Genomic DNA, 46,434 nt, shown 5'->3' with positions numbered 1-46,434 from the left:
GCCCCCCGGGCCGGGGATCCGGGGTGGGGCCCCCCCTGGGGGCGGTGGCCCCCCACGCTCGGACTGCGCACCATCGCCGGCGGCGTGGAAAGCGGCGAGCAGCTGGAACTGCTGGCCGAGATGGGCTGCGACGAAGCATTCGGCTATTTTCTCGGCCGCGCCGTGGCGCCCGAGGACATCGAGGCGCTGCTCAAAAGTAGCGAAGCCATTCAGAACTGATAGCGCAGCGCCAGCATCGCGTTGCGCGGATCGCCGTAGTAGCCGCCCATGCCCGTCGAATAGTACTTCTTGTCGAAGACGTTATTGACGTTCAGGGTCGCCACCAGCTGTTTGCTGACCTGGTACTGCGCCATCAGTCCGGCCACCGCATACGCCTTCTGCGTGAAGCGTTCGCCATTCGGTCCGCGATCATCCATGTAGATATCGCTCTGCCAGTTCACGCCGCCGCCCAGCACCAGGCCCGGCACGCCTTGCGCCAGGCGCCAGGTGGTCCACAGCTTGGCCATGTTCTGCGGCTGGTTGGTCTGGATGCGTGCGCCGGCGGCATTGCGGATGCGGCTATGCGCATAGCTGGCCGTCAGTTGCCAGTCGGGGCGCAACTGGCCCGATACTTCCGCCTCGAAGCCGCGCGTGGTGGCGCCCTTGACCGTGTGATAGGCGTAGGAACCGCCGCCCGTGCCGATGATCCAGACATTGCCCGGATCGGCTTCGGCCAGGTTTTCCTGCTTCAGCTGGAAGACGGCGGCGCTGGTGGTGAGCTTGCCGCCGAAGAATTCGCCCTTGGCGCCCACTTCGTAGTTCTTGCCCTCGAGCGGTGCCAGGAAGCGGCTGTTGACGTCGCGCTGGCTTTGCGGCGTGAAGATGCTCGTGTAGCTGGCATAGGCCGACCAGTTTCTGCCCAGGTCGTAGACGAGGCCCGCATACGGCGTGATCTTGCCGTTTTCGCGCATCGCGTCGTACAGGTCCGTGTCGGCATCGTAATCGCTGCGGATGTCGCGCTTCCAGTACGACAGGCGCGCGCCCAGGATCACCGACAGCGCGTCCGTCGGGCGCAGGCGCAGCGTCGAATACAGGCCGCTTTCGCGCTCCTTGTCGTACGAGCTGCCCAGGCGCGTGCCGCTGTAGTCGGGCACCGGCATGTCGCCATTCCAGGCGTGGATATTCGGCACCGCATGATCATAGCCGGCCAGGCGCCAGCCCGGATAGATGGGGCTATTCGTCTCGAGTTCCGAGGCGCTCACGCCCAGCACCAGTTCGTGCTGGCGGCCGAAGGCCCGGAACGGTCCGCTGGCGTACGCGTCGAGCGAGGTCTGTTGCGGCTTGCTGTGCCAGTTGGCCAGCCACAGCCGCATGCCGCCGCCCGTCACGCGGTCCGGGTAGCCATTGCCGGAAAAACCCTGCAAGGCGTCGTACTGGTTGCTGCTGCGGCTGACGGCCAGCTTGGCGATCCAGTCGTTGTCGAAATAATGGTCGAGCGTGGCGAACAGCATGCTCTGCTCGCGGTCATACGTGCTCCACGCTGTCGTGCCGTTCATCGAGCGGGGGAAGCGGGTCTGCGAGCCGTCGGCATAGAACATGGGGAATTCGCGGCCCGCGCCCTTGAGCTTTTCCTGCTGGTAGTTGATGCCGGCGCTGAGCACCGTCGACGGCGTCAGGTCCGCTTCGACGATGGCGTACAGCACGTCCTTTTTCTGCCGGTAGCGGTCGATGAACGAGCGCTGGTCTTCATGCGCGGCGACGAGGCGCGCGCGTACCTTGCCGTCCGCCGTCAACGGTGTCGAGACGTCGCCTTCGATGCGGTAGCGGTCCCATGATCCCAGCTGCGCGCCGGCCGTGGCGGCAAAAGCGCGCCCCGGGCGCTTGCGCACCAGGTTGACGGCGGCCGACGGGCTGCCCGTGCCGCTGATCAGGCCCGTGGCGCCGCGGATGATTTCGACGCGGTCGTAGATGGCCATGTCGTAGGTGCGCGCTTCCAGGTTCTTGCTGGTCGGGATGCCGTCGAACATGTACGACGTCACTTCGAAGCCGCGTGAAAATACCTGGTCGTATTCGCGCGTGCTCGACGAATGGTCGACCGTGATGCCGGGCGCCTGCACCAGCACGTCCTGCAAGGTGCGCAAGCCCTGGTCGTCGATCTGCTGGCGCGTGATGACGCTGACGGCCTGCGGCGTTTCGCGCAGCGACAGATTCAGGCGCGTGGCGCTGGTCAGGCCCGCGTAGCCGCGCTTGCCTTCCGTGGTGCCGTCGCGCAGGGCGCTGGAGCTGACGGCCACTTCGTCCAGGGTGGCGGCAATCGGCGCGCCGGTCGATGCGGCACCGGCCTTGCGCAGCACGTAGCTGCGTTCCCCGCTGGGCAGCGCCTCGAGGCCCGTGCCGGCCAGCAGGCGGGCCAGTGCCTGCGGCACCGTGTAGCTGCCGCTCAGGCCCGGCGTGCGCACGCCTTGCAGCAGTTCGGCCGCCGCGCCCACGCTCACTTTTGCTTCGATGGCAAAGCTGGCGATGGCGGCGGACAGTTCGCCTGCCGGCACGTGGAAGACCGTTTGCGCGGCGGCTGGCGCGGTGGCATCGGCCGCCATGGCCGGCGCTTGCGCCAGCGACAGCAGGATCAAGGCGCTGCCGATGGCGCGCGCGAGGGGAGTCAAACGGGGTGGGTGCATGGTCTGGCCTTTCCGGTGAGTGTCGTTGTAAGGTATCGTTGTAATACCCTCAGGACAGGTCACGGCGAAAAAAAGGGCCAACTTTTAACAATTATTTTTTGCGGGCCGCGATGGTGACCCAGTACGGGGTGCGGTACAGCACGTCGACGGGCAGCATGCGCGCCAGGCTGTCCAGCACGGCGCCCGTGTCGTCGAGCTGGAAGGCGCCCGACAGGCGCAAGCTCGCCACTTGCGGCTCCACGCGCAGCAGGCCGGGGCGGTAGCGTGACAATTCGGCAGCGAAGGTATCGAGGCGAATGTCCTGCACCGCCAGCATGCCGCGCGCCCACGCATCGGCTTGCAGCGGCGCCGGCGTGGGCAGGCCGGCGTGATTGGCGTCGAAGCGGCTGTGCTGGCCCGCCACGAGCGTGCGGACGGTGGCCGATGCCGCGTGCGGCGTGATTTCCACCGCGTGTTCGAGCACCGTCACGCGGCTGCCGTCGTCGTCGACGCGCACGGTAAAGCGCGTGCCCAGCGCGCGGATGCGGCCATGGCAGGTGGCGACGATGAAAGGGCGGCTGCCCGCATGGTCGGGGCGCGTCTGCACGAGCACTTCGCCGCGGCGCAGGGTCAGCCGTCGTTCGCCGGCGCCATACGCCACGTCGACGGCGCTGTCCGTGTTGAGCACCACGGTGCCGCCATCGGGCAGCGAGACTTCGCGCCGTTCGCCCACGCCGCTGCGGTAATCGGCCAGCATGTCGTGGCGCACCAGCAGCCAGGCGGCGGGCGCCGCCATCAGCGCCAGCAGCACTTGCACTGCCACGCGGCGCTGCGGCCGGCGCAGCACGGGCACGGCCAGGTCCGGCGGCAGCAGGCCTGCCGTCTGGCTCACCTGTCGCACCCGGTTCCAGGCGCGCGCGTGTTCCGGGTCGCGTGCACGCCACTGGGCGCTGGCGGCCAGGTCGTCCGGCGTGGCCTGGCCCGACTGCTCCAATAAATACCATTCGACGGCCTGGCGCGCCACCTTGCGCGACAACGGTGGATATGGCGAAGTGGCCGCGCTCATGCCGGCAAGTCCTGCGCCAGCAGCACGCATTCGGTCAGCGCCTCGGCCATGTAGCGTTTCACGGAGCGCTCGCCGATGCCCAGCTGTGCGGCGATGTCCGCATAGGCATGGCCTTCGATCTGCGCCATGATGAAGACGGCGCGCACCTTCGGTTTCAGGCCGTCGAGCATGGCGTCGACCGCTTGCAGCGACTGCAGGATTTCCGCGCGCTGCTCGGCCGATGGCACATGCTGTTCGGGCAGGGCGGCCAGCGCGGCCAGCCACGCGCGTTCCAGCGACTGGCGGCGCAAGTGGTTGATCAGCAGATGTTTGGCGACGGTCGCCAGGTAAGCCTTGGGCGTGCGCAGGGCCGGCGTGTGCGGCTGCATGGGCGCGCCGGCCAGCAGGCGCGCGAAGGTATCGTGCATCAGGTCGGCCGCCTCGGCAGCATTGCCCAGGCGCCGCTGCAGCCAGTGCGCCAGCCAGCCGTGGTGCGCGCGATAATGGCTTTCCAGCTGCGTGGGCAGCAGGGGTGGCATGGCCATGATAATTACAGCACTGCCAGCGCGACGGCGGCCAGCAAGGCCGCCACGCCGATGATGCGCGCCAGGCGCATGGCCTGGTGGGGCGCATACGGCAGCAGCCAGATCAGCAGCAAGCCGCAGCCCGTCAGGCTGCCGACCCAGTAGACGAGGCCATAGCCGCCGCCGGCGATGTGCATGGCCCAGGCCAGGGCCGCCGCCAGCGCCAGCCAGCCTGCCCACTGCAGGCGGCGGCGCAGCGGCGCGGGCGGTTCGGCGCCGCGTCCGTGCAGGTCGGCGTAGTGGCGGTCCATGGCCAGGCACAGCGAAGACAGGCCCGCATAGCACAAGGCAAAGACGAGGAAGTTCGACAGCAGCTCCATCACGCGGCCTCCATCGTCTGCGCCGGTTGTACTGGCGCCGCCTTGGCCGCTTTCACGGGCAGCGGTTTCAACTTGAACGCCGCATACGCGAGGCCCAGGCCCAGCACCAGCACCACCAGGTCGAAGGCGGCCACCGCCACGGGGCCACGGCCCAGGAACAGCGTGACGCCCAGGTGCGAATCGGTGGTAAAGACGTTCAGCACGGGCAGCGACGCCAGCAGGAAGGCGCCGGCGGCCAGCTGCATTCGCCACATGGCGCGCGACGGGCGCAGCTGGGCGATGATGGCAGCCAGGGCCCAGGCGCCGAAGAAGCAGGCGATTTCCTCTTGCGGCCGGTCTTCCATCGCCACCGGCAGCAGGCGGTTGGCCCAGAAGTAGGCGCCGAAGGCGATCGGGATGCCGGCGATGGTGCCGATGTTGAGCGCCTCGACCAGGCGCAGGCCGAAGCTGGCGCGCTTGCCGGCGGCCAGCGCCTTGGCCTGCTTCTGGCGCGTCTTGACGGCCCACAGCAGGGCGCCCGTGGCGACCATGGCGCAGCCGGCCAGGCCGGACAGGAAGAACAGGGCGCGCAGCAGCGGGCCGCCGAAATGCGCGACGTGCAGTCCCACCATCACGCCTTGCGTGGCGGCGGCGCCTGGCTGTGCGTCGCCATCGGTCGACAGCAGCTTGCCGGAAACGCCATCGAATTCCATCGATGGCTGTTTCGATGACATGTCGCGCCCGCCCGCGCGCGTCAGTGAAATGGTGGCGTTGGCGTCGCCCGGGTGGCTGACGGAGATACGCTCGACCTTGCCGCCGCCCCAGTGCTGTTCCGCCTGGCGCACGAGGGGCGCGAGCGCCGTCAGCGGGGCGGCCACGCCGGCCGGCTTGCTGTCGCCCGAGCGGCCGGGAAACGCCTCGGCGAAGAACGCGTCCTTGTCGCCCTTGTAGGCGGCCGTGGCGCCCGATGGCATGTACAGGAACATCAGGGTGACCAGGCCCGTGTAGGTGATCATGATGTGGTAGGGCAGGGCCAGCACGGCCGTCACGTTGTGCGCATCGAGCCATGAGCGCTGGCCTTTTTTCGGCCGGAAGGTAAACAGGTCCTTGAAGATGCGCTTGTGCGTGACGATGCCGCTGATGATGGAAACGAACATGAACATGGCGCAGAAACCCACGATCCAGCGGGCCCAGATAGCCGGCATGTAGTGCAGGTCGAAGTGCAGGCGGTAGAGGAATTCGCCGCCCCGCGTCTCGCGCGGCTTGGACAGCACCTCGCCCGTGGCCGGATCGGCTTTTTCGCTATGAAAATTGCCGCGCCGTCCGCGTTTCTTTTCGCCCGGTTGCGATGGCTTGCTCCAGCCCAGTTGCGTGGCGGGGCTGCGCTCGCCGGGCAGGCTGATGAACCAGCGCGTGGCGCCCGTGGCCCGCTCTTCCATCGCTTTTTGCGCGACCTTGGCCGCTTCCTCGGTGCTCACCTGGCTGGCGGCGGCGCCATGCAGTTCGGGCTGCATCCACAAGGTGATTTCATTGCGGTAGTAGCTGGCCGTGCCGGCGCAAAACACCAGCAGCAGGATCCAGCAGACGAGCAGGCCGGACCAGGTGTGCAGCCATGCCATCGACTGGCGGAAACCTTCTTTCATGCGAGACTCCAGGATAGTGCGTCCATCCATTGCAGGATGGCGGCGATGACGGCGGCCGGCATCAGAAGGCCCAGCCAGGCGCGCAGGGCGCTGCGCGTGGCGAATACCCACATCACGGCGCAGGTGTAGATGGCAAACGACAGCAGGGTGGCTGTCATGACGGCTTCGGAACGGGCCATGGGCAGGCTTACCGACAGCAGCATGGTGACCAGCGCGGCCAGCACATAGCCGCCGACGATGGCCGCCACGCTGCGCGAGGCCACGCCGAGACGGTAGACCACGCCGGCGGACAGCCGCAGGCGCGGCATCTTAATGATGGCTGGCGCTTGCATGGTCAGTCGTGATCCTTGCTGGGGGGGACGGCCGTGCCGGCCGGCAGCGGCGTCACGCCTTGCGGCTGCACCAGGCTCAGGGTGGTCACAAACATCACCTTGTCATACACTTGCGCGCCGCGCTGGCCGGCCGTCTTGTCCGTGTGCTGCACTTCCAGCACATAGGTGCCTTTCCAGGGCAGCGGGAAGCTGACCAGGCCTTGCGCATCGCTCCACGCTTCCTTGCCCCAGCCCGACTGCACCACGGCGTTGACCTTGGCTTGCGCCAGCGGCTTGCCCTGGTAGCTGACCTGGAACTGGCCTGGTTTGCCGGTCGGCACGAGGTCCAGGGTCAACGCTGGCGTCTGCGCCTTGCCGTCGGCGATCAGGCGCGCGGCCGGGACCCACACGGTGCGCGTGGCCTTGCCATCTTTTTTCTCTTCCCACGACGGGTAGTTGTCTTCTTCGACGATGATGCTTTCGCCGGCGCCCACCTTGCCATTGAGGAGGAACGCGCCGGCCGTCTTGCTTGCCTGCAGCGGCTGCGCGCCCTTGGCCGATACCCACGTCACGTTCTTGATGCTGAACTTGTCGAGCAGGCCGGGCGACGCTTCGCGCAGGTTGTCGCCGAATTCGCCGAAGTACACGCTGGCCGCCTTGCCGTCCTGCTGCAGCCAGATCTGGTGCGCGCTGGCGCTGCCGGAGACGAGGGCTGCGCCCAGCAGGGCGGTGGCGAGGGCGCCGAGGCGCGCGATGGAAGTGATGTGCATGGTGTATCCCTTATCTTGTTATGTGAGTGAAAAATCGGCTCGTATCGTGCTTCAGTACTGGTAGCGCAGGTTCAATGCCACGTTGCGCGGCTCGCCGTAATAGCCGCCGTTATAGAAGCCCACGCGGCGGAAATACGTCTTGTCGAACAGGTTGTTGACATTCAGGTTGGCCGACAGTTTCGGGCTGATCTGGTAGCGCGCCATCAGGTTGGCCAGCACGTAGCTGCCCTGGCTGACCCGGATCTTGCTTTTGTTCGGCAGGGTGGCTGTTGTGTAGATCTCGTTCTGCCAGTTCAAGCCGCCGCCGACGGTGACGTTTTGCAGCTCGCCCGGCAGGCGGTAGGTGGTCGAGACGCGCAGCATATTGGTCGGCTGGATGGTGTTGGTCACCACGCCCTTGCCCGTCTTCGATTTGTTGTGCGTGTAGCCGGCGAACAGCTGCCAGCCGCTCAAGGGGCTGCCCGACACTTCCGCTTCGTAGCCTTTGCTTTTCGTGCCCTTGCCCGAAGAGACATAGGGACGGCTGCCATCGGGCAGCACGAAGGTCAGCGGCACCGATTTGTCTTCCTCGCCCAGGTTGTCCTGCTTGGCTTCATACACGGCGAACGAAGCATTCACGGCGCCGTCGAAGAATTCGCTCTTCACGCCCGCTTCCACGTTGCTGCCCGTGATCGGGTCGAGGAAGGCGTTGTTCTTGTCCTTCAGGTTTTGCGGCTTGAACAGGTCGGTATAGCTGGCGTACAGCGAGGTGCTCTTGCTGACGTCGAGCACCATGCCCGCATACGGCGTGACGACGTCGTCCGTCTTGTAGGCAGAGCTGCGCTTCCCGAAACGGCCCTGGGTGTCGATGCGGTCGTTATATGTTTCCCAGCGCGAGACGCGTGCGCCGGCCAGCACCTTGAAGTTGTCCGTGACGTTGATGCGCGTGGCGATGAAAGCGCCCGACTGCTTGGTGGTGGCGATGTCGCGCGCGCCCGTGCGCGTCAGTACCGGCTCGGGCACGTCGCCCGTCCAGTGGCGGAAGTCGGGGATGGTGGTGGCGTAGGGCAGCGGATCGGGCAGCAGGGTTTCATTCGTCGTGCCGGTGCGCTTCCAGCCGTTCACGCCCAGCACCAGGTCGTGCTGGCGGCCGAACAGGGTGAAGGCGCCATTGGCCGACAGGTCGAAGTTGTCCTGTTTTTCATCGTAGGGGAAGGCGCCGCTCCACACTTCCAGGCCGCTGCCATCGCGGTTGGGAAAGCCGCTGCCACCGTAGAACAGCTTGCCGTTCGAGGAGCTGTCCAGGCGGCCGTAGGCAGCCTTGATCTTCCACTCATTGGCGAATCGGTGCTCGAGGTAGACGTATTTGTTTTCGAATTCACGCTCCCAGCTGCTCCACTTGGCCGCCATGTTGAACGAGCGGGGCATGTTGGCCGAGGTGCCGTCCGAAAAGAACAGGGGCGTGGTGCCCCAGCTCGTGCCTTTCGGCGTGTTCTTTTGATAGTCGATGCCGGCCGTCAGCAGAGTGTCCGGCGTCAGGTCCGCCTCGACGATGACGGCGCCCACCAGCTTGCGTTCCTTGTACAGGTCCATATAGGAATGGCGGTTCTGGCCTGCCACGACGACTCTTCCGCGGATGCTGCCGTCGGCGTTCAGCGGCGCGCTGATGTCGCCTTCGAGGCGGACTTTGTTCCACGAGCCCACGGTCAGGCCGGCCGAGGCGGCGAACTCCTTGCCTGGACGCTTGTGCAGCATGTTGATGGTGGCCGACGGGTCGCCATTGCCGCTGACCAGGCCCGTGGCGCCGCGCACGATTTCGATGCGGTCATAGATGGCCGTGTCGAACAGCGCATTGCTGCCGGAATTGACGGCCACGCCGTCGATCTGGTAGTTGCCGATGGAAAAGCCGCGCGCCGAAAAGCTCGTGCGTTCGCTGTCGTTTTCCTGCACCGTCACGCCCGTCGACTGCACCAGCACCTCGGCCAGGCTGTTCAGCCCCATGTCGTCCATGCGCTGGCGCGTCACCACGGAAATCGATTGCGGCGTTTCGCGGATGGACAGGCCCATGCGCGTGGCCGTGGCCATCTGCTTGGTGGTGTAGGAACCCGTGTGCTCGGTCGACGCCTTGTCTTGCTGGGCTTGCACCTTGATTTCGCTCAAGGTGGCTTCTTCGGGCTTGGCGGGTACTTCCGCTGCCAGGGCCGCGCCCGCGCCCAGGGCCGCCGTCAGCAAGGCCGAATGCACGGCGATGGCCAGCGGGCGCATGGCAACCTTGGAAATGGGTGGGGAAAACGGGCCGGCAACCATGCCGGCCTGCGAACGTGCTCGCACCATGAAACATCCTTCTTCTCGTGCGCCTGCCGTTGTGCGGCACACAGGTATTGATAGGGAAGGCTTGCTTGGCGGTAGTGCCTGGCTGGCGCAGCGTGTCATCCAGCTGCGCACCAGCCGGTGACTGGGTGCAGACTCTGGTGAGAGTCTAAATGTGAATGAGAACTATTCTTATTATAGTGCGGAGTTGCGAGACATGCAAGAGTGAGGTGCGGCATTGCCGCAGCCAGCGTAAGCGGTTTACCGCACCGTGGCAGACGTACAACGCTTTGCCGCCAGCCGCGCATGCGTTAACATGCGAAGTTAACATGGAGGCAAGATGGCTATTCAAATCATCAATACGGCGCCGATAGCCGGCCAGCGGCCAGGCACGTCGGGCCTGCGCAAGAAAGTGGGCGTGTTCAGCCAGCCGCAATACCTGGAAAATTTCGTGCAGAGCGTTTTCGACACGCTCGGCGACTGCCGCGGCCAGACCCTGGTGCTGGGCGGCGACGGGCGTTACTACAACCGCGCGGCCATCCAGACGGTGCTGCGCATGGCGGCCGCGCACGGCTATGCGCGCGTGCTGCTGGGGCAGGGCGGCATCCTGTCGACGCCGGCCGTCAGCTGCGTGATCCGCAAGCATGGCGCGAGCGGCGGCATCATCCTGTCGGCCAGCCATAACCCGGGCGGCCCCGATGGCGATTTCGGCATCAAGTACAACATCGCCAGTGGCGGCCCGGCGCCCGAAAAAGTCACCGAAGCCATGTTTGCGCGCACGCAGGCTATCATCGAATACCGCATCAGCGACGCTGCCGATATCGACCTCGATACCCTGGGCAACGTGCGCATCGAGCAGATGACGGTCGAAGTGATCGATTCCGTCGCGGACTACGCGGAACTGATGCAGCAGCTGTTCGATTTCGACGCCATCCGCGCCCTGTTCGCGGGCGGCCTACGCATCTGCTTTGACGGCATGCACGCCGTCTCCGGCCCGTATGCGACGGCCATCTTGGAAGGCATGCTGGGCGCGCCGAAGGGCAGCGTCATCAACGGTCAGCCCCTGGAAGACTTCGGCGGCGGCCATCCGGACCCGAATCCCGTCAACGCGCAGCAGCTGATCGCCATCATGGCCGGCGCCGATGCGCCGGACTTTGGCGCCGCCTCCGATGGTGACGGCGACCGCAACATGATCGTCGGCCGGCGCTTTGACGTGACACCCTCGGACAGCCTGGCCATCCTGGCCGCCAACGCCAGCGTGGCGCCCGGCTACCGCGCCGGTTTGAAAGGCATCGCCCGCTCCATGCCGACATCGGGCGCGGCCGACCGGGTCGCCAGCGCGCTGGGCATTCCCTGCTACGAGACGCCGACGGGCTGGAAATTCTTCGGCACCCTGCTCGACGCCGGCATGGCCACCCTGTGCGGCGAGGAAAGCTACGGTACGGGCTCGAACCACGTGCGCGAAAAGGATGGCCTGTGGGCCGTGCTGTTCTGGCTTAACCTGCTGGCAGAGAAGAAGCAACCGGTGGAAGACATCGTGCGCGCGCACTGGGCCACGTATGGCCGCAACTACTATTCGCGCCACGATTACGAAGACATCGACAGCGCTGCGGCGGCGCAGCTGATGGATGCCGTGCGCGGCCAGCTGGCCGCCTTGCCGGGCCAGGTACTCAATGGCTACACGGTGGCGCTGGCCGACGACTTCAGCTACACGGACCCCGTCGACGGTTCCGTGGCCACGCAGCAGGGCATCCGCATCATCATGACGGACGGCGCGCGCATCGTGCTGCGCCTGTCCGGCACGGGCACCGAAGGCGCCACCCTGCGTTTGTACCTGGAGCGCTACGAAGCCGATCCGGCACGGCACGCCATCCCGACCCAGGAAGCGCTGGCGGGGCTGATCGCGGTGGCCGAGCAACTGGCGCAGATCCGCGAGCGCACGGGGCGCGATGCGCCCACGGTGACGACGTAAAAAAGAAGGACGCTTAGGTCGGATTAGCGTGGCATCGCCACGCTAATCCGACGACATTGTCAGCAGCGTTGTCGGATTACGCCCTTCGGGCTAATCCGACCTACTTGTATGATTACGCCTTACCCGGCACGGCGGCCTGGCGGTAGTTATCGACCATCTTGTAGCGCTTCGCATACAGGCCGAAAGCCAGCATCGCCACGGCGGCGAAGGCGGCGAAGAAGAACATCTGGAAGGCCGTCACACTGATGCCGCTTTCGGCGATCTTGCCGATCACGCCTTCGTTCATGACGCTGCGGTTGACGATCAGCACCCACAGGTTGCCCACCGTGGTCGACAGATTCCAGAAGCTCATGATGGCGCCCTTCATCGAGACGGGCGCCTGGCTGTAGGCAAACTCCAGTCCCGTCGCCGAGACCAGCACTTCGCCGAACGTCAACAGCGCGTACGGCAGGATCTGCCACATGATGGAGACGGCGCTGCCGCTGTCGAGGGCCAGCTGCAAGAGGCCAATGACGATCCACGCCAGCGAGGAAAAGCCGATACCGGCCGTCATGCGGCGCAGGGCCGTCGCTTCCCAGCCGAAGCGGTTCAGCATCGGGTACAGCACCAGGTTGTTGAACGGGATCAGGAGCATCACCAGCATCGGGTTCAGCGCCTGCATCTGCGCCGGCAGGAACCAGCTTGGTTTTTCCATGGTGTTCGCCTGCACGATCCACGTCGAGGCCTTCTGGTCGAACAGCGAGAAGAACGGCGTGACGAGGGCGAAGATGACGAGGATGCGCAGCACGGCGCGCACGCCTTCGACGGCTTCGTCAGGGTGGATGCCACGTGCGCGTTCCAGCTGCATGGCCGTGCCGATGCTGCCGAAGGCCAGCAGCAAGACCAGCGCGGTACACGCGGAAATCACGAAGCCCCATTCAGGAATGCTGTAGAACGCATACAGGGCGCCGATCACGCCGACGTAGGCCACGTACAGGCCGGGACGCGAACCGCCATCGACGCGGGCCAGCAGGGCCGTGCGGGCCACGCGGGTAAACGAATCGGGGTTCGGCGGCGCTGGCGGCACGTGCACGTATTTCTTGGCGCCCATCCAGAAGACGATGGTGGCGGCCAGCATCATCAGGCCGGGGATGCCGAAGGCGATCGACGGGCCATACTTTTTCAGGAACAGCGGCATCAGCAGCGAGGCGAAGAAGGAGCCGAAGTTGATGATCCAGTAGAACAGGTCGAAGACCAGCTTGGCCTTGTGCTTATTGGTCTGGTCGAACTGGTCGCCGACAAACGAGGCCACCAGCGGCTTGATGCCGCCGGAACCGAAGGCGATCAGGAACAGGCCGAAATAGAAGCCGTTGACGCTGTTTTCAAACAGGGCCAGGCAGGCATGGCCGGCGCAATACACGAGGCTGAGCCAGAAGATGGTGTTGTACTTGCCAAAGAAGCGGTCGGCCAGCCAGCCGCCCAGCAGCGGGAAGAAATACACGCCGATGACGAAGGTGTGGAACACGTGCTTGGCTTCGCCCGTGCGCTGGTCGATCGGGATCATCAGCAGCAAGGTGCTGATGAGGAATGGCGTCAGGATGTTGCGCATGCCGTAAAAGCTGAAGCGTTCGCAGCCTTCGTTGGCGATGATGTACGGTATTTGCCGGGGCATTTTGCCCGTGGCGGTTTGTGTCTCGGCCGATGACATTGGCTCTCCCCAAGTTTTTTTTGTAAGCCGCGATGCTAAGGCCTGCCGCGTTTGCTTGCAACAGAAAAAACGGCCTGTCCGCTATTTCGCAGGGATTTGTAAGGTATTGATTTTCATAAAGACATTACTTTCGGCACTTGCAAGGGCAGGGCGGGGCAGTAATAGTTGCATTTGCAGCATGCCATCCGATGCGGGACCGTCCGCCAGGGTAAAACCGCAGCCCAGGTACAGGGTCAATGCCGCGTTGTTGTCCTGTGCCACGGCCAGGCGCACGCGGGCCAGTTCGGGCACGCCGCAGGCGTGCGCGATGGCTGCCTGCACCAGTTGCCGTCCCGCGCCGCAGCCGCGTGCCTGCGGCGCCACGTACACGCTCCACAGGCTGGCCTTGTCATGCACGACGGCAATCGGTTCGCGGCGCAGGCCGGCAATGCCGATCAATTGTTCCTTGTCGAAAGCGCCAAATATTATTTGGTGCGATGTGGTGCGCAAGCGCTCGGCTATCTGTGCCAAGGGCAAGCCGCTTTCCGCCGCATGCGTGGTGCAGAAGGCGGCGGGCAGTTCGGCGATGCCGGCCAGGCGCAGCGCGCGGTAGGCGCTGGCGTCGTCTGGCGTGAGGGGGCGGACAGTGATGGCGGGCATGTGGGCGAGTATCGGTCTTCGATGCCAGAAAGTAAAGCTTGCGCTGCAACGCCAGCGTCCCGCCGCAAGGCTCGCCGGTGTAGGGCGTTACTGCGTGGCGATGCGCTGCATGGGCGCGTTGTCCTTGCGCCATTGTTCCAGGCTGATCAGGTCGCCGCTGACGGTGTCGTCGACGAGGATGCGCTTGCCGTCGGGCGTGACGACGAAACTTTCCCAGCGGTGCGCCGCATCGGGCGTGCTTTCGAAAAAGCTCAGCTGATAGCAGGCGACGCCATCGATGAGGCGCGTCTCGGGCGACGTTTCCATCACGGCGCCGTGCGCGCGGCCGCCCGAAGCCTTTTCGATATGCGCCGACCAGGCCTTGATTTCCGGCAAAGCCAGCAAGGCATCGACGGCGCGTGCGTTCTGTTCTTGCGCCGTCGTCTGGCTGCTTGAGGCCTTGGCATGGTCACCGTGCGGCGCGGATTGCTGGTGCAGGTAGAAAGCGCCGAGGCCGGCGGCCAGCAAGCCGGCCAGGATGCCGGCGATGATGGTGGTTTTGGAAGAAGAGGCGCGTGGCGGCATGATGGTGGGATGAGAAAGAACGACGATGGCGGCCATGCTAAAGCAAAACGGGCAGGCGGGCAATCGCCGGGCTTGCCAACGGGTTTGCCAAACGGGTTTGCCAAATTCATAGACGAAAAAAAGCCACCTTCCGTAGAAGGTGGCTTTCGGGGCCGCCGGGGAGGCGCTGACAGCTTTTGGTCTGCCAGCCCTGTCCCGGCGTATGCGGCCAGTCGCGCCGTCGCCTGCGCGACTGGCCGCCGCACATTACATCATGCCGTCCATGCCGCCCATGCCGCCCATACCACCCATGCCGCCGCCCATGCCGCCGCCTGCTTTGTCGTCAGCGATTTCGCAGACCATGCAGTCGGTCGTCAGCATCAGCGAAGCGATCGAAGCGGCGTTTTGCAGCGCCGAACGGGTCACTTTGGCTGGGTCAAGGACGCCCATTTCAACCATGTCGCCATACGTGCCGTTGGCAGCGTTGTAGCCGTAGTTGCCCGTGCCAGCCAGTACGGCTGCCACGACGACCGAAGCTTCTTCGCCAGCGTTTTGCACGATCATGCGCAGTGGCTCTTCCATTGCGCGCAGGACGATCTTGATACCAGCGTCTTGATCAGGATTGTCGCCCTTGACCGTGATGTTGGCGCGTGCGCGCAGCAGGGCTACGCCGCCGCCTGGCACGATGCCTTCTTCCACGGCAGCGCGGGTAGCGTGCAGTGCATCTTCAACGCGGGCTTTTTTCTCTTTCATTTCGACTTCGGTGGCTGCGCCAACCTTGATCACGGCAACGCCGCCAGCCAGTTTGGCGACGCGTTCTTGCAGTTTTTCACGGTCGTAGTCCGAGGTTGCTTCTTCGATCTGTACACGCACTTGTTTCACGCGTGCTTCGATCGAGGCAGCTTCGCCGGCGCCATCGATGACGATGGTGTTTTCTTTGCCCACTTCGATGCGTTTCGCTTGGCCCAGTTCGGCCAGGGTCACTTTTTCCAGGGTCAGGCCGACTTCTTCAGCGATCACTTGGCCGCCGGTCAGGACAGCGATGTCTTCCAGCATGGCTTTGCGGCGGTCGCCGAAGCCAGGTGCTTTCACTGCGCAGGTTTTCAGGATGCCGCGGATGTTGTTCACAACCAGGGTCGCCAGCGCTTCGCCTTCGATGTCTTCTGCGATGATCAGCAGTGGACGGCCAGCTTTTGCGACTTGTTCCAGTACCGGCAGCAGGTCACGGATGTTCGAGATTTTCTTGTCGCACAGCAGGACGAATGGGCTGTCCAGTACGGCAACTTGTTTCTCTGGGTTGTTGATGAAGTATGGCGACAGGTAGCCGCGGTCGAACTGCATGCCTTCAACGATGTCCAGCTCGTCGTTCAGCGACTTGCCGTCTTCCACGGTGATGACGCCTTCTTTACCGACTTTTTCCATCGCTTCAGCGATACGCTCGCCGATCGAGTAGTCCGAGTTCGCCGAGATCGCGCCAACCTGGGCGATTTCTTTGGTCGTGGTGCAAGGACGGGCGATTTTCGCCAGCTCTTCGACGGTGGCTGCAACAGCCTTGTCGATACCGCGCTTCAGGTCCATCGGGTTCATGCCGGCGGCAACGAACTTCATGCCTTCGCGCACGATGGCTTGTGCCAGCACGGTTGCGGTGGTGGTGCCGTCGCCGGCGTTGTCGCTGGTGCGGGAAGCAACTTCCTTGACCATTTGCGCGCCCATGTTCATGAGCTTGTCTTTGAGTTCAACTTCTTTCGCTACCGACACACCATCCTTGGTGACGGTAGGGGCGCCGAACGAGCGCTCCAGAACGACGTTGCGGCCTTTCGGGCCCAAGGTGACTTTGACTGCGTTGGCGAGGATATTGACGCCTTCGACCATCTTGGCGCGCGCTGCGTCGCCGAATACTACTTCTTTAGCTGCCATGTTCAATTCTCCTGAGTTTCGGGATGTATCTGTCTACAACGTGGAAACAATTACTTGACGACGATCGCCATGATGTCTTCTTCGCGCATGACCAGCAGCTCATCGCCGTCAACTTTGACGGTTTGGCCAGCGTATTTGCCGAACAGGACGCGGTCGCCTACTTTGACATCCAGAGGACGGACTTTGCCGTCGTCGAGAATCTTGCCATTGCCTACGGCAAGGACTTCGCCTTGATCCGGTTTTTCAGCAGCTGCATCAGGAATGATGAGGCCGGACGCAGTTTTGGTTTCCTGGTCGAGGCGTTTGACGATGACGCGATCGTTCAATGGGCGCAGATTCATACAAAACTCCTTAAAGTTCAATGGATAGGTGTTGCTAAATGAATACATGCCTGGCACAGCGCCAGGCGTGCTTTCAGTGACCGCCGTTGAAAGCAGCCCGCAACGGTCAAGCAAACCCCATGTCATCGAGTGCGTGCCAGCTAGGCAGTGGTGGCATCGCGGCGTCGCCCGCCGCGTAGCGTTCCCTGCTGTTGCCCGGCAGACACCATCATGTCCTGAGGATTGCTACGAAAGAGTTTGTTAGCACTCTCTACTAACGAGTGCTAATTATAGGGACGGTAGGGGGCTTATTCAAGGGCTTATTCTCCGGGAAGATAAGCTTAGACGTTCTGCGCAGCCTGCATTTACGCAGGGTTTGCGCAAACGCAAGCCTCGTTCCCGGGCGTCAGCAACAGGCGCGACTCTAGCATGCCCGTCAGGCGAACGGCGTTCCTGTACGTACAGGAAACACAGTTTTACTATGGACTTTGATAAGATGATTGTAATTGCATATCAATATCGCCATATATCGCCACCTGCACGAGAAAGCACGCCATGCCATCGACCACTTCCCGTACCGCCCTGCGCCTGCTGGGCGCCACTGTTCTCGGCCTTGCCTGCCTGGGCAATGCCGCCGCGCAAACACCCACCATCGTCGACGAGATCACCGTGGCTTCCCTGACGCCGCAGCAAAAGGAAATGCTGCTGGGTGGCCTGTTCAATGACTTGAACAAGGATGACGACGACCAGGAAGCGCACGTGTGGGACAACGGCGGCGATAGCGGCGTGCTGGTCAAAGTCACGTATAACTTCAGCAATTCCGGCATGACGGAGCACAGCCTGAAGGCGCATGTGTGCCGCGACTTGAAATTCGTCGTCACGGCAGCTGGTAAAACGCAGGACCTGAGCCGCCGCACCTGTTCGCAGAGCAGCGGCCGCTGGGATGTGCAGGGCAAAGATCCGGCGCCCGTCGTGTATCCGCCTTTCCTGTCCGACGTCACCATCGCCAAGCTGAATGCCAAGGAAAAGCAAGCCCTGTTGACGGCCGCCGTGCGCACCTTGAAAGATGAAGAGGATGGCAAGACGCGCCAGTGGAGCAACAAGGGACTGGGCAATGCGGTACCGCTGGCGGTGCGCCTGACGCCCTCGGGCACGGACGGCAAACCTGGCAGCTACGGCCGTACTTGCCGCGATTTGACGATGGTGCTTGACGGCAAGAGCGGACAACAGACGCTGACGCGCCGCTCTTGCGAAAACCGCTATGGCGGACTCGATATCGAACCCGATTACGTCGACGAGTAAAACGCTGCCATCACGGCGCAGGCAGATGCGCGCACTTGGCGAAAAGCGCCGGAAAAAGCGTGTATTTCACGGCAACTGACCTGCATTGATGTAAATATGTGTGACAGCGGCGTGATTCGATTGACGCCCATGGAGCGTCCGCCCTATAGTGGCGGGATGATTTCCGAATTCAACGAATTATCCGACAAAATAGGCCTGCTGGCCGAAATGACCCATGCGCTGCGCCGTGAAAACGCGCAACTGCGCAAGGATAACGCCGCGCTGGCCGCCGAGAACGCCCTGTACGTGCAGCGCATGCGCGAGGCGCAGGAGCGGGTGGAAGCCTTGCTGGAAAAAATTCCCGAACTGGTGCAAGCCGGCCTGGAGCAAGCCGCTTCGGAAGCGGGCGCCTATATTGCCGAGAACGAGAAGGAAGCGTGATGCCGCGTGTCGATGTCAATATCATGGGCCAGTCCTACAGCATGGTGTGCCGCGACGGCGAAGAGCGCGCGCTGCGCGAAGCGGCGATCTATCTCGATAGCAAAATGAAAGCCATCCGCGACGCGGGCAAGGTCAAGGGCAACGACCGCATCGCCGTGCTGGCCGCCCTGGGCGTGGCTGCGGAATTCCTCTCCGTGAAGTCGCCGCAAGGTCCGCTGTCGGAATTGACGATCCTGGAAGTGAAGCAGAAAATCTCGGCCATGCATACTGTCCTCGATAGCGCTTTGACGCCCCAGGAAAACCTTTTTTAAGCGTGCACGCGACGATTTGTCTTTGCGATGCGCGATCAAAGGAGTAAACTTGGGTCTACCCTGCGGTGTTCGCGATTGCCATATATTCCTTGAACCATTTATGCGCATCGGTTGCGAATTTTGTTTGATGGGAGTGAGCGTCGCTCGTTCGACGAACCCGAAATTGAACTAACGTGACCACCTTGAACCGTTTGGTTCGGGATGCCGGCATAGCGGCACAGGCGGGGCCCAATTCGCAGTAACTTGGTAGTACAACTGAAAACGGTTGCAGCATTGATGCGCAACCGTTTTTTTACGCCTGTCACTTTGATACGGAGTCTGCATGAAACAATACTGGCTGATGAAATCCGAACCCGATGAAGTGAGCATCGACGACCTGATGGCCGCGCCCCAGCACACCATGCCGTGGTTCGGCGTGCGCAACTACCAGGCGCGCAACTTCATGCGCGATGGCATGCAGCCAGGCGATGGCGTGCTGTTCTATCACTCGAGCTGCCCGCAGCCGGGCGTGGCGGGCGTGGCCGAAGTGGCCAGCGGCGCGTATCCCGATCACAGCCAGTTTGAAGAGGGCGGCAAATATTTCGACCCGAAGGCCACACAGGAGCAGCCGCGCTGGATCAGCGTCGACGTGCGCGGCGTAAAGAAGACGGCGCTGCTGCCCCTGTCCGAGATGCGCCAGATGCCGGAGCTGGAAGACATGCTGCTGCTCAAGAAGGGCAGCCGGCTGTCGATCACGCCCGTGACGCCGGCGCAATGGAAAGTCATTACCAATAAGCTGAAAGGCTAGGCTTCGACCCGGTTGCGGCCATTCTGCTTGGCCCGGTACAGGGCCTGGTCGGCGGCGGCCAGCAATTGTTCCGGCGTCTGGCCGCCGTCACTCAGTGCCAGGCCGATGCTGGCCGTCACCAGGCCGCCGCGCGACGGCGCGTGGACGATGGCGGCCGCGGCGATCGCTTCCTGCATCTTGTGCGCCACGGCCAGCGCGCCGTCGCCATCGGTGGCGGGCAGGATGGCGGCAAACTCCTCGCCGCCGAAGCGTGCCGCCAGGTCGCTGGCGCGTGGCAGCGCCGAGTGCAGGGCGGCCGCGATCCGCACCAGGCAGGCGTCGCCATACGGGTGGCCGAAGGTATCGTTGAGGCTTTTGAAGAAATCGATATCGATGATCAGCAGCGCCAGCCCTTGATGGTTGCGCGCGGCGCGCTGCCACTCCAGCTGTAATGTCTGGTCGAAGCAGCGCCGGTTGGCGATGCCCGTCAAGCCATCCGTCAGCGACAGCTTTTCCAGCTTGTCATGCGCGGCGCGCAAGGCCAGTTCGCTTTGCATGTAGCGGCTTTGCAGGGTGGCCGAGCGCAGCGCGTGGACCAGCAGCGCGACGAACAGCGACGCCGCCGCCAGGTAGAAATGCGCGCGCATGACGGCAAAGCCCAGGCCCAGCAGGGCGGCCGTAAAGAAGATGGGACTGAAATTGTCGATCAGCAGGGTCAGCTTTTGCGGGGCTTGCCGCGCCTGCGTATTTTCGGCTGCGGACTGCGCCGCCGTGACGCGCGTGGCCAGCAGCACCAGCAGCAGGAATGGCAGGCTGGGCAGCACTTCGCTCCATGCTTGCGTCACGCCATGCAGGGTCAGATAGTTATACGCGGCCGCGCAGCCCGCATAGCACCATAAAAACACCGTCAGCAGCAGGTAAAAGCGGCCTTGCCCGCCATCGCGGCGGTGCGCCAGCAGACGCAGCGAAGCACAGCAGGCCAGGACCAGGTTTTCCACGTTGTAGGTCAGCACCAGCAGGCTGGCGGGAATCGGCGCGATCGAGCGCTGGTCGAATGGCGACACGGAAAAGATGGCCGTATAGGCCAGGTAGGCCGCCAGCAGCACTTGCACGGCATCGAGCCATTGCAAGGTGCGCGAGCGATGGTTGTGCGTTACGGACGAGATGGCCAGCAGCAGGGGCGCGCCATACATGAAATAGGCGAAATCGGAAAAATACGTGGCGTCGGAGGCCACTTGCCCGCTCAGATCCTGCCAGGCGGACAATATCATGCCCGTGCTCCAGAACAGCATGGCCACGGCGAACAGGGCCCAGCCTGTCCTGGCGGCGCCCGCCGCGCTGAGATAGGCGCAGCGGCAACAGGCCGCCAGCGCCAGCAGGGGCGCGACAATGTTGAACGCATAGCTGACGTACGGCGCGTGCGTGCCGGCCCAGGCCGTCAAGGCCAGCTGCGCCAGCACATAGCTGGCACCCAGCGCAATCGAGTACGTCAGTTGTTGTCCGGCAGGCGGCATGGCAAGGCACTCCCCGGTGGCGGCATGAAAACGATGATACCGAGATGTCAACAGCAAGTCTATTCCGCGAGGAAATTTAATTGTGTTGAGGGAAATGTTGCCGGGAGGCGGGGGAGGGAAAGTGGCGCGCCTGCCTGGCGCGCCACCTGGGAACAGCGGTTTTACGTGTTGGCCGGGCGGACCTTGGTGGGCGGCGTGCCCATCACCTGGCTTTTATATGCCCACACCAGCAGCGCGATGGCGCCGACGATCATCGGCAGGGACAGCATCTGGCCTGACGTGATCGGTACGCCCAGCCACACGACTTCCCAGTCCGGCGTGCGGAAGTATTCCGTGAAGAAGCGCGCGCAGCCGTACAGCAGGGTGAACATGGCGCCCACGGCCATGCGCGGGCGCTGCTTGCGCGCAAACAGCCACAGGATGATGAACACTAAAATGCCGTCGACCAGCATCTGGTAGATCGGTGACGGGTGCACGGGATAGGGAATGCCCGGCCACTGCATGGCCCACGGCAGGGTTTCCGGCGCGATGCGGCCCGGCAGTTCGGCATTGATGAAGTTGCCCAGGCGGCCGGCCGCGTAGCCGAGCGGCACCAGCGGGGCGATGAAGTCGAGCACGTCGAACAGGTTGCGGCCTGCCTTGCGGCTCCACAGATACATGGCCACGATGACGCCGAGGAAGCCGCCATGGAAGGACATGCCGCCATGCCAGACCATGAAGATCTCGAGCGGATTGTGCATGAAGTATTCAGGACGGTAGAACAGCACTTCGCCCAGGCGCCCGCCGATCACCACGCCCAGCATGCCGTAGAACAGCATGTCATCGAGGTCTTCCTTCTTCCAGCCCAGTACGGCGATGTGCGGCTGCTTGATGCGCACTCTGCCCAGGATAATGAACAGGGCAAAGGCCAGCACATACATCAGGCCGTACCAGTGCACGGCGAGCGGGCCGATCTGGATGGCTATCGGGTCGGGCATCGGGTGTATCAGCATGGGGTTTCTTTCTTTGTTTAAAGCCAAGGTTGCGTAGTATGGGGGCGCTGGCCGTTTTTTGTCTTAGCGGCCACTTAATTTTAATCGGCGGCGGTGCCGATCTGCTTGCGCAGCAGCGCCAAAAAACCTTGCAGCACGGCGGACGGATTGTCGCGGCGCCAGGCCAGGCCCGTTTCCACCAGCGGCGTGGCGTCCTGCAGCGGCCTGTATTCTACGCCCGGGCGCATCAGATTCGATACCGATTGTGGCACAAGCGCGATGCCCATGCCAGCCGAGACGAGGCTGACGATGGTTTGCATCTGGATCGCTTCCTGGCCGATCTGCGGCGTGATGCCGGCCGCGCGGAAGACGCCGAGGATCGCGTCATGCAGGGCGGGAGAAATGGCGCGCGGGAAAACGATCAAGGGCAGGGGCGGCACGTCGCGCAGGCGCACGGGTCCCGGCGTATTCAATATGTCGAGGCCGGACGGCGCGGCCAGCACCAGCGGTTCGGCCAGCACGGGCAGGTAATCGAGTTCCCCTTTTGCCTTCTCGGGTAATGGGGGGATCAACAGGCCCGCATCCGTGCGCCCGGCCAGCAATTCATCGAGCTGCAGGTCCGAGGTGGCTTCCTGTAGCTGGATGTGCACTTGCGGATAGGCCGCCTGGTAAGCGCGCAGCAGGGGCGGCAGCACGCTGTAGTCGGCCGACGAGACAAACGCCAGGCTCAGACGTCCCACCTCGCCCTGCGCGGCCCGCAGCACCAGCGCGGATAAATCCTGCGCCTGCGCCAGCAGCCGGCGCGCCTCGGGCAGCAGTGCCGTGCCGGCCGGCGTCAGCTGCACTTCGCGCCGCGTGCGCACGAACAGCGGGGCGCCCAGCAGTTCTTCCAGCGCCATGATGGTTTGCGACAGGGGCGGCTGCGTCATGTGCAGGCGCGCGGCGGCGCGGCCGAAATGCAATTCCTCGGCGACGGTGACAAAGTAGCGCAGCTGGCGCAGTTCCAGGTTCATATGTGTTTCCATGCGGATTGATTGCTGTGATATGTAAAACGACTCACAGACACGTGCATCATATATTTGACAGTGGGGCGCGCGCAAGGCAATCTGGCGTACCCCCACTGCATGCAGGGTTTTGTTGAAAATCCGGGCAGTCAGGCATTATTCATTTCTCGGAAGGTCCCCATCATGCCGCAATACCGCTCCCGCACCACCACCCACGGCCGCAACATGGCTGGCGCCCGCGCCCTGTGGCGCGCCACCGGCATGAAGGACGGCGACTTCGACAAGCCGATCATCGCCGTCGTCAACTCGTTCACCCAGTTCGTGCCCGGCCACGTGCACCTGAAGGACCTGGGCCAGATGGTCGCGCGCGAAATCGAAAAGGCTGGCGGCGTGGCCAAGGAATTCAACACCATCGCCGTCGATGACGGCATCGCCATGGGCCACGGCGGCATGCTGTATTCGCTGCCGTCGCGCGACCTGATCGCCGACTCCGTCGAATACATGGTCAACGCCCACTGCGCCGACGCCATGGTCTGCATCTCGAACTGCGACAAGATCACGCCGGGCATGCTGATGGCCGCCATGCGCATCAATATCCCCGTCGTCTTCATCTCGGGCGGGCCGATGGAAGCGGGCAAGGTCGTCAAGGTGGTCAACGGCACGCAGAAGATCATCAAGCTCGATCTGGTCGACGCCATGATCAAGGCGGGCGACAGCACCGTGTCCGACGCCGACGTGGCGGAAATCGAACGTTCGGCCTGTCCGACCTGCGGTTCCTGCTCCGGCATGTTTACAGCCAACTCGATGAACTGCCTGACCGAGGCGCTGGGCCTGGCCCTGCCCGGCAACGGCACGATTCTGGCCACGCACTCGGACCGCCAGCAGCTGTTCCTGCGCGCGGGCCGTCTGATCGTGGAACTGGCCAAGCGCCACTACGAGCAGGACGATTATTCCGTGCTGCCACGCTCGATCGCCACCAAGGCGGCGTTTGAAAACGCCATGGCGCTCGACGTCTCCATGGGCGGCTCGACCAACACCGTGCTGCACTTGCTGGCCGCCGCGCACGAGGCGGAAGTGGAATTCACGATGGCCGACATCGACCGCATCTCGCGCAAGGTGCCGTGCCTGTGCAAGGTCGCGCCGATGACGGACAAATACCATATCGAAGACGTGCACCGCGCGGGCGGCATCGTGGGCATCCTGGGCGAACTGGCGCGCGCCGGCCTGCTCAACACGACTCTGCCGACCATCCATGCGCCGACCCTGGCCGACGCCATCGCGCAAAACGACATCAAGTGCACGGACGATCCGGCCGTGCATGAACTGTTCCGCGCCGCGCCGGGCGGCGTGCCGACGCAGACGGCGTTTTCGCAGTCGGAGCGTTTCGCTAGCGTGGATACGGACCGTGCCACCGGCTGCATCCGCGACAAGGCCCACGCGTATTCGCAGGATGGCGGCCTGGCCGTCTTGTACGGCAACCTGGCTGAAAAGGGCTGCATCGTCAAGACGGCAGGCGTCGATGAAAGCATCTTGAAATTCTCTGGCAAGGCGCGCGTGTTCGAAAGCCAGGATGCGGCCGTCGCGGCGATCCTGGAAGACACCGTGCATGAAGGCGACGTCGTCATCATCCGCTACGAAGGCCCGAAAGGCGGCCCGGGCATGCAGGAAATGCTGTACCCGACCTCGTACATCAAGTCGAAGGGCCTGGGCAAGGCGTGCGCGCTGTTCACGGACGGCCGTTTCTCGGGCGGTTCCTCGGGCCTGGTGATCGGCCATGCCTCGCCGGAAGCGGCCGAAGGCGGCGCCATCGGCCTGGTGGAAGAGGGCGACTTCATCGACATCGACATCCCCGAGCGCACCATCAACCTGCGCGTGACGGATGCCGAACTGGCCGCGCGCCGCGCCGCCATGGAAGCGAAGGGCGACGCGGCCTGGCTGCCCGTCAACCGCGAGCGCTACGTGTCGCAGGCGCTGCAGGCGTATGCGGCGCTGACGACGTCGGCCGACCGCGGCGCCGTGCGCGACCTGTCCCAACTGAAGAAGCGCTGATCTGTTGCGCAGGTAAGACAAGCGGCCCCGATCCACTGCGCGGGGCCGCTTGTCGTTACATCGCCTTACAAACAACATGGTCATGGACGCGCAGATGGGGCAGAATATGAATGCCTAATCGCTACTACACTGCGTTACTACATTGAAACGCTTGATCTGGGCTCGTAGTGCATCTGCGGAAACACAGTAAAATGCCGCAGGAAGTAACTTTGGAGAAAAGACAATGAAACGTTTTATGTTGGTGAGTGTATTGACCGTATCGGCTCTGGCATCGCAAGCAGCGTTGGCCAATCCGGATCTGGCGAAAGCAAAAAACTGCATGGCTTGCCACGCAGTGAGCACGAAACTGGTGGGCCCTGCGTTCAAGGACGTGGCTGCCAAGTACGCTGGCCAGAAAGACGCTGAAAACAAGCTCGTGGCGAAAGTCATGAAGGGCGGCTCTGGCACCTGGGGCGCGATCCCGATGCCAGCGAACCCGCAAGTGAGCGATGCTGAAGCCCACACCCTGGTCAAATGGGTACTGGCACAGAAATAATCTGTGCCGCAGTACCAGCAATTAGCGCGCCGGCAATCCCGGCGCGTTTTTTTTGCCCGCTGCCTTTTGCAGATTGCCCATGCCTTCCAGTGTCGCCCGCACCGCCTCGTCGAGCGGCGTATGCGGCTCCCGGCCCAGCACGGCCAGAAGCCGCGCATTCTCCATGGACAGAGGCGTCTGCCACAGATAGCGCATCTCGCGCATTTCACGCAAGGTCGCCACGAACGGCGACGCCAGCGCCACCAGCCACCATGGAAAACGCCGGATGGCGGGCGCAGTTCCCGTCGCTTGCTCCACCACACGGGCGATCGCCCCCGTCATTTGCTGGCCGTCGTGGTCCCAGTGGCCGGCCATGTGAAAGCGGGAGAACGTGGGCAAGGTGGCGCGCATGGCCAGCAATTGCACCATCGTGCGCGCCACGTCGGGCAGGTAGGACCACTGGTGGCCCACGCCGGGCACGCCCGGATACAGCACGCTGCGCACCCTCTGGCCCGGTTTGACCAGGCCCTGCGAAAACCAGTTATTGCCGGCGCGTGGGCCGAAGAAGTCGCCCGCGCGCACGATGATGACCCTGGCGCCCTGCGTGCTGGCCCGCTCCAGCCGCGCTTCCAGTTCCACGCGGATGGCGCCCTTGCGCGTCTGCGGGCGCTGCGGCGCGTCTTCCGCCAGTACGGGAAAGGCATCGGGGCCGAAGTTGTACACGGTGCCCGGCAGCACGATGGTGGCATTTTCGGCAATCGCCGCTGAAATCGTGTTGTCGAGCATGGGCAGCACCAGCTGGCCCCAGTGGCGGTAACCGGGCGGGTTGACGGCGTGCACGATGACGGCGCAGCCTTTGGAGGCCGCCAGCACGTCCGCGGGCGACAGCGCATCGCCGCGCAGCCATTCAATGCCGTCGCCGCGTGGCGATGGCGTCGCGCCCCGCGTCAAGACGCGCACCTGCCAGCCTGCCGCCAATAGCTGGCGCACCATCTCGCCGCCGATGCCGCCCGTGGCGCCCAGTACCAATGCTGTTTTGTCCATTCTGACCTCCGTGTGGTTGATGAGGCCAGTATCTGCCGCGCAGGGCTAATTGGGAATTGACGAGCATCGACAACAGGCTATACATTTATGTATGACTACCTCGATTGCCTGGGAATACTACCGTTCGCTGCTGGCCGTGCTCAAGCATGGTTCCCTGTCTGGCGCCGCACGGGCGCTGGCCATCACGCAACCGACCGTCGGCCGGCATATCGCCGCGCTCGAACAGGCGCTGGGCGCGACCCTGTTCACGCGTTCCCAGCTGGGCTTGCTACCCACGGAAGTGGCGCTGGCGCTGCGGCCCCATGCGGAAACCATGGAGCATACTGCCGCCCTGATGGAGCGCGCCGCCAGCAGCCAGGGGCAGGGCGTGGCCGGCGTCGTGCGCATCGCGGCCAGCGAAGTGGTGGGTGTGGAAGTGCTGCCGCCCATCCTGGCCAGCTTGCGCGCGCGCCATCCGGACCTCGTCATCGAATTGGTATTGAGCAACAAGGTGCAGGATTTGCTGCGCCGCGAGGCGGACATCGCCGTGCGCATGCTGCGGCCCCGCCAGGAGCAGCTGGTGGCGCGCAAGGTGGGTGATATCGAACTGGGCCTGCACGCGCACGGGGACTACCTGGCGCGGCATGGCACGCCGCTGGCACTGGCCGATCTGGCGCGCCATGCCGTCATCGGCTACGACGAGGCGAGCCCCTTCGTGCGCAACGCGGGTGCGGCTTTCAACGGATTTACGCGGGAAAATTTTGCCTGGCGCAGCGACAGCGACCTGGCGCAATTGGCCCTGATACGGGCGGGCGCCGGCATCGGCGTGTGCCAGGCGGGGCTGGCTGCGCGCGATCCGGCGCTGCGGCGCGTGCTGCCGCAGGCGTTTGCGCTTCCGATGGAAACCTGGATCACCATGCATGAAGACTTGCGCGGCAGCCTGCGCTGCCGCGCCACCTTCGACGCGCTGGCCGAAGGCTTGCAGGCTTACGTGGCGGAGCCGGCGCTTATTTGACCACTTCCATCTTGGTCTTCTTGCCTTCCCGATAGGTGAAGAGCGTTAGCGCGCCATCCTTGATGTCGCCGTTGGCATCGAACGAGATCGGACCCGTCACGCCTTGGTACTGCACCTTGGCCAGGAATGGCAGGTAGACGGAAGGTTTCGACGATTTGGCGTCGGCCATGGCGGTGGCCATGGTCATCACGGCATCGTAGACGTACGGCGCATACAGCTGTACTTCCATATTGTATTTCTGCTTGTAGCGGGCGCGGAAATCGTCCATGCCTTTTTGCTGCGCGCCCGTCACGCCGCCCGCTTCCGCGCAGGTAACCATGTCTTCGCCCACGGCGTCGCCCGCCAGCTTGCCCAGTGGTTCCGTGCACAGGCCGTCGCCACCCATGAACTTGGCCTTGATGCCCAGCGCCTTCATCTGGCGCAGCATGGGGCCGCCCACGGAATCCATGCCGCCAAAGAAGATCAGGTCGGGATTTTTCGACTTGATGCTGGTCAGGATGGCATTGAAGTCCGTCGCGTTGGCATTCGTAAATTCCTTGCCGACGATTTGCACGCCTGGTGCCGCCTTCTTGGCGCCCTTGACGAACTGTTCCGCCACGCCCTGGCCGTAGGCCGTGCGGTCATCGATGACGGCGATTTTCTTCGCTTGCAGCTTGCCCACGGCATATGCGCCCAAAGTTCCCCCCAGCTTGTTGTCATTGGCGACGACGCGGAAGGCCGTGTTGAATTTCTGCTGGGTGTACGTCGGGTTGGTGGCGGCCGGTGAAATCTGCGGAATGCCGGCATTGAAGTAAATGCGCGAGGCGGGAATCGTCGTGCCCGAGTTCAGGTGGCCGACCACGCCGTTGACCTTGGCGTCGACCAGCTTTTGCGCCACGGCCGTGCCCTGCTTGGGATCGGCTGCGTCATCTTCAGGGACCAGCACGAATTTGACGGCTTTGCCATCGATCTTGAAGCCTTTGGCGTTCAAATCCTCGATGGCCATCTTGGCCGCGTTCTCGTTATCCTTGCCCAAGTGGGAGCTGGCGCCAGAGACCGGGGCGACGTGGCCTATCTTGATGATTTCCTGTGCGCCCGCATGGCCGGCAAAAGCGAGGGCGAGGGCGAGAGGAAGGACTTTGGTCTTGAGCAGCATAAACATTCTCCAATGGATAAAGATACGGCGGCGTCTCGTGAAAACCGCTTCGACAGGCGGTACGTGTGAAGAAAGGTACAACAAAAAACAGGCGGCGCAAAGCCGCATTTCGGGCTTTTTACATTTTGTCGCAACAATCACCAAAGTGAGGCGCGATGCACCGATTTCGCAGGCGCGAGCGCACCAAAGAATGGCGTTGGAGGGAAGAATAGGGTAGGTCGGGTAGGTCGGGTTAGCGCAAAGCGCGTAACCCGACATTGCGCAGCATGCTCAGGCTTGCGCAGGTGGGTGCAAATGTCCCAGTTCATGACTGACGGCATGCGCCACGATCTGCTCCAGCGACTGCTGCAAGTCTTCGCGCAAGGCGCCGCGCATGCCGATCAGGGCGTTTTGCAGGGCCGTCTGCAGGACATGGGCGATGCGCTCTTCCAGCAGATGGTCGATCTTGCCCTGCACCTGGTGCAGGATGCGCTGCGTCAGCCGCTGTTCGATGGCGTCCCAGTCGGGCTGCGCCACCGTTGGCGGCAATGCCGGCGCTTCCTCGACGGCAGGCGGAGCCGCAACTGGCGCGACGACCTCCGCCACTTCCGGCCCCAGCAGCACCTCCGTCAGCAGGGGGATGCCCTGGTCGAATGGCTGCTGGCTCATGTCTTCCCTGCCACGAAGTGGGTCGGCTGTACGTTCTGCTGGCGGTAGTGCAGGAAGCGCTGGCGGCCCGCCTGCGCATCTTGCTCATCCATGGAAACGATCTCGAAGACGCGCTGGAACTGCGCGTAATTGGCGGGCGGCAGCTGCGACAGGTTGACGAGGATGTCGTGGTGCGGCAGCTCGGCCGCTTCGTCATCGGTCAGGATGATCGGCGTTTGCGCCGCCAGCGGATCGCCGGCCAGCACGTGCGGCAGGAAATCCGTGGCGGAAATGGTCCACATGGCGCTGTTCAAGGCGTCGAGCTGGGCGCTGTCGGCCACCAGCACGACGACCTTGTTGCCGGCCATATAGGCCTTGCGCGCCAGACGGCAGGCATACGCCAGCTTGTCTGGCACGTTGCTGTGAAAATCGACACGACTCATGGCGATCAAGCGGCCATGCCGCTATGGCGCAGCAGGGCATCGATGCTCGGCTCGCGGCCGCGGAAGGCGGTAAACGATTCCAGCGCGGGGCGCGATCCGCCGACGGACAGGATTTCCTGCAAATAACGCTTGCCTGCCGCCGTGGTGGCGTCCGGTCCCAGCGCCTTGGCTTCTTCAAACGCCGCATACGCATCGGCGGACAGTACCTCGGCCCACTTGTAGCTGTAGTAGCCGGCCGCGTAGCCGCCGGAAAAGATATGCCCAAAGGCATTCTGGAAGCGGTTGAACGGGGGCGGGATGAGCAGCGAAAACTTGGCGCGCACGCCGTCGATCAGTTGCTGCACGCTCTGGCCCGTGCTGGCATCGTAGTCATAGTGCAGATGCATGTCGAGCAGGGAGAACTCCACCTGGCGCAGGGTTTGCAAGCCGGACTGGAAATTCTTGGCCGCCAGCATCTTGTCGTACAGCGCGCGCGGCAGCGGCTCGCCCGTGACGGCATGCGCCGTCATGTGTTCGAGCACTTCCCATTCCCAGCAGAAGTTTTCCATGAATTGCGATGGCAGTTCCACGGCATCCCATTCGACGCCGGCGATGCCCGACACGCCCAGTTCGTCGACGACGGTGAGCATATGGTGCAGGCCGTGGCCGAATTCGTGGAACAGGGTGATCACCTCATCGTGCGTGAACAGGGCAGGCTGAGCCTTGCCGTCGATCACGGCCGGTTCCGTGAAATTGCATGTCAGGTAGGCGATCGGCGTTTGCACGTGTTGTGCGTCGGCGCGGCGGCCGCGCGCGTCGTCCATCCAGGCGCCGCCGCTTTTACCGGCGCGCGCATACAGATCCAGGTAGAACTGGCCGACCAGCTTGCCGTCGCGCTCGATGCGGTAAAAACGCACGTCCGGGTGCCAGACGGGCGCCGTATCGGGCTTGATCTCGACCGCAAACAGGTTCTGGATCTGGCGGAACAGGCCGTCGATCACCTTGTGTTCAGGGAAGTACTGTTTGACTTCCTGGGCCGAGAACGCGTAGCGGCGCTCCTGCAGCTTTTCGGAGGCGTAAGGCACGTCCCACGCCTGCAGCTCGGCGATGCCCAATTCTTCGCGGGCGAATTGTTTCAGTTCTGCCAGGTCCTTCTCGGCGAACGGACGCGCGCGCTTGGCCAGGTCTTCCAGGAAAGCGATGACTTGCGCGGGCGAGGTGGCCATCTTGGGGACGAGCGACACTTCGGCGAAATTGGCGTAACCGAGCAGTTGTGCCTCTTCGTTGCGCAGCCGCAACAAGGTGACGATATTCTGGGTATTGTCCCAGTCCTCTTTCTTGCTGAAGACGTCGCCCTGGTCCGACGCCTTGGTGGCGTTGGCGCGGTAGATGGTTTCACGCAGCGCGCGATTGTCGGCAAATTGCAGGATCGGGTAGTACGACGGGAAGTGCAGCGAGAATTCGTAGCCTTGCTTGCCTGCTTTTTCGGCGGCGGCGCGCGCGGCCGCCTTCACGTCGTCGGGCAGGCCGGCCAGGTCAAGCTCGTTTTCGACCAGCAACTTGTAGTCATTGGTGGCGTCGAGCACGTTTTCGGAAAAACGCGTGGCGACGGCCGCGTGTTCTTCCTGGATGGCGCCGAAGCGCTCTTTCTTGTCTTCGGGCAACTCGGCGCCGCCGAGGCGGAAGTCACGCACGGCATTGTCGACGATGCGGCGGCGCGCCGGCGACAGGCTGGCGAAATCGGCGCGTGCCTGCAGCTGCTTGTATTTGCCAAACAGAATTTCGTTCTGGCCCAGTTCGGTCCAGAATTCCGTCACCTTGGGCAGGTTGGCATTGTAGGCGGCGCGCAGTTCCGGCGTATCGACCACGCTATTCAAGTGGTTGACGATGCTCCAGGCGCGGCCCAGGGTTTCGGCGATCTGGTCCTGGGGCGCGACGAAGTTTTCCCAGCTCACTTCTTCCATGGGCGCTTCCAGCTGCGCCACCGTGACGCGCGCCTGTTCCAATAGGGTATCGATGGCAGGCGTGACATGCTCGTGCGTGATCGCGTCGAAGCGTGGCAGGCCGGAAAAATCAAGCAGGGGATTGGTATTCATCGTCGGTTCCATCCATATATAAAAGGGCGGTCATGCCGCCCCGGTGATTCTTAAATGCGCTCGGCAGCCTCTACCGTGTTCATGAGAAGCATCGTGATCGTCATCGGACCCACGCCACCCGGTACCGGGGTGATGTGGGAGGCGACTTCTTTCACGCCGGCAAAATCCACGTCGCCGCACAGCTTGCCTTCATCGTCGCGGTTCATGCCCACGTCGATGACGATGGCACCCGGCTTGACCATGTCGGCCGTCAGGGTGTTGCGGCGGCCGACGGCGGCCACGACCACGTCCGCCTGGCGCGTGTACAGGCCCAGGTCCGGGGTCGCACTATGGCAGATGGTGACGGTTGCGTTCGCTTGCAAGAGCAGCAGTGCCATCGGCTTGCCGACCGTGTTGCTGCGGCCGATGACGACGGCGTGCTTGCCGCGCAAGTCCACGCCCGTGCTTTCGATCAGTTTCATGCAGCCGTATGGCGTGCACGGGCGGAAGCCGGGCAAGCCCGTCATCAGTTCGCCTGCGCTCAGGACGGAATAGCCGTCCACGTCTTTCGTCGTGGCGATCGCTTCGATGACCTTGTGCGGGTTGATGTGCTTGGGCAAGGGCATTTGCACGAGAATGCCATGGATGGCCGGATCGGTGTTCAGGCTGGCGATGCGTGCCAGCAAGTCCGCTTCGGACAGGTCCGCTTCATATTTTTCCAGCACCGAGTGGAAACCCACGTCGCCGCACGCCTTGACCTTGTTGCGGACGTACACCTGGCTGGCCGGGTCTTCGCCGACGAGGATCACGGCCAGGCCGGGCTGGATGCCCTTGGCCGTGAGGGCGGCGGCGCGCGTGGCGATCTCGCTGCGCAGTTTTTGGGAGAGGGCGATTCCGTCGATCAGTTGTGCTGGCATGGTAGGAGGCTGTGTGGGAGGGAAAAGACAGATTATAAAGCCGGGCGGTGCAAAGGGGCGGTTTTGGCTATGCAAAGGCGTGACAACAGCGGGCCGGAGACGCGGGCCTGAGAAAATGCCGATGGCGGCGTTGCAGCTCCTTGCCGTACTGGCGTACTGTCTGTGTCGCCGCGCCTTGCCCTCGACATTTTTCAGGCTCGTTTGGCCCGGCATAAAAGCGGGCCAGAGACGCGGGCCTGAGAAAATGCCGATGGCGGCGTTGCAGCTCCTTGCCGTACTGGCGTACTGTCTGCGTCGCTGCGCCTTGCCCTCGACATTTTTCAGGCCCGCTTGGCCCGGTATGCCTGTGCGGGCGACCGGGGTGTACATTCGTTTTTGGCACTTTGATCACGCTAATTTCCGGGCAGAATTTGCGGCAGTGCAGCATAAATTTCATAGGGTGATTTCACAATACGAAATGCTATATCGTAATTTGAAAAATAGTAAATACGCTGTTAGAATCCCCACACTAAACCGACTTAATAGTAAATAATCAGCGAAATACCGTCCGACAGCGATCCGGAAAATCGGGGTGGGGCGTTCACAAAGGAGACTCAACAGATGTCAGCTCAACTGAACCAGGTAACGACACAGATCGGCACCGACCCGGATATGCAGGAAACCAAGGAGTGGCTGGACGCGCTCGAAGCCGTTCTGGAAAATGAAGGTCCGGAACGCGCGCATTACCTGATGGAGCGCATGGTTGACCTGGCTCGCCGCCGCGGCGCCCAGATCCCGTTCTCCAGCACCACCGCCTACGTCAACACCATCCCCACCAAGCAAGAAGCACACTGTCCCGGCAACCTCGAATACGAAGAGCGCCTGCGCTCGTGGATGCGCTGGAACGCCATGGCCATGGTCGTCAAGGCCAACCGCGCCGACGGCGACCTGGGCGGCCACTTGTCCTCGTTCGCTTCGCTGGCGAACATGCTGGGCATCGGTTTCAACCATTTCTGGCACGCGCCAACAGCCGACCACGGCGGCGACCTGCTGTACATCCAGGGCCACTCGTCGCCCGGCGTCTACGCGCGCGCCTTCCTCGAAGGCCGCTTGACGGAAGAGCAAATGCTGAACTTCCGCAAGGAAGTCGACGGCAAGGGCCTGTCCTCGTACCCGCATCCTAAATTGATGCCTGACTTCTGGCAGTTCCCGACCGTGTCGATGGGCCTGGGCCCGCACATGGCGATCTACCAGGCGCGCTTCCTGAAATACCTGCACGCACGCGGCATCGCGAAAACCGACAACCGCAAGATCTGGGCCTTCTGCGGCGATGGCGAGATGGACGAGCCGGAATCGCTGGGCGCGATCGGCCTGGCCGCACGCGACATGCTCGACAACCTAGTCATCGTGGTCAACTGCAACCTGCAGCGCCTGGACGGCCCGGTACGCGGCAACACCAAGATCATCCAGGAACTGGAAGGCGAATTCCGTGGCGCCGGCTGGAACGTCGTCAAGGTCATCTGGGGCCCGGGCTGGGACGCCCTGCTGGCACAAGATAAGGAAGGCATCCTGCAGCGCGTGATGATGGAAACCGTCGACGGCGAATACCAGAACTACAAGGCGAAAGATGGCGCCTACGTGCGCAAGCACTTCTTCGGCAAGCATCCGAAGCTGCTGGAAATGGTTGCCAACATGACGGATGACGACATCTGGCGCCTGACCCGTGGCGGCCACGATCCGCACAAGATCTACGCGGCATTCAAGATCGCCCAGGAACACAAGGGCCAGCCGACCGTCCTGCTGGTGAAAACCATCAAGGGCTACGGCATGGGCAAGTCCGGCGAAGCGCGCAACACGGCGCACCAGACGAAAAAACTCGACGACGAAGCCATCCGCGAAATGCGCGACCGTTTCTCGCTGCCTATCCCTGACGACAAGCTGGCCGACATCCCGTTCTTCAAGCCAGCCGACGACGCGCCGGAAATGGTCTACCTGCACGAGCGCCGCAAGGCCCTCGGTGGCTACCTGCCGCAGCGCCGCCAGAAGTCGGAAGAAACCCTGCCGGTGCCTGGCCTGGACGCGTTCAAGAACGTGCTGGAAGCAACGCCTGAAGGCCGTGAAATCTCGACCACGCAAGCGTTCGTGCGCGTCATTTCGACCCTGCTGAAAGACCCGAACCTGGGCCAGCGCGTCGTGCCTATCCTGGTCGATGAATCGCGTACCTTCGGCATGGAAGGCCTGTTCCGCCAGATCGGCATCTACAACCCGAAAGGCCAGTTGTACGAGCCGGTCGACAAAGACCAGGTCATGTACTACCGCGAAGACAAGGCTGGCCAGATCCTGCAAGAGGGCATCAACGAAGCGGGCGGCATGAGCTCGTGGATCGCCGCGGCGACGTCGTACTCGACCAACGACCGCATCATGATCCCGTTCTACACCTTCTACTCGATGTTCGGCTTCCAGCGCATCGGCGACCAGGTATGGGCTTCGGCCGACATGCGCGCCCGTGGCTTCCTGATGGGCGGCACGGCTGGCCGTACGACGCTGAACGGCGAAGGCTTGCAGCACGAAGATGGCCACAGCCATATCTTCGCCGCGACCATCCCGACCTGCATGCCGTACGATCCGACCTTCAGTCATGAAGTCGCCGTCATCATCCAGGACGGCCTGCGCCGCATGATCGCCAACCAGGAAGATGTGTTCTACTACATCACGATCATGAACGAAAACTACGCCCAGCCAGGCATCAAGCCAGGCCAGGAAGAAGGCATCCTGAAAGGCATGTACAAGCTGCAGGAAGGTCCGGCGGACGCCAAGCTGCGCGTACAGCTGATCGGTTGCGGCACCATCCTGCGCGAATCGATCTTCGCCGCCGAGCTGTTGCAAAACGACTGGGGCGTGGCTGCGGACGTGTGGTCGGCGCCGTCGCTGACCCTGGTGGCCCGCGATGGCCAGGATGCGGAACGCTGGAACATGGTCAACCCGTCGAAAGAGCAGCGCGTGCCTTACGTGACGTCGCTGATGCAGGACACGGACGGCCCGATCGTCGCCACGACCGACTACATGCGCGCGTTTGCAGAACAGATCCGCGCCTTCATGCCGAAGGGCCGCACTTATAAAGTGCTCGGTACCGATGGCTTTGGCCGCTCGGACAGCCGCGCCAAGCTGCGCGAGTTCTTCGAAGTGAACCGTTATTATGTCACCGTGGCCGCGCTCAAATCGCTGGCTGACGAAGGCAAGATCGACGTGTCGGTGGTGGAGCAGGCGATTGCCAAGTACGGCATCGACGCGAACAAACCGAATCCGGTGACCCAGTAATCGTTGTGCGGACCCGATGATGCCAGGGCGGTGCGAAAGTGCCGCCCTGGCGTGTGTGCGGGTCCATCTGACAAATAAAATAACGGAGCAAGCTATGAGCATTGTGGAAGTCAAAGTCCCGGATATCGGCGATTTCAAGGAAGTCGAGATCATTGAACTGATGGTCAAGCCAGGCGATACGGTCAAGGTCGACCAGTCCCTGATCACGGTCGAATCGGACAAGGCCAGCATGGAAATTCCATCGAGCCACGCCGGTGTCGTCAAGGAATTGAAAGTCAACGTGGGCGACAAGATCGCCGAAGGTTCGCTGGTCCTGCTGCTGGAAGTGGCGGACGATGCGTCGGCGCCTGCGCCGGCAGCTGCCGCCCCGGCCGCAGCACCTGCCGCTGAAGCCACCCCCGCCCCCGCCGCCGCTGCGCCAGCACCTGCCGCCCCAGCCGGCGCGCCAGCCCTGGTCGAAGTGACCGTGCCCGATATCGGCGACTTCAAGGAAGTCGAAGTCATCGAACTGATGGTCAAGGTCGGCGACAGCATCAAGGTCGACCAGTCGCTGCTGACGGTCGAATCGGACAAGGCCAGCATGGAAATCCCATCGAGCCATGCCGGTATCGTCAAGGAATTGAAAGTCAAGGTCGGCGATAAGGTTGCCAAGGGCAGCCTGGTGCTGGTCGTGGAAACGACCGGTGGCGCTGCTCCTGCCGCTGCTGCACCGGCTGCGCAAGCTGCCGCCGCGCCAGCCGCCGCCGTCGCTTCGGCGCCGGTCGCTGCTGCTGCACCAGCTCCTGCCGCCGCGCCTGCCGTCAACGGCAAGCTGGCGCACGCGTCGCCATCGATCCGCAAGTTCGCGCGCGAACTGGGCGTGGACCTGACCCGCGTGGGCGGTTCCGGTCCGAAGGGCCGCATCACCCAGGAAGACGTGCAGAACTTCGTCAAGGGCGTGATGTCGGGCGCCGTCGCCGCGCCGAATGCGCCGGTCGCCGCCAAAGGCGGTTCGGGCGTGGGCCTGGATCTGCTGCCATGGCCGTCGCTGGACTTCAGCAAGTTCGGCACGACCGAATTGCTGCCGCTGTCGCGCATCAAGAAAATCTCGGGCCCGAATTTGCACCGCAACTGGGTCATGATCCCGCACGTCACGCAGTTCGACGAAGCGGACGTGACGGATCTGGAAGCGTTCCGCGTCGACACCAACGCGGCCAATGCGAAGAACAAGGATGCGGCCAAGCTGACCATGCTCGCTTTCGTCATCAAGGCCTCGGTTGCCGCGCTGAAGAAATTCCCCGCGTTTAACGCGTCCCTGGATGCCAAGGGCGAGAACCTGATCCTCAAGCAGTACTACAACATCGGCTTCGCGGCCGACACGCCGAACGGCCTGGTGGTCCCCGTGATCAAGGGCGCGGACCAGAAGTCGGTCTCGCAGATCGCCCGCGAAATGACGGAACTGTCGTTGCAGGCGCGCGAAGGCAAGCTGAAACCGGCCGACATGCAGGGCGCCAGCTTCACGATTTCGTCCCTGGGCGGCATCGGCGGCACGCACTTCACGCCTATCGTCAACGCGCCGGAAGTCGCGATCCTGGGCCTGTCGAAAGCCTCGATCAAGCCGGTATGGGATGGCAAGGCCTTCCAGCCGCGTTTGATGATGGGTACCTCGCTGTCCTACGACCACCGCGTGGTCGATGGCGCGATGGGCGCGCGATTCTCCGTGTACCTCGGCGAAGTCCTGGCCGACATGCGCAAAATTCTGCTGTAAGGAGCGATTGATGAGCACAGTAGAGGTAAAAGTACCGAATATCGGCGACTTCAAGGAAGTCGAAGTCATCGAGCTGATGGTCAAGGTCGGCGACACCATCAAGGTGGACCAGTCCCTGGTCACGGTGGAATCGGACAAGGCCAGCATGGAGATTCCATCGACCCACGCCGGCGTCGTCAAGGAAGTCAAGGTCAAGGTCGGCGACAAGATCGCCGAAGGCAGCGCGCTGCTGGTGGTGGAAGCGTCGGAAGGCGTTGCCGCTCCCGCAGCCGCACCGGCGGCCGCTCCTGCGCCTGCAGCGGCTCCGGCTCCGGCTCCTGCAGCGGCGGCACCAGCTGCAGCCGTTGCCGCCATCCCGGCCGGCAATTACAGCGGCCAGGTCGACATCGACGTCGACATGATGGTGCTGGGCGGCGGTCCTGGCGGCTATTCGGCGGCGTTCCGCGCGGCCGACCTGGGCATGTCGACGGTCATCGTCGAGCGCTACGCGACCCTGGGCGGCGTGTGCCTGAACGTGGGCTGCATCCCGTCGAAGGCGCTGTTGCACGTCGCCTCCGTCATCGATGAAACGGCGCACATGTCCAACACGGGCGTGACGTTTGCCAAGCCGACGATCGACATCGACCAGGTACGCAAGTACAAGGAAGGCGTGATCTCGAACATGACGGGCGGTCTGGCCGGCATGGCCAAGGCGCGCAAGACGCAAGTCGTCACGGGCGTGGGCCAGTTCCTGTCCGCGAACCACATCGAAGTGACGGCAGGCGACGGCTCCAAAAAAGTCGTGCAGTTCAAGCAAGCCATCATCGCCGCCGGTTCCTCCGTGGTGAAACTGCCCTTCGTGCCGGAAGACCCGCGCATCGTCGATTCGACGGGCGCGCTGGAATTGCGCCAGATCCCGAAACGCATGCTGGTCATCGGCGGCGGCATCATCGGCCTGGAAATGGCAACCGTTTATTCGACCTTCGGCGCACGCATCGACGTGGTCGAAATGATGGATGGCCTGATGCAGGGCGCGGACCGCGACGCCGTCAAGGTGTGGCAGAAGTTCAACGAGAAGCGCTTCGACAACATCATGACCAAGACCAAGACGGTGGCCGTCGAGGCTCTGCCGGAAGGCATCAAGGTCACGTTCGAAGCCGCCGAAGCAGGTGCTACCGCACCGGCGCCACAGATCTACGATCTGGTACTGGTGGCCGTGGGCCGCAGCCCGAACGGCAAGAAGCTGGCTGCCGACAAGGCCGGCGTGCAAGTGACGGACCGCGGTTTCATCAACGTCGACAGCCAGATGCGCACCAACGTGCCGAACATCTTCGCCATCGGCGATTTGGTCGGCCAGCCGATGCTGGCGCACAAGGCCGTGCATGAAGCTCACGTGGCAGCGGAAGCCGCTTCCGGCCAGAAGTCGCACTTCGACGTCAAGGTGATTCCATCGGTCGCCTACACGGATCCGGAAGTGGCATGGGCCGGCATCACGGAAGACGAAGCGAAAGCCAAAGGCATCAAGGTCGAGAAGGGCCACTTCCCGTGGGCCGCTTCGGGCCGCGCCGTGGCCAACGGCCGCGCCGAAGGTTTCACCAAGCTGCTGTTCGACGCTGAAACGCACCGCATCATCGGCGGCACTATCGTCGGCACGCATGCGGGTGATATGATCGGTGAAATCGCGCTGGCCATCGAAATGGGCTGCGACGGCACCGACATCGGCAAGACCATCCATCCGCACCCGACCCTGGGCGAATCGATCGGTATGGCCGCCGAAGTGTACGAAGGCGTGTGCACGGACTTGCCGCCACCGCGCAAGCGCTGATGTTGTAGCGCTGTGTCGTAACACTAAAAACCCCGCAAGCGATTGCGGGGTTTTTTATTATCCGGCCATCGTCGGCACGCACGCGGGCGACAGGGGAGCGATGAGGCGGCGAAATCGCGCTGGCCATCGAAATGGGCTGCGACGGCACCGACATCGGCAAGACCATCCACCCGCATCCAACCCTGGGCGAGCCGATCGGCAGGTTGGCAAAAGCGCGCCGAAGCAGGCGTGTGCACGGACTTGCCGCCGCCGCGCAAGCGCTGATGAAGCGTTAACTTTCAGTATAAAAACCGGGACATGTTCCCGGTTTTTTTTATTTCCCTTGACCTGCAGCATAGTAAAACGTGACGCAGCGGTGCCTTGTGAAAATTGGTGAGTATTGCCGTGCGGAAAAAGTGGCAGAATGGAGGTCTGTAACCATGTTTTTCTTTTGCTTCAACGGAAGCGTGTGATTTTTCCAGGAATGTTGCCAGCGTGGGATACGGTCAAATTCCGCTGTACTGAGAGAGCTTTGCAACGATGAAAAAATTTACCGCCCTTCATATTGCCGACGTCCGTTTGCGCCGGGCTGACGAGCAAGAGCAAGCCGTGATGCTGCATGCCTTGTACCAGGATGTAGCCGCTATCCTGGCGGCGGGCAAGCGGATCGATGCGATTTTCTTCACGGGCCAGCTGGTGGCGCCTGACGCCTGTGCCGGCACGACGCCCGTGTATGTCTACGAATACTTCCTGCGCCCCTTGCTGCAGGCGGCCAGCTTGCCCGGCGCGCGTTTCTACCTGGTGCCGGGCAGCCGCGCGCAGGGTGTCGCTGCCGCGGCGCTGGGCAATGCCGGCTTCAGCTTTTTCGCCGCCGATGAGCACGCCAGTGCCGAGCAGCGCGCACACTACAAGAATATCCACGCCGTGTTCCATGGCCACCAGCATACGGGCGATGCCAGTTCGCTGATGAAATCGCTGGGCATCTTGTTCAAGAGCAATCCTGGCAGTCTGTACGATACCAATGGCCAGATGGCGGCGTTTGCCGTGCTCGAGTTCGGCACGGGCGAGGCCGCGGCCGATGGCGGTGCGCCAGGCACGCGGTGGACGGTGTCGCTGCGCGAGTTCGATGACGTGAGCAAGAACTTCGCGCTGTCGGTGCTGTACACGCCGAATGGCCAGGAAACGGGGCAGGTGGATGCCGAGTATGTGTTTGCCACCTTGCTGCCGCAGCTGGCAGGCGAACGCGATTATCTCGATGGCTTGCTGGGCAAGGCGGGCGCGCAGCGGCGCGTGGACGCCGGCGCGGCTGCCGATGCGCGTGAATTCCTGATCGAGCTGGCGTTCGTGATGTTCGAAGCCAAGAGCGTCTTCCTCAACGAGGCGGAGCTGGAACGCTTTGCCAGCGATTATTGCGGCGTGAAGGGCTGGAGCATGGCGGCCGGGGATTGGCTGGCGCCGCTGTATGCGCATGGCTTGCTGCTGCGGGAAGATGGCCAGGTGGCGTTTTCCTTCGATTACTTCCGCACGTATTTCCTGGCGCAGCGCTTTGAAACCTCGTTCGATCTGATGCGCTATGGCCCGGACCGCTACGATGGAAGCGAGTCTTCACTCACTGTCAATGGCGCGTCGGCGGCCCAGCCTTTCCTGCGCGCGCTGGGTTTGAACGATGAACACGCCGAAGCGGCGTTGCCGGCAGACTGCAGCCGCCCTGGCTGATTTCCTGGGCCAGCCTTTCCGCGTCAGTCCGCCAGCGGCTGGCGCAGGGTGCCGCGCAGGAACAGGTCGAGACTGACGGCCACCTTGGCGCGCAATTGCGCCACATCCGGTTGCGTCTGCGGAGGAAACAGCAGGCGCGACATCTGGTCGCCCAGCAGGCAATTGAGCAGGTGCAGCGACAGCATGGCCGGCGCCAGTTCCGCGCGGAACAGCGGCGCGATGTCGGGGCGGCTGAAAAACCTCGTCAGCATCTCGCGCGTCTGTCCCGGTCCCACCTTGTAAAACGTTTCCGCCAGTTCAGGATGCGTGGCCGCTTCGGCCACCACCATGCGATTGAGGTGGATGGCCGCCGGCATGGTGACCAGTTGCACGAACAGCAGGCCGAACTCGCCCAGGATGGTGGGCAGGGGGCGCATATCCGTTTCCAGCGCCGGCATGGTCGAGAAGTAGGCGGCGCGGCGCAATTCCACCACGGCATTGAATAAGCCCGACTTGCCGCCAAACTTCACATAAATCGTGCGCACGGCCACATGGGCTTCGCGGGCGATCATTTCCAGGCTCACCTTTCCATATCCTTTTTCCAGAAACAGGCAGCCGGCCGTGTGCAGGAGGTTGTCCATGCGCGCTTCCATGTCGGCCGCGCGCGGGCGACCGGCTGGCTTGCCGCAGCAGGAAAGCTCCTGGGCGGTGTCGCCCGATTCTTTATCGGTAGGCAAGGTATCGCTGAGGCCGGGATCGGACATGGTCTGGGTCTCTTTATAAGTTGGAAGGTAAGTGATGGCTCACACTGTAGTGCAAATTAAAATGAAATGCAATCGTTTCATTTCTTGACTTTGGCTTTTCTTTGCCCAATAATGAACATATATCATTTCATTTCCGGAGCGAGTATGTCCAACCAGCCAGGCCAAGCAGAGCACAAAGTGCTGAGCGCCGTCCCACCTGCGGCCCCGGCCGCCCCTTCCGCGCCCGCCGCCTCCGCCAGCTCCGCACCACCGAACAACCGCGTCAAAATCATCGCCGGCCTGATCGTCCTCGTGGCCCTGGGCGCCGGCGCGCGCATGTGGTACCGCAGCCACTATTTCGTGGAAACGGAAAACGCTTATGTGGCCGGCCACGTGCATCCCGTCTCGGCGCGCATTTCCGGCGTCGTCACCAAGGTCTTCATCGACGACAATCAAATGGTGAAAGAGGGCGACGTGATCGCCGAACTCGACCCGTTCGACCAGCGCGTGAAAACCGAGCAGATCGCCGCGCAGATCGCCAGCGCCGAGCAGCAAGTGCTGCAAGCGGACGCGCAGATCGCGCAAGTGCAGGCGCAAGCCAGTGGCGCCCAGGCGCAAGTGGCGCAAGCCGATGCGCAACTGCTGCGCGCAAAACAGGATGCGGACCGTTATGGCCAGCTGTACACGAGCCAGATGAAAGCCGTCTCGAAAGCGGAACTCGACGCGGCCAATGCGGCCCGCTCGAGCGCCGTGGCCGACCTGGCCGCCCGCCGCGACAGCGCTTCGGCCGCCAAGGCGCAGATCGGTGCGGCGCAAGCTGCGCGCGACGTGGCCAAGGCGCAAGTGGCCGTGCTGCGCGTGCAATTGAAGGACGCGGAACAGCAGCTGCAATACAACCGCATCCTGGCCCCTGTCGCCGGCCGCATCGGCAAGCGCAACGTGGAAACGGGCATGCGCGTGCAGCCTGGCCAGCAATTGACGGCCATCGTGCAGGACAACGTCTGGGTCACCGCCAACTTCAAGGAAACGCAATTGGCCGACCTGCACCGCGGCCAGAGCGTGCACGTGACCATCGACGCCATGCCGGGCAAGAAACTGGTCGGTACCGTGGACAGCTTCGCTCCTGCCTCGGGCGCGCAATTCGCGCTGCTGCCAGCCGATAACGCCACCGGCAACTTCACCAAGATCGTCCAGCGCGTGCCGGTGAAAATCGTCTTCCAGCCGGAAGACATCAAGGCCATGAATGGCCGCCTGGTGCCGGGCATGTCGGTGATCGCCGAAGTGGAAGTCAATCAGCCTGAAACGCAGCCGGCCGCGCGCCACGCTGCTGCTCCAGCCGCCCAGTCCACCACCCATTAAGCTTCCATGAGCAGCCCCTCTACCACGCTGGCGAAGCCGCCAGCGTTTCCCGTGATCGACGAGAAAGTCTCCGGGCGCACCTGGCTGGCGGTCGCCGCCGGCATGCTGGGCGCCTTCATGGCGGTGCTCGACATCCAGATCACCAATTCCTCGCTCAAGGATATCCTTGGCTCGCTGTCGGCCACCCAGGAAGAAGGCTCGTGGATTTCCACGGCCTACCTGGTAGCCGAAATTATCGTCATTCCCCTCACCGCGCTGCTGGCGCGCGTGTTCGGTCTGCGTACCTACATGATCGGCACCACCGCTTTCTTCCTGCTGTTCTCCACTTTGTGCGGCACGGCCTGGAACCTGGAAAGCATGATCGTCTTCCGCATGCTGCAAGGGTTCACTGGCGGCGCCCTGATCCCGATGGCGTTCACGCTGGTGATGCTCAAGCTGCCGCCGTCGAAGCGCGCCGTCGGCATGGCGATCTTCGGCCTGACGGCCACCCTGGCGCCGGCCATGGGGCCGACCCTGGGCGGGTATCTCTCCGAGCTGTATGGCTGGCCATCGATCTTCTACATCAACTGGGTGCCGGGCGTGCTGCTGATCGCCGGCATGATCTATGGCCTGGACAAGGAGCCGATGAAGCTCGAGATGTTCTGGAAGGCCGACTGGCTGGGCATCTTCTTCATGGCCCTGGGCCTCGGCTGCCTGACCATCTTTCTGGAAGAGGGCAACTCGAAGGATTGGTTCGATTCTGGCTTCATCATCGCCTTCGCCTCGCTGGCCCTGGTGGGCATCCTGGGCTGGGTCGTCACCAGCGCCACGCGCGCCGAACCGTTCGTCAACCTGGCCCTGTACGGCCAGCGCAATTTTTTAGTGGCCACCGTGCTGTCGGCCGTGACGGGCATGGGCCTGTATGGCTCGGCCTTTTTGCTGCCGCTGTTCCTGGGCCAGATCGCCGGCTACTCGCCGATGCAGATCGGTGAAGTCATCATGTGGGTGGGCTTGCCGCAGCTGTTCATCATGCCGTTTGTCGCCAAGCTGTCGTCCGTGGTGGACAACCGCATCCTGTGCTCGTTCGGCCTCTTGCTGTTTGGCGGTTCGTGCATGATGAATGCCTACATGGACGCGTCCACCGGCTACGACCAGCTGCTCTGGTCGCAGGTGGTGCGCGCGCTGGGCCAGCCCTTCGTCATGCTGACCCTGTCGAACTTCGCCATGAAGGGCATCGCGCCGAAGGACATGCCGTCCGCTTCGAGCCTGTTCAACATGACGCGCAACCTGGGCGGCTCGATCGGCATCGCCCTGCTGGCCACGGCCCTGAGCACCCGCGAGCATTTCCATTCGCAGCGCCTGGGCGAAGCGATCAATGCGTATTCCAGCGCCACGCAGCTGCGCATCGACCAGCTGACGTCGTCGTTCATGGCCAAGGGCTATGACGCCGTCACGGCCGGCAACCAGGCCTTGCAGGCAATCGACGGCATCGTGCGCCGCGAAGCGTATGTGATGGCTTACAACGATGGCTTCTTCCTGATCGGCGCCATCCTGCTCGCCTGCATCGTGCCTCTGTGGCTGGCCGACAAACTCAAAGCTCCCGGTGGCGGTGGCGGCGGTCATTGACCGCGCACAGTCCGCACGTGCAGCACCTCAAGAACAAGAAGGTACACATCATGCAAACAGTATTGACGAAAATCGCGCTGGCCGCTTCCCTTGCCGTGGCGCTGTCCGCCTGCGGCACCGTGGGCCAGGATTTCACCGCGCCGGGCAATGTCGCCGGCGCCGACACCTTCCGCCATGGTGCGGCCGCGGCGGACGCCGCGCAACTGCCCAAGGAGTGGTGGAGCATCTACGGCGATGCGACCCTGAACCGCCTCGAGCAGAGCGCGCTGCAGGACAACCCGAGCGTGAAAGCGGCTGGCGAGCGCTTGCTGCAGGCGCTGGCGCAAAGCGGCACGGCGCGCGCCAACCAGGGCCCGAGCGTGAACGTCAGCACGGGGATCTCGAACTCGCGCACCTCGGCCAACACTTCGCAGGGCCTGGCCCTGGGCAACCGCTCCATCAGCGGGAATAACTTCTCCGTGGGCGCCACGCTGTCGTATGAAGTCGACTTGCTGGGCCGTGTAAAACGCATGGTCGAAGCGGCCGATTCCCAAGCCTTGGCGGCGCAAGCGGACCGCGACGGCGTGCTGCTGATGCTGTCGTCGCAAGTGGCCAGCAATTACTGGCAGCTGCGCGGACTCGATGCGGAAATGGCCATTTTGAATGGCGCGCTGGACACACGCCGCGAATCGGCGCAGCTGGTCGAAGCGCGCTTCAACGCGGGCTTGACGAATGAGCTGGACCTGGCGCGCGCGAAAGTCGAGCTGTCGAACGCACAGGCCGACCTGCATGAAGTCAAGCGCCAGCGCAACCAGCTGGAAAACAGCCTGGCCACCCTGACGGGCAAGCCGCCGTCGGCGCTGCAATTGCCGGTGGCCGCCGATCCGTCCGTCCTGCCGCTGCCGCCTGCCATTCCTGTCGGCTTGCCGGCCAGCCTGCTGGCGCACCGCCCGGACCTCGTTTCCAGCGTGGCGGGCTTGCGCGCGGCGAACGCGCAAGTGGGCGTGGCCGAAGGCGCGTTTTATCCGACGCTGCAACTGACGGGCAATTTCGGCTATGCGTCGGAAAAGCTGCGCGACCTGGCGCAGGGCGGTTCGCGCCAGTTCAGCTTTGGTCCGCTGGCCTTGTCCCTGCCGATCTTCGACGGCGGCCGCAACCAGGCCAATCTTGACCTGTCCAAGGCGCGCTATGCGGAAGCCGTGGCGAACCATGAAACGAAGCTGTTGACGGCCTTGCGCGAAGTGGAAGATGCGCTGTCCGACGTGGAGCAGCGCCAGTTGCAGGGCGATGCCCAGGCCCTGTCGCAGGAAGCGGCGGCGCGCGCTTACCTGGTGGCGCGCACGCGCTACGAGCGCGGCATCTCGACCTATCTGGATGTGACGGACGCGCAGCGCAGCTCGCTGGCAGCGGACCGCGCCGCCGCGCAGATCAAGACCCAGCGCCTGCTGGCGACGGTGGCCGTGGCCCGCTCGCTGGGTGCTGGCTGGCAGCCGGACGGCGAGCTGG

At 63.4% G+C, this 46,434-nt stretch carries 39 protein-coding genes and 1 other RNA gene (1 of these 40 only partly in view); 17 read left to right on the top strand and 23 right to left on the bottom strand.

Annotated features, from left to right (window positions below):
- Nucleotides 1-219: hypothetical protein (locus KO538_RS06005; protein WP_219327698.1), on the top strand; the 219-nt coding region annotated here is incomplete at its 5' end.
- On the opposite strand, the gene KO538_RS06000 is transcribed toward KO538_RS06005, so the two are convergent.
- From KO538_RS06000 to KO538_RS05965, 8 genes are all read right to left on the bottom strand, one after another.
- Nucleotides 210-2,657 (bottom strand): TonB-dependent receptor, encoded by a 2,448-nt coding sequence (locus tag KO538_RS06000; protein ID WP_219327697.1) that lies wholly within the window; start codon nt 2,655-2,657, stop codon nt 210-212. The genes KO538_RS06005 and KO538_RS06000 overlap by 10 nt on opposite strands.
- A 91-nt stretch (nt 2,658-2,748) precedes the next feature.
- On the bottom strand, nt 2,749-3,702 hold the full coding sequence (locus tag KO538_RS05995; protein WP_219327696.1) for a FecR domain-containing protein: 954 nt from the start codon (nt 3,700-3,702) through the stop codon (nt 2,749-2,751).
- Nucleotides 3,699-4,226, bottom strand: coding sequence for a sigma-70 family RNA polymerase sigma factor (locus KO538_RS05990; RefSeq protein ID WP_257620164.1), 528 nt, complete (start codon nt 4,224-4,226; stop codon nt 3,699-3,701). Before KO538_RS05990 ends, KO538_RS05995 begins: the two co-directional genes overlap by 4 nt.
- A 5-nt stretch (nt 4,227-4,231) precedes the next feature.
- On the bottom strand, nt 4,232-4,585 hold the full coding sequence (locus KO538_RS05985) for a DUF3325 domain-containing protein (RefSeq protein ID WP_034747326.1): 354 nt from the start codon (nt 4,583-4,585) through the stop codon (nt 4,232-4,234).
- Entirely contained in the window at nt 4,585-6,207 is a 1,623-nt protein-coding gene (locus tag KO538_RS05980; protein WP_070301398.1) for a PepSY domain-containing protein, read from the bottom strand. The genes KO538_RS05985 and KO538_RS05980 overlap by 1 nt, the downstream gene beginning before the upstream one ends.
- Nucleotides 6,204-6,539, bottom strand: coding sequence for a DUF3649 domain-containing protein (locus KO538_RS05975; RefSeq protein WP_070301399.1), 336 nt, complete (start codon nt 6,537-6,539; stop codon nt 6,204-6,206). The genes KO538_RS05980 and KO538_RS05975 overlap by 4 nt, the downstream gene beginning before the upstream one ends.
- A gap of 2 nt (nt 6,540-6,541) precedes the next feature.
- Nucleotides 6,542-7,288 (bottom strand): DUF4198 domain-containing protein, encoded by a 747-nt coding sequence (locus tag KO538_RS05970; RefSeq protein WP_219327695.1) that lies wholly within the window; start codon nt 7,286-7,288, stop codon nt 6,542-6,544.
- Between the two features lie 51 nt (nt 7,289-7,339).
- On the bottom strand, nt 7,340-9,601 hold the full coding sequence (locus tag KO538_RS05965) for a TonB-dependent siderophore receptor (RefSeq protein ID WP_219327694.1): 2,262 nt from the start codon (nt 9,599-9,601) through the stop codon (nt 7,340-7,342).
- Between the two features lie 316 nt (nt 9,602-9,917).
- On the opposite strand from KO538_RS05965, the gene KO538_RS05960 reads away from it, so the two are divergent.
- Nucleotides 9,918-11,549 carry an alpha-D-glucose phosphate-specific phosphoglucomutase gene (locus KO538_RS05960; RefSeq protein WP_219327693.1) on the top strand — a complete coding sequence of 544 codons (1,632 nt, stop codon included), beginning with the start codon at nt 9,918-9,920 and terminating at the stop codon, nt 11,547-11,549.
- A 112-nt stretch (nt 11,550-11,661) separates the two neighbouring features.
- On the opposite strand, the gene KO538_RS05955 is transcribed toward KO538_RS05960, so the two are convergent.
- From KO538_RS05955 to groES, 5 genes are all read right to left on the bottom strand, one after another.
- Nucleotides 11,662-13,236, bottom strand: a complete 1,575-nt coding sequence (locus tag KO538_RS05955) for an oligopeptide:H+ symporter (protein WP_257620163.1) — start codon at nt 13,234-13,236, stop codon at nt 11,662-11,664.
- An 81-nt stretch (nt 13,237-13,317) separates the two neighbouring features.
- Nucleotides 13,318-13,875, bottom strand: coding sequence for a GNAT family N-acetyltransferase (locus KO538_RS05950; RefSeq protein WP_219327692.1), 558 nt, complete (start codon nt 13,873-13,875; stop codon nt 13,318-13,320).
- 87 nt (nt 13,876-13,962) lie between these two features.
- The gene (locus tag KO538_RS05945; RefSeq protein WP_219327691.1) at nt 13,963-14,475 is read right to left on the bottom strand and encodes a hypothetical protein; all 513 of its coding nucleotides are present in this window, start codon (nt 14,473-14,475) and stop codon (nt 13,963-13,965) included.
- Nucleotides 14,476-14,685: 210 nt separating this feature from the next.
- Nucleotides 14,686-16,335, bottom strand: coding sequence for a chaperonin GroEL (gene groL, locus KO538_RS05940; protein ID WP_010400981.1), 1,650 nt, complete (start codon nt 16,333-16,335; stop codon nt 14,686-14,688).
- A gap of 50 nt (nt 16,336-16,385) precedes the next feature.
- Nucleotides 16,386-16,676, bottom strand: a complete 291-nt coding sequence (gene groES / locus KO538_RS05935) for a co-chaperone GroES (RefSeq protein WP_010400979.1) — start codon at nt 16,674-16,676, stop codon at nt 16,386-16,388.
- A gap of 534 nt (nt 16,677-17,210) precedes the next feature.
- Between groES and KO538_RS05930 the strand changes: the two genes are divergently transcribed.
- The 5 genes from KO538_RS05930 (at nt 17,211) to KO538_RS05910 (ending at nt 19,475) form a co-directional block, all read left to right on the top strand.
- Entirely contained in the window at nt 17,211-17,957 is a 747-nt protein-coding gene (locus tag KO538_RS05930) for a hypothetical protein (protein WP_219327690.1), read from the top strand.
- Nucleotides 17,958-18,113: 156 nt separating this feature from the next.
- On the top strand, nt 18,114-18,377 hold the full coding sequence (locus tag KO538_RS05925) for a hypothetical protein (RefSeq protein WP_034747342.1): 264 nt from the start codon (nt 18,114-18,116) through the stop codon (nt 18,375-18,377).
- Entirely contained in the window at nt 18,377-18,688 is a 312-nt protein-coding gene (locus tag KO538_RS05920; protein WP_034747344.1) for a cell division protein ZapA, read from the top strand. The genes KO538_RS05925 and KO538_RS05920 overlap by 1 nt, the downstream gene beginning before the upstream one ends.
- A 54-nt stretch (nt 18,689-18,742) precedes the next feature.
- A non-coding RNA gene (gene ssrS / locus KO538_RS05915) (6S RNA) lies at nt 18,743-18,920 on the top strand.
- Between the two features lie 90 nt (nt 18,921-19,010).
- Nucleotides 19,011-19,475 (top strand): EVE domain-containing protein, encoded by a 465-nt coding sequence (locus KO538_RS05910; RefSeq protein ID WP_219327689.1) that lies wholly within the window; start codon nt 19,011-19,013, stop codon nt 19,473-19,475.
- Here the strand turns inward: KO538_RS05910 and KO538_RS05905 are convergent.
- The 3 genes from KO538_RS05905 to KO538_RS05895 all read right to left on the bottom strand — a co-directional run bounded on the left by KO538_RS05905 (nt 19,472) and on the right by KO538_RS05895 (nt 22,952).
- Nucleotides 19,472-20,968, bottom strand: coding sequence for a GGDEF domain-containing protein (locus KO538_RS05905; RefSeq protein ID WP_219327688.1), 1,497 nt, complete (start codon nt 20,966-20,968; stop codon nt 19,472-19,474). The two genes, KO538_RS05910 and KO538_RS05905, sit on opposite strands and share 4 nt — an antisense overlap.
- Before the next feature lie 161 nt (nt 20,969-21,129).
- Nucleotides 21,130-21,960, bottom strand: a complete 831-nt coding sequence (gene lgt, locus KO538_RS05900; protein ID WP_034747373.1) for a prolipoprotein diacylglyceryl transferase — start codon at nt 21,958-21,960, stop codon at nt 21,130-21,132.
- An 80-nt stretch (nt 21,961-22,040) separates the two neighbouring features.
- Complete coding sequence (locus KO538_RS05895; protein ID WP_219327748.1) at nt 22,041-22,952, bottom strand: LysR family transcriptional regulator; 912 nt, start codon at nt 22,950-22,952, stop codon at nt 22,041-22,043.
- 174 nt (nt 22,953-23,126) lie between these two features.
- On the opposite strand from KO538_RS05895, the gene ilvD reads away from it, so the two are divergent.
- The gene (ilvD, locus tag KO538_RS05890) at nt 23,127-24,992 is read left to right on the top strand and encodes a dihydroxy-acid dehydratase (RefSeq protein ID WP_219327687.1); all 1,866 of its coding nucleotides are present in this window, start codon (nt 23,127-23,129) and stop codon (nt 24,990-24,992) included.
- 223 nt (nt 24,993-25,215) lie between these two features.
- Nucleotides 25,216-25,527, top strand: a complete 312-nt coding sequence (locus tag KO538_RS05885; RefSeq protein ID WP_034747381.1) for a c-type cytochrome — start codon at nt 25,216-25,218, stop codon at nt 25,525-25,527.
- A 21-nt stretch (nt 25,528-25,548) separates the two neighbouring features.
- Here the strand turns inward: KO538_RS05885 and KO538_RS05880 are convergent, their stop codons facing one another.
- A complete protein-coding gene (locus KO538_RS05880; protein WP_219327686.1) occupies nt 25,549-26,550 on the bottom strand; it encodes an NAD-dependent epimerase/dehydratase family protein in 1,002 nt (333 codons plus the stop codon).
- A 91-nt stretch (nt 26,551-26,641) separates the two neighbouring features.
- On the opposite strand from KO538_RS05880, the gene KO538_RS05875 reads away from it, so the two are divergent.
- Nucleotides 26,642-27,544, top strand: a complete 903-nt coding sequence (locus tag KO538_RS05875; RefSeq protein ID WP_219327685.1) for a LysR family transcriptional regulator — start codon at nt 26,642-26,644, stop codon at nt 27,542-27,544.
- Here the strand turns inward: KO538_RS05875 and KO538_RS05870 are convergent.
- The 5 genes from KO538_RS05870 to folD form a co-directional block, all read right to left on the bottom strand.
- Nucleotides 27,537-28,679 carry a branched-chain amino acid ABC transporter substrate-binding protein gene (locus tag KO538_RS05870; RefSeq protein ID WP_219327684.1) on the bottom strand — a complete coding sequence of 381 codons (1,143 nt, stop codon included), beginning with the start codon at nt 28,677-28,679 and terminating at the stop codon, nt 27,537-27,539. The genes KO538_RS05875 and KO538_RS05870 overlap by 8 nt on opposite strands.
- 270 nt (nt 28,680-28,949) lie before the next feature.
- Nucleotides 28,950-29,327, bottom strand: coding sequence for a hypothetical protein (locus KO538_RS05865; protein WP_219327683.1), 378 nt, complete (start codon nt 29,325-29,327; stop codon nt 28,950-28,952).
- A complete protein-coding gene (locus tag KO538_RS05860) occupies nt 29,324-29,749 on the bottom strand; it encodes a DNA polymerase III subunit chi (protein WP_034747952.1) in 426 nt (141 codons plus the stop codon). The genes KO538_RS05865 and KO538_RS05860 overlap by 4 nt, the downstream gene beginning before the upstream one ends.
- 5 nt (nt 29,750-29,754) lie before the next feature.
- Nucleotides 29,755-31,824 (bottom strand): M3 family metallopeptidase, encoded by a 2,070-nt coding sequence (locus KO538_RS05855; RefSeq protein WP_374106828.1) that lies wholly within the window; start codon nt 31,822-31,824, stop codon nt 29,755-29,757.
- A gap of 50 nt (nt 31,825-31,874) precedes the next feature.
- The gene (gene folD / locus KO538_RS05850) at nt 31,875-32,720 is read right to left on the bottom strand and encodes a bifunctional methylenetetrahydrofolate dehydrogenase/methenyltetrahydrofolate cyclohydrolase FolD (RefSeq protein WP_072455517.1); all 846 of its coding nucleotides are present in this window, start codon (nt 32,718-32,720) and stop codon (nt 31,875-31,877) included.
- A gap of 600 nt (nt 32,721-33,320) precedes the next feature.
- Between folD and aceE the strand changes: the two genes are divergently transcribed.
- The 4 genes from aceE (at nt 33,321) to KO538_RS05830 (ending at nt 41,263) form a co-directional block, all read left to right on the top strand.
- Nucleotides 33,321-36,017 carry a pyruvate dehydrogenase (acetyl-transferring), homodimeric type gene (gene aceE / locus KO538_RS05845; RefSeq protein ID WP_034747396.1) on the top strand — a complete coding sequence of 899 codons (2,697 nt, stop codon included), beginning with the start codon at nt 33,321-33,323 and terminating at the stop codon, nt 36,015-36,017.
- Between the two features lie 94 nt (nt 36,018-36,111).
- A complete protein-coding gene (gene aceF / locus KO538_RS05840; RefSeq protein WP_219327681.1) occupies nt 36,112-37,764 on the top strand; it encodes a dihydrolipoyllysine-residue acetyltransferase in 1,653 nt (550 codons plus the stop codon).
- A gap of 10 nt (nt 37,765-37,774) precedes the next feature.
- Nucleotides 37,775-39,568 carry a dihydrolipoyl dehydrogenase gene (lpdA, locus tag KO538_RS05835; RefSeq protein WP_219327680.1) on the top strand — a complete coding sequence of 598 codons (1,794 nt, stop codon included), beginning with the start codon at nt 37,775-37,777 and terminating at the stop codon, nt 39,566-39,568.
- A gap of 519 nt (nt 39,569-40,087) precedes the next feature.
- Complete coding sequence (locus tag KO538_RS05830; protein ID WP_219327679.1) at nt 40,088-41,263, top strand: hypothetical protein; 1,176 nt, start codon at nt 40,088-40,090, stop codon at nt 41,261-41,263.
- Between the two features lie 23 nt (nt 41,264-41,286).
- Here the strand turns inward: KO538_RS05830 and KO538_RS05825 are convergent, their stop codons facing one another.
- Nucleotides 41,287-42,006 (bottom strand): TetR/AcrR family transcriptional regulator, encoded by a 720-nt coding sequence (locus KO538_RS05825; RefSeq protein WP_034747405.1) that lies wholly within the window; start codon nt 42,004-42,006, stop codon nt 41,287-41,289.
- Between the two features lie 144 nt (nt 42,007-42,150).
- Between KO538_RS05825 and KO538_RS05820 the strand changes: the two genes are divergently transcribed.
- The 3 genes in view from KO538_RS05820 to KO538_RS05810 are tightly spaced (at most 50 nt apart) and all read left to right on the top strand, a layout consistent with a single transcriptional unit that may run on beyond the window.
- The gene (locus KO538_RS05820) at nt 42,151-43,344 is read left to right on the top strand and encodes an HlyD family secretion protein (RefSeq protein ID WP_034747407.1); all 1,194 of its coding nucleotides are present in this window, start codon (nt 42,151-42,153) and stop codon (nt 43,342-43,344) included.
- 6 nt (nt 43,345-43,350) lie between these two features.
- Nucleotides 43,351-44,949 carry a DHA2 family efflux MFS transporter permease subunit gene (locus KO538_RS05815; RefSeq protein ID WP_034747410.1) on the top strand — a complete coding sequence of 533 codons (1,599 nt, stop codon included), beginning with the start codon at nt 43,351-43,353 and terminating at the stop codon, nt 44,947-44,949.
- Between the two features lie 50 nt (nt 44,950-44,999).
- A protein-coding gene (locus KO538_RS05810; RefSeq protein ID WP_219327678.1) for an efflux transporter outer membrane subunit crosses the window boundary here: on the top strand, nt 45,000-46,434 show its 5' portion. The gene runs 38 nt beyond the window's last position; 1,435 of the gene's 1,473 nt are visible here — the first part of the coding sequence; its start codon is at nt 45,000-45,002; its stop codon lies off the right edge, out of view.

Origin of the sequence: Janthinobacterium sp. NKUCC08_JDC (genome assembly GCF_019345575.1) — a bacterium.
Lineage (GTDB): Bacteria > Pseudomonadota > Gammaproteobacteria > Burkholderiales > Burkholderiaceae_D > Janthinobacterium > Janthinobacterium aestuarii.
This window is presented reverse-complemented; position numbering and strand designations above follow the sequence as displayed.

Coding starts and splice junctions, on each gene's coding strand:
- KO538_RS05970 (WP_219327695.1), bottom strand. CDS start 7,288: ATGCACATCACTTCCATCGCGCGCCTCGGCGCCCTCGCCACCGCCCTG.
- KO538_RS05855 (WP_374106828.1), bottom strand. CDS start 31,824: ATGAATACCAATCCCCTGCTTGATTTTTCCGGCCTGCCACGCTTCGAC.
- KO538_RS05960 (WP_219327693.1), top strand. CDS start 9,918: ATGGCTATTCAAATCATCAATACGGCGCCGATAGCCGGCCAGCGGCCA.
- KO538_RS05925 (WP_034747342.1), top strand. CDS start 18,114: ATGATTTCCGAATTCAACGAATTATCCGACAAAATAGGCCTGCTGGCC.
- KO538_RS05990 (WP_257620164.1), bottom strand. CDS start 4,226: ATGGCCATGCCACCCCTGCTGCCCACGCAGCTGGAAAGCCATTATCGC.
- KO538_RS06000 (WP_219327697.1), bottom strand. CDS start 2,657: ATGCACCCACCCCGTTTGACTCCCCTCGCGCGCGCCATCGGCAGCGCC.
- KO538_RS05955 (WP_257620163.1), bottom strand. CDS start 13,236: ATGTCATCGGCCGAGACACAAACCGCCACGGGCAAAATGCCCCGGCAA.
- lgt (WP_034747373.1), bottom strand. CDS start 21,960: ATGCTGATACACCCGATGCCCGACCCGATAGCCATCCAGATCGGCCCG.
- KO538_RS05885 (WP_034747381.1), top strand. CDS start 25,216: ATGAAACGTTTTATGTTGGTGAGTGTATTGACCGTATCGGCTCTGGCA.
- aceF (WP_219327681.1), top strand. CDS start 36,112: ATGAGCATTGTGGAAGTCAAAGTCCCGGATATCGGCGATTTCAAGGAA.
- KO538_RS05910 (WP_219327689.1), top strand. CDS start 19,011: ATGAAACAATACTGGCTGATGAAATCCGAACCCGATGAAGTGAGCATC.
- KO538_RS05820 (WP_034747407.1), top strand. CDS start 42,151: ATGTCCAACCAGCCAGGCCAAGCAGAGCACAAAGTGCTGAGCGCCGTC.
- KO538_RS05975 (WP_070301399.1), bottom strand. CDS start 6,539: ATGCAAGCGCCAGCCATCATTAAGATGCCGCGCCTGCGGCTGTCCGCC.
- KO538_RS05880 (WP_219327686.1), bottom strand. CDS start 26,550: ATGGACAAAACAGCATTGGTACTGGGCGCCACGGGCGGCATCGGCGGC.
- KO538_RS05825 (WP_034747405.1), bottom strand. CDS start 42,006: ATGTCCGATCCCGGCCTCAGCGATACCTTGCCTACCGATAAAGAATCG.
- KO538_RS05945 (WP_219327691.1), bottom strand. CDS start 14,475: ATGGCCGCCATCGTCGTTCTTTCTCATCCCACCATCATGCCGCCACGC.
- KO538_RS05995 (WP_219327696.1), bottom strand. CDS start 3,702: ATGAGCGCGGCCACTTCGCCATATCCACCGTTGTCGCGCAAGGTGGCG.
- KO538_RS05965 (WP_219327694.1), bottom strand. CDS start 9,601: ATGGTGCGAGCACGTTCGCAGGCCGGCATGGTTGCCGGCCCGTTTTCC.
- ilvD (WP_219327687.1), top strand. CDS start 23,127: ATGCCGCAATACCGCTCCCGCACCACCACCCACGGCCGCAACATGGCT.
- KO538_RS05830 (WP_219327679.1), top strand. CDS start 40,088: ATGAAAAAATTTACCGCCCTTCATATTGCCGACGTCCGTTTGCGCCGG.
- groES (WP_010400979.1), bottom strand. CDS start 16,676: ATGAATCTGCGCCCATTGAACGATCGCGTCATCGTCAAACGCCTCGAC.
- KO538_RS05950 (WP_219327692.1), bottom strand. CDS start 13,875: ATGCCCGCCATCACTGTCCGCCCCCTCACGCCAGACGACGCCAGCGCC.
- KO538_RS05980 (WP_070301398.1), bottom strand. CDS start 6,207: ATGAAAGAAGGTTTCCGCCAGTCGATGGCATGGCTGCACACCTGGTCC.
- KO538_RS05905 (WP_219327688.1), bottom strand. CDS start 20,968: ATGCCGCCTGCCGGACAACAACTGACGTACTCGATTGCGCTGGGTGCC.
- KO538_RS05815 (WP_034747410.1), top strand. CDS start 43,351: ATGAGCAGCCCCTCTACCACGCTGGCGAAGCCGCCAGCGTTTCCCGTG.
- lpdA (WP_219327680.1), top strand. CDS start 37,775: ATGAGCACAGTAGAGGTAAAAGTACCGAATATCGGCGACTTCAAGGAA.
- KO538_RS05930 (WP_219327690.1), top strand. CDS start 17,211: ATGCCATCGACCACTTCCCGTACCGCCCTGCGCCTGCTGGGCGCCACT.
- KO538_RS05860 (WP_034747952.1), bottom strand. CDS start 29,749: ATGAGTCGTGTCGATTTTCACAGCAACGTGCCAGACAAGCTGGCGTAT.
- groL (WP_010400981.1), bottom strand. CDS start 16,335: ATGGCAGCTAAAGAAGTAGTATTCGGCGACGCAGCGCGCGCCAAGATG.
- KO538_RS05870 (WP_219327684.1), bottom strand. CDS start 28,679: ATGCTGCTCAAGACCAAAGTCCTTCCTCTCGCCCTCGCCCTCGCTTTT.
- KO538_RS05895 (WP_219327748.1), bottom strand. CDS start 22,952: ATGAACCTGGAACTGCGCCAGCTGCGCTACTTTGTCACCGTCGCCGAG.
- KO538_RS05865 (WP_219327683.1), bottom strand. CDS start 29,327: ATGAGCCAGCAGCCATTCGACCAGGGCATCCCCCTGCTGACGGAGGTG.
- KO538_RS05875 (WP_219327685.1), top strand. CDS start 26,642: ATGACTACCTCGATTGCCTGGGAATACTACCGTTCGCTGCTGGCCGTG.
- KO538_RS05920 (WP_034747344.1), top strand. CDS start 18,377: ATGCCGCGTGTCGATGTCAATATCATGGGCCAGTCCTACAGCATGGTG.
- KO538_RS05985 (WP_034747326.1), bottom strand. CDS start 4,585: ATGGAGCTGCTGTCGAACTTCCTCGTCTTTGCCTTGTGCTATGCGGGC.
- aceE (WP_034747396.1), top strand. CDS start 33,321: ATGTCAGCTCAACTGAACCAGGTAACGACACAGATCGGCACCGACCCG.
- folD (WP_072455517.1), bottom strand. CDS start 32,720: ATGCCAGCACAACTGATCGACGGAATCGCCCTCTCCCAAAAACTGCGC.